At 38.5% G+C, this 57,671-nt stretch carries 55 protein-coding genes (1 of these 55 running past the window's edge); 22 read left to right on the top strand and 33 right to left on the bottom strand.

The window, feature by feature from the left end; translation table 11 throughout:
- Positions 1 to 185: the 5' portion of a ribosome silencing factor gene (gene rsfS, locus C8P64_RS12535; RefSeq protein ID WP_108172429.1), read on the bottom strand. The gene continues 187 nt to the left of window position 1, outside the view; the window shows 185 of its 372 coding nt (coding positions 1-185); the start codon lies at positions 183 to 185; its stop codon lies off the left edge, out of view.
- A gap of 92 nt (positions 186 to 277) precedes the next feature.
- On the opposite strand from rsfS, the gene C8P64_RS12540 reads away from it, so the two are divergent.
- Positions 278 to 1,009, top strand: coding sequence for a biotin--[acetyl-CoA-carboxylase] ligase (locus C8P64_RS12540; RefSeq protein ID WP_108172430.1), 732 nt, complete (start codon positions 278 to 280; stop codon positions 1,007 to 1,009).
- A gap of 45 nt (positions 1,010 to 1,054) precedes the next feature.
- On the opposite strand, the gene C8P64_RS12545 is transcribed toward C8P64_RS12540, so the two are convergent.
- Together C8P64_RS12545 and pyrE are read right to left on the bottom strand one after the other, a co-directional pair.
- Positions 1,055 to 1,447 (bottom strand): SRPBCC family protein, encoded by a 393-nt coding sequence (locus tag C8P64_RS12545; protein ID WP_108172955.1) that lies wholly within the window; start codon positions 1,445 to 1,447, stop codon positions 1,055 to 1,057.
- 2 nt (positions 1,448 to 1,449) lie between these two features.
- Positions 1,450 to 2,091, bottom strand: a complete 642-nt coding sequence (gene pyrE / locus C8P64_RS12550) for an orotate phosphoribosyltransferase (RefSeq protein ID WP_108172431.1) — start codon at positions 2,089 to 2,091, stop codon at positions 1,450 to 1,452.
- 8 nt (positions 2,092 to 2,099) lie between these two features.
- Between pyrE and C8P64_RS12555 the strand changes: the two genes are divergently transcribed.
- Entirely contained in the window at positions 2,100 to 2,723 is a 624-nt protein-coding gene (locus C8P64_RS12555) for an NUDIX hydrolase (RefSeq protein WP_108172432.1), read from the top strand.
- Here the strand turns inward: C8P64_RS12555 and C8P64_RS12560 are convergent.
- Positions 2,691 to 4,442, bottom strand: a complete 1,752-nt coding sequence (locus tag C8P64_RS12560) for a M14 family metallopeptidase (RefSeq protein ID WP_108172433.1) — start codon at positions 4,440 to 4,442, stop codon at positions 2,691 to 2,693. The genes C8P64_RS12555 and C8P64_RS12560 overlap by 33 nt on opposite strands.
- Before the next feature lie 177 nt (positions 4,443 to 4,619).
- Between C8P64_RS12560 and C8P64_RS12565 the strand changes: the two genes are divergently transcribed.
- Positions 4,620 to 6,911, top strand: coding sequence for a TonB-dependent receptor (locus C8P64_RS12565; RefSeq protein WP_245889702.1), 2,292 nt, complete (start codon positions 4,620 to 4,622; stop codon positions 6,909 to 6,911).
- Positions 6,912 to 7,003: 92 nt separating this feature from the next.
- On the opposite strand, the gene coaD is transcribed toward C8P64_RS12565, so the two are convergent.
- Complete coding sequence (gene coaD, locus C8P64_RS12570; protein WP_108172434.1) at positions 7,004 to 7,459, bottom strand: pantetheine-phosphate adenylyltransferase; 456 nt, start codon at positions 7,457 to 7,459, stop codon at positions 7,004 to 7,006.
- A 51-nt stretch (positions 7,460 to 7,510) separates the two neighbouring features.
- Complete coding sequence (locus C8P64_RS12575) at positions 7,511 to 8,488, bottom strand: D-alanine--D-alanine ligase (protein ID WP_108172435.1); 978 nt, start codon at positions 8,486 to 8,488, stop codon at positions 7,511 to 7,513.
- A gap of 101 nt (positions 8,489 to 8,589) precedes the next feature.
- Between C8P64_RS12575 and C8P64_RS12580 the strand changes: the two genes are divergently transcribed.
- From C8P64_RS12580 to C8P64_RS12595, 4 genes are all read left to right on the top strand, one after another.
- Positions 8,590 to 9,216, top strand: a complete 627-nt coding sequence (locus tag C8P64_RS12580) for a PASTA domain-containing protein (RefSeq protein WP_108172436.1) — start codon at positions 8,590 to 8,592, stop codon at positions 9,214 to 9,216.
- Positions 9,206 to 10,264 (top strand): RluA family pseudouridine synthase, encoded by a 1,059-nt coding sequence (locus C8P64_RS12585; RefSeq protein WP_108172437.1) that lies wholly within the window; start codon positions 9,206 to 9,208, stop codon positions 10,262 to 10,264. The genes C8P64_RS12580 and C8P64_RS12585 overlap by 11 nt, the downstream gene beginning before the upstream one ends.
- A gap of 98 nt (positions 10,265 to 10,362) precedes the next feature.
- A complete protein-coding gene (yaaA, locus tag C8P64_RS12590; protein ID WP_108172438.1) occupies positions 10,363 to 11,124 on the top strand; it encodes a peroxide stress protein YaaA in 762 nt (253 codons plus the stop codon).
- Positions 11,125 to 11,222: 98 nt separating this feature from the next.
- A complete protein-coding gene (locus tag C8P64_RS12595) occupies positions 11,223 to 11,888 on the top strand; it encodes a uracil-DNA glycosylase family protein (protein WP_108172439.1) in 666 nt (221 codons plus the stop codon).
- A 1-nt stretch (position 11,889) separates the two neighbouring features.
- On the opposite strand, the gene C8P64_RS12600 is transcribed toward C8P64_RS12595, so the two are convergent.
- The 12 genes from C8P64_RS12600 to C8P64_RS12650 form a co-directional block, all read right to left on the bottom strand.
- Positions 11,890 to 12,024, bottom strand: coding sequence for a 30S ribosomal protein THX (locus C8P64_RS12600; protein WP_089666642.1), 135 nt, complete (start codon positions 12,022 to 12,024; stop codon positions 11,890 to 11,892).
- Positions 12,025 to 12,027: 3 nt separating this feature from the next.
- Positions 12,028 to 12,183: a hypothetical protein gene (locus C8P64_RS16545; RefSeq protein WP_170106662.1), complete on the bottom strand. Its 156-nt coding sequence runs from the start codon at positions 12,181 to 12,183 to the stop codon at positions 12,028 to 12,030.
- Positions 12,184 to 12,254: 71 nt separating this feature from the next.
- Positions 12,255 to 13,025, bottom strand: a complete 771-nt coding sequence (gene trpA / locus C8P64_RS12605; protein WP_108172440.1) for a tryptophan synthase subunit alpha — start codon at positions 13,023 to 13,025, stop codon at positions 12,255 to 12,257.
- A gap of 84 nt (positions 13,026 to 13,109) precedes the next feature.
- Complete coding sequence (gene trpB, locus C8P64_RS12610; protein WP_108172441.1) at positions 13,110 to 14,291, bottom strand: tryptophan synthase subunit beta; 1,182 nt, start codon at positions 14,289 to 14,291, stop codon at positions 13,110 to 13,112.
- Between the two features lies 1 nt (position 14,292).
- The gene (locus tag C8P64_RS12615) at positions 14,293 to 15,006 is read right to left on the bottom strand and encodes a phosphoribosylanthranilate isomerase (RefSeq protein ID WP_108172442.1); all 714 of its coding nucleotides are present in this window, start codon (positions 15,004 to 15,006) and stop codon (positions 14,293 to 14,295) included.
- Positions 15,007 to 15,795 (bottom strand): indole-3-glycerol phosphate synthase TrpC, encoded by a 789-nt coding sequence (gene trpC, locus C8P64_RS12620; RefSeq protein WP_108172443.1) that lies wholly within the window; start codon positions 15,793 to 15,795, stop codon positions 15,007 to 15,009.
- A 5-nt stretch (positions 15,796 to 15,800) separates the two neighbouring features.
- Entirely contained in the window at positions 15,801 to 16,796 is a 996-nt protein-coding gene (trpD, locus tag C8P64_RS12625) for an anthranilate phosphoribosyltransferase (RefSeq protein WP_108172444.1), read from the bottom strand.
- Positions 16,797 to 16,799: 3 nt separating this feature from the next.
- On the bottom strand, positions 16,800 to 17,417 hold the full coding sequence (locus tag C8P64_RS12630; protein WP_108172957.1) for an anthranilate synthase component II: 618 nt from the start codon (positions 17,415 to 17,417) through the stop codon (positions 16,800 to 16,802).
- Positions 17,418 to 17,427: 10 nt separating this feature from the next.
- Entirely contained in the window at positions 17,428 to 18,822 is a 1,395-nt protein-coding gene (locus C8P64_RS12635; protein WP_108172445.1) for an anthranilate synthase component I family protein, read from the bottom strand.
- A gap of 223 nt (positions 18,823 to 19,045) precedes the next feature.
- A complete protein-coding gene (locus tag C8P64_RS12640; RefSeq protein WP_108172446.1) occupies positions 19,046 to 19,615 on the bottom strand; it encodes a YceI family protein in 570 nt (189 codons plus the stop codon).
- A 19-nt stretch (positions 19,616 to 19,634) separates the two neighbouring features.
- Positions 19,635 to 20,288 (bottom strand): NAD(P)H-dependent oxidoreductase, encoded by a 654-nt coding sequence (locus tag C8P64_RS12645; RefSeq protein WP_108172447.1) that lies wholly within the window; start codon positions 20,286 to 20,288, stop codon positions 19,635 to 19,637.
- Positions 20,272 to 20,688 (bottom strand): MarR family winged helix-turn-helix transcriptional regulator, encoded by a 417-nt coding sequence (locus C8P64_RS12650; protein ID WP_423738318.1) that lies wholly within the window; start codon positions 20,686 to 20,688, stop codon positions 20,272 to 20,274. The genes C8P64_RS12645 and C8P64_RS12650 overlap by 17 nt, the downstream gene beginning before the upstream one ends.
- A 189-nt stretch (positions 20,689 to 20,877) precedes the next feature.
- On the opposite strand from C8P64_RS12650, the gene C8P64_RS12655 reads away from it, so the two are divergent.
- A complete protein-coding gene (locus C8P64_RS12655) occupies positions 20,878 to 21,192 on the top strand; it encodes a rhodanese-like domain-containing protein (RefSeq protein ID WP_108172449.1) in 315 nt (104 codons plus the stop codon).
- A 160-nt stretch (positions 21,193 to 21,352) separates the two neighbouring features.
- Positions 21,353 to 22,042, top strand: a complete 690-nt coding sequence (locus C8P64_RS12660; protein ID WP_170106663.1) for an outer membrane beta-barrel protein — start codon at positions 21,353 to 21,355, stop codon at positions 22,040 to 22,042.
- Positions 22,043 to 22,327: 285 nt separating this feature from the next.
- Here C8P64_RS12660 and C8P64_RS12665 read toward each other — a convergent pair whose 3' ends face one another.
- A complete protein-coding gene (locus tag C8P64_RS12665) occupies positions 22,328 to 22,912 on the bottom strand; it encodes an HD domain-containing protein (RefSeq protein ID WP_108172451.1) in 585 nt (194 codons plus the stop codon).
- A 234-nt stretch (positions 22,913 to 23,146) separates the two neighbouring features.
- Positions 23,147 to 24,010: a 23S rRNA (adenine(1618)-N(6))-methyltransferase RlmF gene (rlmF, locus tag C8P64_RS12670; protein ID WP_108172452.1), complete on the bottom strand. Its 864-nt coding sequence runs from the start codon at positions 24,008 to 24,010 to the stop codon at positions 23,147 to 23,149.
- A 78-nt stretch (positions 24,011 to 24,088) separates the two neighbouring features.
- Here rlmF and C8P64_RS12675 point away from each other — a divergent pair, with 78 nt between their 5' ends.
- The gene (locus C8P64_RS12675; RefSeq protein ID WP_108172453.1) at positions 24,089 to 25,399 is read left to right on the top strand and encodes a DEAD/DEAH box helicase; all 1,311 of its coding nucleotides are present in this window, start codon (positions 24,089 to 24,091) and stop codon (positions 25,397 to 25,399) included.
- 72 nt (positions 25,400 to 25,471) lie between these two features.
- Here the strand turns inward: C8P64_RS12675 and C8P64_RS12680 are convergent, their stop codons facing one another.
- The 5 genes from C8P64_RS12680 to C8P64_RS12700 form a co-directional block, all read right to left on the bottom strand.
- Positions 25,472 to 26,509: a patatin-like phospholipase family protein gene (locus C8P64_RS12680; RefSeq protein ID WP_108172454.1), complete on the bottom strand. Its 1,038-nt coding sequence runs from the start codon at positions 26,507 to 26,509 to the stop codon at positions 25,472 to 25,474.
- A 104-nt stretch (positions 26,510 to 26,613) separates the two neighbouring features.
- Positions 26,614 to 28,041 (bottom strand): exonuclease domain-containing protein, encoded by a 1,428-nt coding sequence (locus C8P64_RS12685; protein WP_108172455.1) that lies wholly within the window; start codon positions 28,039 to 28,041, stop codon positions 26,614 to 26,616.
- A 160-nt stretch (positions 28,042 to 28,201) separates the two neighbouring features.
- A complete protein-coding gene (locus tag C8P64_RS12690) occupies positions 28,202 to 30,001 on the bottom strand; it encodes a vWA domain-containing protein (RefSeq protein ID WP_108172456.1) in 1,800 nt (599 codons plus the stop codon).
- Between the two features lie 121 nt (positions 30,002 to 30,122).
- Positions 30,123 to 30,737 (bottom strand): SGNH/GDSL hydrolase family protein, encoded by a 615-nt coding sequence (locus tag C8P64_RS12695; RefSeq protein WP_108172457.1) that lies wholly within the window; start codon positions 30,735 to 30,737, stop codon positions 30,123 to 30,125.
- Between the two features lie 30 nt (positions 30,738 to 30,767).
- A complete protein-coding gene (locus C8P64_RS12700) occupies positions 30,768 to 31,532 on the bottom strand; it encodes a helix-turn-helix domain-containing protein (protein WP_108172458.1) in 765 nt (254 codons plus the stop codon).
- 277 nt (positions 31,533 to 31,809) lie between these two features.
- On the opposite strand from C8P64_RS12700, the gene C8P64_RS12705 reads away from it, so the two are divergent.
- The 10 genes from C8P64_RS12705 to C8P64_RS12750 all read left to right on the top strand — a co-directional run bounded on the left by C8P64_RS12705 (position 31,810) and on the right by C8P64_RS12750 (position 45,643).
- Positions 31,810 to 32,205 (top strand): type III secretion system chaperone family protein, encoded by a 396-nt coding sequence (locus C8P64_RS12705; protein WP_108172459.1) that lies wholly within the window; start codon positions 31,810 to 31,812, stop codon positions 32,203 to 32,205.
- A gap of 11 nt (positions 32,206 to 32,216) precedes the next feature.
- Positions 32,217 to 32,933, top strand: coding sequence for a PspA/IM30 family protein (locus C8P64_RS12710; RefSeq protein ID WP_108172460.1), 717 nt, complete (start codon positions 32,217 to 32,219; stop codon positions 32,931 to 32,933).
- A gap of 2 nt (positions 32,934 to 32,935) precedes the next feature.
- Positions 32,936 to 33,646, top strand: coding sequence for a hypothetical protein (locus tag C8P64_RS12715; RefSeq protein ID WP_108172461.1), 711 nt, complete (start codon positions 32,936 to 32,938; stop codon positions 33,644 to 33,646).
- A gap of 15 nt (positions 33,647 to 33,661) precedes the next feature.
- Positions 33,662 to 35,740, top strand: a complete 2,079-nt coding sequence (locus C8P64_RS12720) for a flotillin family protein (RefSeq protein ID WP_108172462.1) — start codon at positions 33,662 to 33,664, stop codon at positions 35,738 to 35,740.
- Between the two features lie 88 nt (positions 35,741 to 35,828).
- Entirely contained in the window at positions 35,829 to 40,706 is a 4,878-nt protein-coding gene (locus C8P64_RS12725; protein WP_108172463.1) for a DNA repair ATPase, read from the top strand.
- A gap of 83 nt (positions 40,707 to 40,789) precedes the next feature.
- Entirely contained in the window at positions 40,790 to 41,242 is a 453-nt protein-coding gene (locus C8P64_RS12730; RefSeq protein ID WP_108172464.1) for a methyltransferase family protein, read from the top strand.
- Positions 41,243 to 41,455: 213 nt separating this feature from the next.
- Complete coding sequence (locus tag C8P64_RS12735) at positions 41,456 to 42,028, top strand: Crp/Fnr family transcriptional regulator (RefSeq protein WP_108172465.1); 573 nt, start codon at positions 41,456 to 41,458, stop codon at positions 42,026 to 42,028.
- A gap of 85 nt (positions 42,029 to 42,113) precedes the next feature.
- Positions 42,114 to 43,487, top strand: a complete 1,374-nt coding sequence (locus C8P64_RS12740) for a TolC family protein (protein ID WP_108172466.1) — start codon at positions 42,114 to 42,116, stop codon at positions 43,485 to 43,487.
- A gap of 16 nt (positions 43,488 to 43,503) precedes the next feature.
- Positions 43,504 to 44,466 (top strand): HlyD family secretion protein, encoded by a 963-nt coding sequence (locus C8P64_RS12745; protein ID WP_108172467.1) that lies wholly within the window; start codon positions 43,504 to 43,506, stop codon positions 44,464 to 44,466.
- A gap of 1 nt (position 44,467) precedes the next feature.
- Positions 44,468 to 45,643 (top strand): ABC transporter permease, encoded by a 1,176-nt coding sequence (locus C8P64_RS12750; protein ID WP_108172468.1) that lies wholly within the window; start codon positions 44,468 to 44,470, stop codon positions 45,641 to 45,643.
- Between the two features lie 81 nt (positions 45,644 to 45,724).
- On the opposite strand, the gene C8P64_RS12755 is transcribed toward C8P64_RS12750, so the two are convergent.
- Together C8P64_RS12755 and C8P64_RS12760 are read right to left on the bottom strand one after the other, a co-directional pair.
- The gene (locus C8P64_RS12755; protein WP_108172469.1) at positions 45,725 to 46,783 is read right to left on the bottom strand and encodes an NAD-dependent epimerase/dehydratase family protein; all 1,059 of its coding nucleotides are present in this window, start codon (positions 46,781 to 46,783) and stop codon (positions 45,725 to 45,727) included.
- Positions 46,784 to 46,935: 152 nt separating this feature from the next.
- Entirely contained in the window at positions 46,936 to 47,526 is a 591-nt protein-coding gene (locus C8P64_RS12760; protein WP_108172470.1) for an EF-hand domain-containing protein, read from the bottom strand.
- A 320-nt stretch (positions 47,527 to 47,846) separates the two neighbouring features.
- On the opposite strand from C8P64_RS12760, the gene C8P64_RS12765 reads away from it, so the two are divergent.
- Positions 47,847 to 48,725 (top strand): DUF808 domain-containing protein, encoded by an 879-nt coding sequence (locus C8P64_RS12765; protein WP_108172471.1) that lies wholly within the window; start codon positions 47,847 to 47,849, stop codon positions 48,723 to 48,725.
- 84 nt (positions 48,726 to 48,809) lie between these two features.
- On the opposite strand, the gene C8P64_RS12770 is transcribed toward C8P64_RS12765, so the two are convergent.
- From C8P64_RS12770 to C8P64_RS12795, 6 genes are all read right to left on the bottom strand, one after another.
- The gene (locus tag C8P64_RS12770) at positions 48,810 to 49,298 is read right to left on the bottom strand and encodes a hypothetical protein (RefSeq protein WP_108172472.1); all 489 of its coding nucleotides are present in this window, start codon (positions 49,296 to 49,298) and stop codon (positions 48,810 to 48,812) included.
- A gap of 64 nt (positions 49,299 to 49,362) precedes the next feature.
- A complete protein-coding gene (locus tag C8P64_RS12775) occupies positions 49,363 to 50,739 on the bottom strand; it encodes an MFS transporter (RefSeq protein ID WP_108172473.1) in 1,377 nt (458 codons plus the stop codon).
- Positions 50,740 to 51,007: 268 nt separating this feature from the next.
- Positions 51,008 to 51,742, bottom strand: coding sequence for a hypothetical protein (locus tag C8P64_RS12780; protein ID WP_108172474.1), 735 nt, complete (start codon positions 51,740 to 51,742; stop codon positions 51,008 to 51,010).
- Between the two features lie 130 nt (positions 51,743 to 51,872).
- Positions 51,873 to 52,616, bottom strand: a complete 744-nt coding sequence (locus C8P64_RS12785; RefSeq protein WP_108172475.1) for a LytR/AlgR family response regulator transcription factor — start codon at positions 52,614 to 52,616, stop codon at positions 51,873 to 51,875.
- Positions 52,616 to 54,505 carry a histidine kinase dimerization/phosphoacceptor domain -containing protein gene (locus C8P64_RS12790; RefSeq protein ID WP_108172476.1) on the bottom strand — a complete coding sequence of 630 codons (1,890 nt, stop codon included), beginning with the start codon at positions 54,503 to 54,505 and terminating at the stop codon, positions 52,616 to 52,618. Before C8P64_RS12790 ends, C8P64_RS12785 begins: the two co-directional genes overlap by 1 nt.
- Positions 54,506 to 54,628: 123 nt before the next feature.
- A complete protein-coding gene (locus C8P64_RS12795; protein ID WP_108172477.1) occupies positions 54,629 to 55,402 on the bottom strand; it encodes a sulfite exporter TauE/SafE family protein in 774 nt (257 codons plus the stop codon).
- A 275-nt stretch (positions 55,403 to 55,677) separates the two neighbouring features.
- On the opposite strand from C8P64_RS12795, the gene C8P64_RS12800 reads away from it, so the two are divergent.
- Entirely contained in the window at positions 55,678 to 57,519 is a 1,842-nt protein-coding gene (locus C8P64_RS12800) for a PLP-dependent aminotransferase family protein (protein WP_108172478.1), read from the top strand.
- The last annotated feature ends 152 nt before the right edge of the window (positions 57,520 to 57,671 follow it).

A 57,671-nucleotide genomic window follows, 5' to 3' on the forward strand; every position in this document is an offset into this window, starting at 1 on the left:
TGTATGGAATTGACTATGGCGTTAACCTGTGTATTGGAAGTACCATTGCAGATTATAAAATAATCGCAAACTGTGTTTTCTATTTCTCTAAGGTCCAGGATATCAATATCATTACCTTTAACTTCCTCTATCCCTTTTATAATTTGTGCAATAAGTTGATCGCTGTTTTTTTCCTTTTTCGACATTAAATTAATTTATTTACGCAAATTTATCATTTTTTGCTCTTTTAAAGAGATTGTTTGCAGAAGATTTAACGCCTTATCTCTTATACTTTTATATGCGTATAATCAAAGTTAATGCCATTGATAGTACTAATTCCTTTGTTCGTAAATTTTACGAGGGAGGTAAAGATTTTGAACCTGTTTGCGTAAGAGCGGTTACCCAGACCGCCGGTAGAGGTCAGCGCGGGTCTGATTGGCTCAGCAAAGCAGGGGAGAACCTAACTTTCAGCATACTGTATCCTCAGAAAAAATTAAATATTTCCAGACATTTCCTGTTAAGTGCTACCGTTGCTCTGGCTGTTTTGGAAGGATTACAAGGGCTGAATATATCAGACCTGAAGGTGAAATGGCCTAACGACATTCTGTCAGCAAAAAAGAAGATCGGTGGCATCCTGATCGAAAATATCGTAAAAACCGAAGGGATAGTAGCCAGCGTGATCGGGATTGGGCTCAATGTAAATCAAACAGATTTTGAAGGATTACCCCAAGCGGGTTCCCTGAAAAGTATAACCGGCCAGAATTATAATATTGATGACATTCTGGAAAATCTCATCTTGAAAATTGAAACAAAACTGAAGGAGTTACCTTACAGGAATAGCACTGAGATCCTGGAAGAATATGCTAAGAACATGTTCCGTCTTAATGTTGTTTCCGCATTTCTATCTAAAGAGGGAGATAAATTTAATGGGATTATTAGGGGAGTTACTACTGAAGGTAAATTGAACCTGGAAATAGAGGACGCCGTATTTAAAACTTATGACCTTAAGGAGATTCAGTTACTTTATTAAATAAAAAAGCCGGGAATTTCCGGCTTTGAACTAAATGGTAAAAAATTAAAGTTTACCAATATTTTCGGTAAGGGCAGTGATGAATTTCTTCAATGGTCCTTTGATCATCATGCTCATCATGGGGTTAAAGTTTCCTTCAAAATCCATGTCCACTTCGCTTTTGCCTGCTCCGGCGTCAGCGATATGAGTGTTCAGTTTAAAAGGGAATTTATCTGAAGTTGATCCAAGAACTACTAATTCCGGCTCTTTGGTCTCAACAATTTTCAATCTAATTTCAGGCATTCCTTTAAGTTGAAAAAGAAAAGAGTCTTCAGAAATGACTTCGAACTTTTCTTTACTGCTAGGCATTATCTGCTCATAGTTTTCAACATTGGTCAAAAACGTATATAATTCCTGCTGGTCCTTTTCGGCGGTTACCTTTGGGCTTTCTAATTTCATATTTACGGTTTCCAGTTGGCAGGATCTTCTCTCCATTTGCGGAGTATCGCTGCTTCTTCTGTATTGATATAATTTGTGTTCTGTGCTGTCTCGATCAGGTTTTCGTAGTCGCTAAGAGTATGAAGTTCTACCTCAAGATCTTTGAAGTTTTCTACCGAGGTATCAAAACCATAGGTAAAGATGGCGAACATGCCTTTAACATTGGCGCCGGCCTCTTTTAAAGCTTTCACCGCATTAAGGCTGCTGTTTCCGGTACTAATAAGATCTTCGATGACCACTACGGTCTGACCTTCTTCCAGATTACCTTCGATCTGGTTTTGTCTGCCATGACCTTTTGGCTCAGGTCTAACATAGGCAAATGGAAGGCTTAAATATTCGGCTACGAGCATACCAATTCCTATGGCACCCGTTGCCACTGCTGCGATCACATCTGGTTTCCCATATTTTTCCTCGATCTGTCTGGCGAAATTCTCCCTCACGTAATTTCTTATCACAGGATATGACAGAATGATCCTGTTATCACAGTATATCGGAGACTTCCAACCGCTGGCCCAGGTAAAAGGTTGTTGTGGTTCTAATTTTATTGCTTTAATTTGCAACAAAAGCTCAGCAGTCTTTTTTGCTGTTTCTTTATTCAAAATCATAGCTGCAAATGTATAAAGTTTTTGTGAATGATATTCCCATAATCGTTTCCACGCAGAAAGAAATTGGGGAAAAATATACATCTTTCCCGTTAAAGACAGTTCGTCTTAAAAAAGTTATCAAGAAGATCCTTAATGGAGAATTAATGTACGTAAATCTCTACCATGCAGATGAGACTAAACTTTTAAAGCTCCTGCTGAAAAAGATGAAAGTGGTAACTGCAGCTGGTGGAATGGTGGTAAATGATAAGGAAGAGATCTTATTTATCTACAGGAACCACCGCTGGGACCTGCCAAAAGGGAAGACCGAGAAGAACGAAAGTATCGAGGATTCAGCTATAAGAGAGGTAGAAGAGGAGACAGGAGTTCAGGATCTTGAGATCAAACGTTTTATCACCAGGACCTACCATGTTTTCAAAAGAAAAGGAAAATTAAAGCTTAAAGAGACCTACTGGTATGAAATGTACACCGAATATGATGGTGATCTCGTTCCAGAATTGAGTGAAGGTATCAAAAAGGCAAAATGGAAGAATTTTGAGAAAAGCCAGAAAGCTCTCAAAAAGTCCTATGCTAATATTAAAATGCTATTTCCAGAAAAATACTTAGCGGGGAAGTCTGAAGACCGGGTAGCGTAGATGCGCCTCCTCGTAGTTCTCAGATCTTTTATGCAACCAATCTAATTGTGCATACCAGCTATTTCTGAAATCGGAATCCTGGCGTTTCTTTTCGTCGAATTCTTTCTTTAATTCCGGGTTGTTTTCAAGCATTTCTTTAGCTTCATCTTCAAATACGTAAGGAGAAAATCCTTCTTTTTGCTGAAGTACGGTGTCAAAGAAATTCCAGTTAAAGAAGGAATCTACTGCAGATGGCTCCAGGGTTTCAATTAAATATCTTGCTCCATCCTGAAAAGTGGTAATTAAATGATCTCCTTTTCTGAATTTTACTTTTTCAGAGGTTTTGGTAACCTGGGTGTTCTTATGCACATAATGCCCTTCGTACGCCGTTTCTGAAGTTTCATATTCCTCAATCTTATAGACTTCAACTTCAATAAGAGTATCTCTTTCCAGAGGTTCCATTTTAATGTTGTTCATTTTCAGACGGTTCACCACCTGCCACCAACCCTGCGGGATGATATAGGCACGTGGAATCTCTATCTCCTGAGAAACTTTATAATTGTCGAAATAGTCTATTTCTTCAGTAAAAGGTTTGTCGCGTTTGTATTTTAATCGTTGCTGCCCGGTAACCTCACTGGTAATATTTTCGTTCTCATAACCTTTGAATTCTCTCTTTGTTGGATTCTCTTCATCCACCTCGAATTTCAGGTTATAGCTTCTATCTGTAAGATATTTTCGCCTGGCCTGGTTTCTAAGGTCTTTGATAACCGAGCTTTCGGCATCGGTAATTTTTATCATGGATTTCATTAGCTCATAGGTTCCCATAACGCGTTTATCATAAGGCTTTAGCATATGGGTTTCCACCATCATGCCCAGCGTGTTCCAAAGGGTAGTATAACCTGTAGAGTACCTTGGAGTATCCATAAATTGGGAGAAGCCATCTTCTGGCACTTCATTAAAGACATTTACATATGGCGTGATATCCCAATCCTTAGCTTTAAGCGAATCTTCGAGGGCGGGCATCATTTTCTTCTGAACATAAGCTCCCAGGTTGCCACCTAGTTTATCGTGCTGTGTAAATAAATGGGTCAGGGTATATTGATAATCTGCTCCATTACTTACGTGATTGTCAATAAAAACATCGGGATTCAGATAATGAAAAATTTCGTAGAACGTCTGTGCATTTTTGGTATCAGCCTTTATAAAGTCACGATTGAGATCATAGTTACGGGCATTCCCACGGAAGCCGTATTCTTTAGGTCCATTCTGGTTTGTTCTGCTGGTGGAATTTCTATTAAGTGCCCCTCCAGCATTATAAATAGGGATGGTAGCGATAATGGTGTTTTTTGGAGAAGAGATCGAGTCGCCGGCAATATCCCTGAAAAGCATCATCGTTGCATCTATACCATCGCTCTCACCAGGATGAATACCGTTATTGATAAGCATTACGCTGTGGGATTTGCGCAGTTTTTCCAGGTCCTGTTCACCGCTTTTATTCAGGATCACCAGGTGCAGAGGAAGACCGCTATCGGTTTCTCCGAATTCCTGAATAGTGACACTCGGGTAGGCATCTGACAATTGCTGATAAAAACCAATGACCTCTGCATAAGTGCCTGTTTCGGTTCCGCCAGATTTTTCAAAACGGGTTTCGAAATCGTAATCCTTAACAAGCCTGTATTTTGAGAAATCACATGAGGAAAGGCTGATCATGATCCCCAATACCAACCACAGTTTTTTCATAAATTTTTCTAAAAATCTAGCCGTAAACTTAACTAAAAAGTCTGAAAGCAGCCAAAAACGATTGGCTTATCTCTGGACTCAACGATAGTTAAACCGGGCTAAGTCGCTTTATTAATACCTAAATAGTCATTCAATCCCCTATTTTTTGGTTAAAATTGCGGCATAAATGCTCAGATTTTGAAAAGATCACTAATTCTACTTCTTATTATAAATATTGTTGGAACCTTCTCTTATGCCCAGGAATTCGAAGGGAACGTCTTAGATGAAAAATCGGGAAAACCGCTTGAGAATGTTAAAGTAACAGACCTGAATTCAGGAAAAACCAGTTTCACCAATGAAGATGGAAAGTTTGAATTCGGTGAGGTGAAATTTCCGCTTGAACTTGAATTTAAAAGAATAGGTTACCTGTTTTTAATTAAGAGCTTTCAGGAAAATGAACAACCAAGCGATATTTTTCTTCAGAGGGAAATTTCCCAGCTTTCTGAAGTAATAGTAAGAAGTTCTAATATTCCCCAGGAAATCAGAAAAATTCCTGCATCTGTAAGTCTTATTTCAGAAAATGACCTGAAACGGACAGATAATTTCAACCTGGTTCAAAACTTTAATTATGTTCCCGGAGTTTTTGTAAGCCAGGGAGCACTGAATACCAACAAGATCAATATTCGAGGGATAGGTTCCCGGGCTCAATATAGCACCAATCGTATTAAAGCATATATAAACGGAATTCCGTTGACTACTGCCGAGGGAGAACTTACTCTGGATGATTTTGATCCAGAATATTTAGACAGGATAGAGATCATTAAGGGTCCTGTTTCCTCAGCCTTTGGTGCCGGTCTTGGTGGAGCCATAAACCTTTACACAAAAAATCGAACCAGGGATCAAAGATCGGTCGTAGCAGATTTCAGTTATGGCAGTTTTAATACCCGGAAGACCAGGGCTAATATTAATTATGTGAAAGACAGCCTTGATCTTTCCTTTAATTATAACCAGGTGAAAAGCGATGGATATAGGGAAAATGGAGAATATGACAGGATTTCGATGCTGGGTTCTGCAAATCTGCTGAATAAAAAAGGTAACTCCTGGTCATTCTTCTTCTCTTATACGAATTTGAAGGCCTATATCCCAAGCTCCTTAAATGAAGATGATTTTCTGAATGATTCTGAAAAAGCGGCATTTACCTGGTATCAGGCTGCGGGTTATGAATCTTACACCAAGAATATTCTGGGTATTTCTTATGAGCATAATTTTTCTGAAAGTTTTAAAAATCAAACTTCCTTATTCTATAATTCCAGAGATGGTTATGAGCCAAGGCCTTTTGATATTCTGGATGATGATAGAAAGTCTTTCGGAGCCAGGACCAGGTTCAATTATAAAACGGCGATTTTCAGCCGTGCCTCTGAAATAAGTTTTGGAGCTGAAACCATGTTCGAAAATTATGAAACTGGAACCTATGAAAATCTCTATGAAGAAGCAGAGGAGAGAAGAAGCATATTGGGTGATCGCTTGAGTCTAAATGAACAGGATAGAAATTACCTCAATTTGTTCGCGCAATTAAATATTGAGATCACGTCAAAATTATCTGCCGAGGCTGGGCTTAATTTTAATACCACTGCTTATAATCTGAATGATAAATTCAATTCTGTAGAAACTAACCAATCCGGGGATTATAGATTTGAACCGGTTCTTTCCCCCAGATTAGGGTTAAGCTATGAAGCTTTTGAAGGGAAAAACTTCTACGCTTCGGCCAGTCATGGATTTTCCACACCAACCGTTGCCGAGACTTTAACTCCGGAAGGACTAATTAATACCGATCTTAAAACCGAAACTGGATGGAATTACGAAATTGGTTTTAAAGGGAACTGGCTAAATAATAGGCTTTATACAGAACTGAACTTTTATTCTATCCAGATAAGGAATTTACTGGTGGCAAGAAGGGTAGGACAGGATCAATATGTAGGTGTAAATGCAGGAAAGGCAGATCATAACGGAATAGAATTTACCAGTGCCTATGAAACAATTTTATCTGGTAATCTTGTAATGAGGTTTTTTCTGAATAGCAGTTTCAACTTTTTCGAGTTTGACAGGTTTGTGGACCTGGGTGAGAATTATTCCGGAAATACGATTCCCGGGGTGCCTGAATATATGATCTCTCCTGGAACCGAGTTCAGCTATAAAAATCTTAGTGCAAATATCAATTTCCAGGCTTTCGGGGAAATGGCTCTGAATGATGCGAATTCGGGATACACAGATCCTTACCAACTATTAAATCTGAAACTTGATTATTACTGGAATTTAAGTCGGAAACTTGATCTCAATTTTAATTTCGGGATCAATAATATTCTGGATGAGAAGTATGCTTCCAGTATCGTGACCAACGCTATTGGTTTTGGAGGTTCGGCCCCACGATATTATTATCCGGGAAATCCAAGAAATTTCTTTGGAGGTTTAAGGCTGAATTTTAATTTGTAATGTCATCCAGAGCGTAACGCAGTAGAGCGAAGGATCTTTAATATGTTGAAGTCAAGATGAGATTCCTCACTACGTTCGGAATGACAGTTAGATTATTTTTTCCTTACCACATCTGGCACCATGAACTCATAATTTCCGCCGTGATGCATTACATCTCTAACCACCGTAGAGGAAATATGCGCCTTTCCCGAACTTGAGATCAGAAATACGCTCTCGATACCAGACATTTTATAATTGGTTTGGCCAATGGCCTTTTCAAATTCCAGATCCTGTCCGTTTCTTAAACCGCGAAGAATAAATCCTGCATCCTGAGATTTACAAAAATCCACCGTAAGTCCTTTATAGGTCTCAACTTTCACTTTAGGTTCATTCTTATAGGTTTCTTTCAAAAAATGAAGCCGGTCTTCCAGGGTAAACATATACTTCTTGCTGGAATTTGTACCAATAGCCAGAATGATCTCGTCGAATAAAGGAAGGGCACGGTCTATAATATCTGTATGTCCCAAAGTAAGTGGATCGAAAGATCCGGGAAAAACTGCTTTTTTCATCAGGCGGTTTTTGATCGGTTATGAATTTAAAAGATAATCAGAAAATATTATTTATCGCTTAAGAGCTGCTTCGATGGTACTTCCAAATAAGTCCTTCAGGCTTATTCCGGCTTTTTCTGCCTGCTGAGGTAAGATACTCGCTGCGCTGATTCCGGGATTCGTATTCATTTCAATGAAATGAGGTTCTCCTTCGTGGAAGATGAACTCAGACCTGGATAATCCTTTCATTTTAAGTTTCTGATAGATCATAACTGCGATATCCTGAACTTTTTTGGTATCCTCTTCAGAAATTCGAGCCGGGGTGATCTCCTGTGATTTTCCGAGGTATTTAGCTTCGTAATCGAAGAATTCACCGTCAGGAATAATCTCGGTTACCGGAAGAGCGATGACTTCTCCCTTATAGGTAATTACACCAACAGAGACTTCAGTTCCGTCCAGGAAAGATTCAATGATCGCTTCATCATCTTCAGAAAAGGCGGTTTTTGCCGCGGGAATAATTTCCTCTTCGGTCTTTACCTTAGTGACTCCAAAACTGCTGCCAGCTCGATTCGCTTTGATAAAGCAAGGAAGACCAACTTTATTCACGATCTCTTTGGTATCGATTTCCTCCCCTTTATTCAGAAAATAATTTGTGGCAGCCTTTATTCCGTAGGGTCTTAGCACGCTAATAAGATCCCTTTTGTTGAAAGTAAGGGCAGACTGATAATAATCACAGCTGGTCTGCGGAATCCCTATCAATTCTAAATATGCCTGTAAAAGGCCATTTTCTCCGGGAGTCCCATGAATCGTATTAAAAACACAATCAAACTGAATTACTTTATCATGGATCTTAACCGTAAAATTGCTTTTATTGATCGGGTAAGGAGTGTCGTCATCTGCCACTACGAACCATTCGCCTTTAAGAATATGAACGCGATATGGCTCATATTTTTCGCGGTCAAGGTGTTTATAAACAATATTTCCGCTGTTGATGGAAATGTGATATTCACTGGAATATCCGCCCATGGCGATGGCAATTTTTTTCTTCATATTCAATATATCCGGTTAGAAGTCGTTAAACAAAAATATCACTTAAAAGGGCAGTCACCAAAACCAAAGGGTTTTATATCTTTGCGCATTATCTAAAAACTATGGGATTATTTCGATTTATATTTAGCAAGACCTTTTTAATTCAATTGGTATTGGCAGGAATCATATTGGTAATTATAGGATTCTTCACCATGCAATGGCTGGATTATTCTACCAACCAGGACCAAAGAATAGAGGTTCCAGACCTTGCTAAAATGAATCTTGATGTCGTTGAAGACAGGCTGGAAGAACTGGACCTTGCTTATGAGATACTGGATTCGGCTAATTTTAATCCTGATTTTCCTAGATATTCTGTAATAGACCAGGTACCTGCTCCAGGTAAATTTGTGAAGGAAGACCGAAAGATCTACCTAACCTTGAACCCTTCAGGATATAGAAAAATTGAAGTTCCTAATAACCTTATTAGAAAGACCAGGAGACAGGTAGAACCAACTTTAAGATCTCTTGGATTTGAAATTGGTGAGATCACCTATAAGCCAGATATCGCTGAGGATGCCGTTTTAGAACTAAGACATAAAGGAAGCCTGGTAAAACCGGGAGATAAATTGATGAAAACTTCTAAGATTGACCTGGTTCTGGGAGACGGCAGTACAGGAAGATATAGAAATAGTGATGCAGATACTCTGGAAACAGAGACCGAAACCGAAAGCGAAGTAGATGAATTCTAATAAAGACCAGAGGGAAGAGATCGAGGATCAGGATGAGGATGAAAGTCTTTATGAGCATCATAAATTTGTAGCTGAAGTAGGGCAGAAGCCTTTAAGAGTGGATAAGTATTTGATGAATTTCATCGAAAATGCCACGCGTAATAAAATTCAGAAAGCTGCTAAAAGCGGAAATATCTATGTAAATGGAGAGATCGTTAAGCAGAATTATAAAGTGAAGGGTGGTGACACCGTTCAGGTGATGTTCGAGCATCCTCCTTATGAATATTTACTGGTTCCCGAAGATATTCCGTTAGACATAGTTTATGAAGATGATACTTTGCTAGTGGTAAATAAGCCTGCCGGCATGGTGGTACATCCCGGTCATGGTAACTATAGCGGAACCCTTATCAACGCCTTGGTGCATCATTTTGATAACCTGCCGAATAATAGCAGTGACCGTCCCGGACTTGTTCATAGGATCGATAAAGATACCAGCGGACTTCTTGTGGTTGCTAAGACAGAAGAGGCCATGGCGCATCTTTCCAAGCAATTTTTCGATAAGACCAGTGAGCGTGAATATGTAGCGATCGCCTGGGGAAATATTGCGGAAGAAGAAGGAACCATTGAAGGTAATATTGGTAGAAATCCTAAGAACAGGCTTCAGAACATAGTTTATTATGGTGACGATGCCGATAATGGAAAGCCGGCGGTTACCCATTATAAAGTGATCGAACGTCTGGGTTATGTAACCCTTGTTTCCTGTAAACTGGAAACAGGTAGAACTCACCAGATTCGTGTGCATATGAAGCATATCGGGCACACCCTTTTTAATGATGAGCGTTATGGCGGTGACAAGATCCTGAAGGGGACAACTTTCACCAAGTACAAACAGTTCGTAGACAATTGCTTTAAGATACTTCCAAGACAGGCGCTGCATGCCAAAACTCTGGGCTTTGAGCATCCAAAAACAGGGGAGTGGATGAGCTTTGATACAGATCTGCCTCAAGATATGGTAGATTGTATTGAAAAATGGCGGGGATATGCCAAAAATCAGCTGGAAGACCTTTAGCATAAAAGGCTTCTATAGATTCATAAGAAACAAATTTCAGGTATTTTTCAGTTTTTCGACTGATAGGTTATCTTTGGTAGAAAATTAACCGAAAAGAAATGAAAATTGTTGTTTCGCCAGCGAAAACGCTGGATTATGAATCAAAATTACCAACTACACGAGGAACTCAACCCGAATTTCTGGAAACAGCTGCCAAGCTGAATCGTAAACTTGCCAGACAAAGCAAGAAGGAGATTTCAGAATTAATGAGCATCAGTGATAAGCTGGCAGATCTTAATTATTCCCGTTATCAGGAATTTGAGGAAGATCATGATAAAAAGAATTCCCGTCCTGCCATGTATGCTTTCAATGGAGATGTATACACTGGTCTGGATGCTTATACCATACCAACAGATAAGATAGATAAAGTGCAGGATACCCTAAGGATCCTCTCCGGTATGTATGGTATTTTGAGGCCTTTGGATCTTATTCAGCCTTATCGCCTGGAGATGGGAACATCTATTGGGATCGAAAGAAAGGATAACCTCTACGAAGTCTGGAAAAAGAAGGTGACAGAATATCTGAATAATGAATTAGCAGATGATGAGTTATTTCTGAACCTGGCTAGTAACGAATACTTCAAAGCTGTAGATACTAAAAAACTTAAGGTTCCGGTAATTGCTCCTGTCTTCAAGGATTTCAAGAATGGTAAATTAAAGATCATTAGTTTCTTCGCTAAGAAAGCACGTGGATCCATGGTTCGCTATATCATCGATAAAGATTGTAAAACTTTAGATGATGTAAAAGGCTTTGATTATGATGGTTATCGTTTTAGTCAGGAGCATACTGAGAAAGAAAATGAACCGACTTTTATCCGTTAGAATCTCGTCATCCTGTCCCGAAGCCTCGGGAGTTTCAGGATCTCTGAGATGCTGAAATAAATTCAGCATGACGTGAAAACCCAAAATTTACATCTGCTTTGGTCCTCTTCCATCATAAACATCCATATCCACCATTTATACCAGAAACGGCGACCAAATTAGTCGTGGGTACGCTGCCACCACCTCGATTCACCAAAAGGGAATTCAAGGAAGATGACGTTGATTTTTGCTATGGCAGCCGCGATGGGCAATTATGGATCATCCTGGACAGAATTTTCGATCTTGAACTAAAATTTGAAAATACCCAGGAAGCTATTCAGCAGCGAAAGGATTTTTTAATTGAAAGAGGGATTGGGATTTGTGATGTGGTAGAAAGCAGCAGGAGAGAAAAGATAGATGCTTCAGATATTGGAATGCAGAAGGTAGAACTACGGGATATGATCTCTATTTTGAGAAATCATCCTAAAGTTGATATTTTGCTTTTTACCGGTGGAAACTCAAAGAATGGTCCGGAATATTTTTTCAGGAAATACCTTAAAGAGTCTGAACACGATATCAGGCTAAAAGTTGTTTCGAATAAAGCTCCCAGAATTCACCAGTTCTTATTAGATGGAAGATTGATCAAAACAGTTTCGCTAATCGCGCCATCTGGAGCAGCTAATATTGCAGTTGGAAGTTCACTTCTGTATAAAGAATTAAAAAAGAAAAACCCTGAATTCAATACTATTGATTTCAGGGTTCTTCAGTATAGAGAATTTTTCTAGATCATTGCAATTCTTTCTTGTCCTGGTCTGCCAGGGTAGTCGGTTTTATTTTAAACTTTTTACGTTTAGGTCTTAACTTACCACTGGTGCCAATTGCAATTTTTCCTCTTTTGGTTTTTTTATCACCTTTTCCCATTAACTATTTTTTGTTCTGTTGATCCTTAATGGTTTTCTCGTCAAAATCCACTTCGTTGGTTTGTTTCTTTCTATCACCGAGATCACCTGTTAATGGATCGTTTTCGCTTTTTCTTCGGTCTGTTTTTCCTTTGTGCTTATCTTCAATTGGTCCTCCCATAATTATAGTTTTTAAGATTTACTCTAATATAGGCAGAAGTAGTCTTAAAAGCTGCTAAGAGCCTGTTACAATTAGGTTAAAGCTTTAACATTCTCGATGAATCCGGGAATATTTGAGACTCCATTCTTCTCAACATACTTAATAAAAGCACTACCAATGATCGCTCCCTTGGCAAATTCAGTTGCCTGATCAAAAGTTTCGCTGTCTTTTATTCCGAAGCCTACTATTTGTGGGTTTTTAAGCTGAAGATCATTTATCCTTTTAAAATAGGCCCTGGTCTCTTCTCCAAATCCGCTGGTAGAGCCTGTAACGCTCGCACTGCTCACCATATAGATAAAGCCATTGGAAATTGAATCGATGAATCTAATGCGCTTATCTGAAGTTTGAGGAGTTATAAGAAATACATTGATAAGCCCATATTTCTCGAATAATTTCTGGTACTTTTCATGATAAACATCTACAGGGAGATCGGGGATGATGAGTCCGTCGATTCCAACCGACTGGCATTTTTTACAGAAATCTTCTACGCCATATTGCAGGATTGGATTGAAATAACCCATAATGATAAGCGGAATTTCCACTTTATCTCGTATCCCGTCTAATTGCTGAAACAATTTTGTAGTAGTCATTCCATTTTTCAGGGCCTTAGTTGAACTCTCCTGAATGGTTGGTCCATCAGCCAGCGGGTCACTGAAAGGTAGTCCTATTTCAATGAAATCCACACCGCTCTTTTCAAGGTCTACGATCACCTTTTCGGTATCATTAATATTCGGAAATCCGGCTGTGAAATATATGGATAGCAGTTTATGATCTTCCTGCAGTTTTTGATTTATTCTGTTCATTTTCTCTGCTTACTTAAAAATCCGTCATTCTGAACTCGTTTCAGAATCTTTAGAGACGCTGAAACGAGTTCAGCGTGACGTCTATTATAAATTAAAATATTCAATATATGTATTAAGGTCTTTGTCCCCGCGACCAGAAAGGTTAATCACGACCACATCATCTTCTTTGAACTTTCGATCCTTAAAGATCGCCAAAGCATGAGAGGTTTCAATAGCGGGAATAATTCCTTCCAGTTTTGCCAGTTCCAGTCCGGCTTCCATGGCGGCTTCATCGGTAATACTGATGAACTCTCCTCTTCCGCTGGTAAATAGGTTCGCATGCATAGGTCCAACTCCAGGGTAATCCAATCCGGCAGAAATAGAGTAAGGCTCAGTGATCTGGCCATCTCCCGTCTGCATCAGTAAGGTTTTACTTCCGTGGATGATTCCCATTTTTCCAAGTGCTGAGGTTGCCGCGCTTTCGCCAGAATCTATTCCTTTTCCGGCAGCTTCCACCGCGATAATTCCAACTTCAGGATTATCCAGGTAATGATAATAAGCTCCAGCAGCATTAGATCCACCACCCACACAAGCAACAACGTAATCCGGGTCTTCTTTACCTTCTTTTTCTTTAAGCTGAACTTTTATTTCTTCAGAGATCACCGCCTGAAATCTGGCAACCATATCTGGATAAGGGTGCGGTCCAACTACAGAACCAATGATGTAATGGGTATCCACCGGGTTATTGATCCAGTCGCGGATAGCTTCGTTGGTGGCGTCCTTTAAGGTTCGGCTGCCAGATTTGGCCGGAACCACTTTAGCACCCAACATTTTCATTCGGGCAACGTTAGGCGCCTGCCTGTCTATATCGATCTCGCCCATATAAACGATGCATTCCATCCCCATTAGTGCGCAAACAGTGGCTGTAGCAACACCATGCTGTCCGGCTCCGGTTTCAGCAATGATTCGTTTTTTACCCAGTTTCTGCGCCATAAGGATCTGCCCGATAGTGTTGTTCACTTTATGCGCGCCCGTATGGCAAAGATCTTCACGTTTTAAATAAACCTTTGTTTCATATTTCTCACTGAATCTTTTCGCATAATAAAGAGGAGTGGGGCGACCCACATATTCTCTTAAAAGCTCTTTGAATTCTTTCTGAAAAGACTCTTCTTTCATAATGTCCAGGTAGCGCGAACGCAATTCCAGAACATTCGGATACAACATTTCGGGAATGTAGGCACCGCCAAATTCTCCATAATATCCTTTTTCATCAACCTGATAGCTCATCTTATGAATTTATCTGTTTTTTGAAATCTTTCAATTCCTTTAATTTTTTTAATCCGGGTTTCAACTCAAATTTACTGTTCACATCAACAGCGTAGAGCAGATCCGGCTTACCTTTCTGGTAAAAATAACTCTTTAGTTCGGCAATGGCCTTGCCATGTTCCGGTCCAATTCCTCCACTTAGAAAAAATGGAGTACTGGACGGGTATTCTTTTAATATCTGCCAGTTAAATTCGGTTCCATTTCCTCCCCGGAAAATACCTTTGGTATCGAAAAGAAAATAATCCACGATGCCCTCATATGGCTTAATTTCCTGAAAATTGAATTCGTCCCCAACTGAAAATACCTTGATCATTTCTGGTACATTTTCTTTACGCTGAAGCTCAGCCTTAAGATCCTTACAAAAAGCAGCAGTTTCCTCACCGTGAAGCTGTACCGCTTTTAAATTATATTTTGAAACTTTAGCGGTGATCTCTTCGATAGTAGCATTCACAAAAACTCCCGTTTTCTTTATTTCTGAAGGAATTTCAGGAAGTTCATCATTAAAATAGCGAGGGGATTTATCATAAAAAATGAAACCCATATAGTCTGGCTTAAGCTCGGCAACCTGAATCATGTTCCCGGCCTGCTGCATTCCACAAACTTTGAGACTCAGTCCCAGGCTTTGACCCGAAGCTGAAATGAAAAGACTATTCTCTTTCATACTTTTCTCTTCCATTTATACGATAGATTTTAAGGTTCTAATAAATTCTTTGGCCGATGCACCGGGATCATCAGTTTTCATGAAGTTTTCTCCTATCAAAAAGCCTTCATAACCATAGTTCTTAAGATCTGCTATGGCTTCGGTATTGCTGATTCCGCTTTCTGAAACTTTTACAAATGCGTCCGGAATTAACTTAGCCAGTTTTTTAGAATTATCAATACTAACTTCAAAGGTCTTTAAGTTTCTATTGTTCACCCCAATCATATCGGCATTCACGTTTAAAGATTTCTTCAATTCTTCTTCGTTATGAACTTCCAGCAAAACATCCATACCAATAGATTTTGCTGAATTCGCCAAATGAATCAGTTGTTCTTCAGTCAGAACCGCGGCAATTAAAAGTATGACATCGGCACCATAAGCTTTTGCTTCAAGTATCTGATATTCATCTATCATAAAATCTTTCCTTAAAATGGGAAGGTCGACCGATGCCCGGGCATATAAAAGGTCATCAAGTGAACCGCCAAAATACTTCCCGTCGGTAAGCACAGAAATTCCAGAAACATCGGCATCTTCATAGCCTTTAGCCACATCTTGAACATTCAGGCTCTGATTAATAACAGATTTAGAAGGTGACCTTCTTTTATGTTCTGCAATAATTCCGCTGCCGGTTTTTAAATTTTCAGCCAGAGAAATACATTTCCTGTCGAATAAAACCGAACTCTTCAGTTGTGAAACCGGGATAAGTGTTTTTTTTAATTCAACTTCCTTGAATTTGTCTGCAATGATCTTAACGAGAATGTTCATTTAATTCAATTTTGACTTAATTCCTGCAATTTTTTAAAACTTTCCAGTGCCTTACCAGATTCCAGTGATTCTTTAGCTGCTGCAAAACCATCCTGCGGACTCAGATTCCTGGAAGTAGCAATTGCCATTCCGGCATTGGCACATACTACGTTATTTTGGGCCTGATTTCCTTTTCCTTTTAGAATATTCATCAGAATTCCTGCAGAACTTTCTATAGATCCGCCACCGGCAATTTCAGATTGTTTCAATTCTGAAACACCAAAATCTGATGCTTTCAGGATCCTTTCAGAATTGTTGCTTATGCTTTTGGTTTCTCCGGTAAGCGAGATCTCGTCATATCCATCCAGCGCATGTAAAATAGTATAGTTCTTATCTGTATTCTGATAAAGATAAGCATACATCCTGGCTAGTTCAAGGCTAAAAACTCCTACTAGCTGGTTCTTAGGAAAAGCAGGATTTACCATAGGTCCCAACATATTGAAAAATGTCTTTACTGCGAGGCTTTTCCTAACAGGACCTACATTCTTCATAGCTGGGTGAAATAAAGGCGCGTGCAGAATACAAATATTAGATTCAGCAATACACTTTTCAAGAAATCCGGCATCATTACTGAATTTGATACCAAGAGATTCCATCACGTTAGAACTACCGCTAACTGAGGAAACACCATAGTTTCCGTGTTTGGCAACTTTAACGCCTGATCCAGCTGTTACAAATGATGAGGTGGTGGAGATATTGAAAGTATCCTTTCCGTCGCCACCGGTTCCGCATAGATCCACTGCTTCATAACCAGAAAGGTCTACTTTTATACACAACTCCAGTAAAGCATCCCTGAATCCTTCCAGCTCTTCGATCGTGATGCTCCGCATCATATAAACTGTTAGAAAAGCCGCGATCTGGGTGTCATTGTATTTATCTTCAGAAATATTAAAGATCACCTGTTTGGCCTCTTCGGTGCTTATGGTTTCATGGCTAATGAGCCTGTTTAGTAGTTCTTTCATTCTTTATATTTCGTGCTCAGGTTTTACTTCGGATTTTGCTGTTTTCTGGTTTGGTTCATATTCTACCCAATTCTGGATCATTTTTTTTCCTTCCGGGGTAAGAACAGATTCAGGATGAAACTGTACTCCACGAACATCATATTCTTTATGCCTTAAGGACATAACCTCTCCCTTTTCATCATAACTTGTCGCCTGTAAGGCAGGTGGTAAATTCTTTTCCACCACCCAGGAATGATACCGTCCTACCTGCAATTCTTTATTAAGGCCTTTGAAAATATATTCGTCATCTACAAAAAGATCTATTCTGGTGGCCACTCCGTGATAAACATCATCCAGATTTCGTAAAGTTCCTCCAAATACCTCACCAATCGCCTGCATCCCCAAACAAACCCCAAGAATACTTTTGGTGGCACTATATTTTTCGATAATAGGTTTTAGTAGACCAGCTTCGTCAGGAATCCCTGGTCCGGGTGACAATAAGACCTTATCATAATCTTCAACATCATCTATATGCAGCTGGTCATTACGCCTAACCACAACTTTACAATCCAGTTCTTCCAGGTAGTGAACCAGGTTATATACGAACGAATCGTAATTATCTATCACTAATATCTTTTTCATCTCTTTCATTCTAAATTTCTTCAGCGATTTCCAGGGCTTTAGTCAATGCCCCTAATTTATTATAGACTTCCTGTAATTCATTTTCAGGTTTTGATTCTGAAACAATTCCAGCCCCGGCCTGATAATGTAACTCATGATTCTTGCTTACAAAAGACCTGATGATAATGGCGTGGTTAAAGTTTCCTTCAAAATCCATAAAACCAATTGCTCCACCATAAGCACTCCGGTTCACGTTCTCAAATTTTTCGATCAGTTTCAGGGCCATAGGTTTTGGCGCACCACTTAAAGTTCCCGCGGGGAAAGTGTCTGCAACGATCTGAGGGGTGGGGACATTAGGATCTTTCTTTCCGGTAACCTTGCTCACCAGGTGGATCACATGGGAAAAGAATTGGATTTCCCTATAATTCTCCACTTTTACATCGCTGCCATTCCGGCTAAGATCATTCCTGGCAAGATCTACCAGCATTACATGTTCTGAATTTTCTTTTTCGTCTGCAGCCAGTTCTTTCGCAATTTCCGCATCTTTTTCGTCATTTCCAGTTCTTTTGAAGGTGCCTGCGATAGGATGAATTTCGGCTCTTCCTTTATCAACTACCAGTTGAGCTTCCGGCGAACTTCCAAAAATTTTGAAGTTTCCGTAGTCGAAATAGAACAGGTAGGGGGATGGGTTTACATTTCTCAGGGCACGATAAACATTGAATTCATCACCCTTAAATTTCTGAGAGAATCTCCTGGAAAGTACCAACTGAAAAACATCTCCTCTATGACAATGTTCTTTTGCTGCTTTTACAACAGACCTGTATTCATCATCGGTTAAATTAGAAACCGCATCTTCGTGTCTGCTGAAATTATAAGAAGCAAAATTCTTTACTTTCAATAATTGCTCGATCTCATCGATCTTACTTTCTGAAGCATAAGAGTGATCAAAAATATAAGCTTCATTTTTAAAGTGATTGATGGCGATGATATTCTGATAAACTGCGTAATAAATATCCGGGATCTTAAGATCTTTTTCCTTCCTGGTCACCTCGACATTTTCAAAATATCTTACAGAGTCATAGGCTATGTACCCAAAAAGTCCATTATTTATGAATTTAAAATCAGAAGAATCTGCCTTGAATTGTTGGGAGAATTTCTGAATTTCCTGAGGAACGGAAACCGAAGGATCAACATTCATGGTTTCTGTTTTCCCATCTGGGAATGTTGAGGTAATTACCTCATTTTCCAATTTGAAGGATGCAATGGGATTGCAGCAGATATATGAAAAACTGTTATCGCTAGCGTGATAATCACTACTTTCCAGCAATAAGCTGTTTGGATATTTATCTCTTAACTTCAGGTAGATACTAACCGGGGTAATGGTATCGGCAAGAATTTTTTTATATTTTGTATTTAATTCAAACATTGAATGTTGATTTTAAGCAATAAAAAAAGGCTTGTCGTGAGACAAGCCTTTGTAATTTCTATAATGGAAATAGCAGTTTAGCTCACGAAGTTTGACGTAAGTTATTCCACCACCAGTTATTTTTTTTCATTGTAAACATGACTTCAAATATAGAGATGAATTTTTTCAAAACAAATCTTTTTCCAAAATAAAATCCCGGAGCCGAAACTCCGGGGAATAATTATTAGAACTTAAGATTTACTGCAAGGTCAAAATTGTCATAAATAGTCTTATCTCCAAGATTATCGAAGAAACTTCCTGACCCGTATCTTACGTTATACTTTGATCTGTCTATGGTAAGATTTGTTTTTGCTGAATTACCATTCATAACAAGGTCAAAAGTGATAGGATGTGTTTCGTTTTTGATTGTTAAATCTCCTACGATACCATATTTTCCATCACCTTTGGCAGCTGCACTAGTGATTACCAATTTAGCTGTTGGATGTTTCTCAACTCCGAAGAAATCCTCAGATTTCAAGTGACCTTCCAGCTTTCCTTTGTTCTCACCGGTAAGATCTGTCACAGTGATCGTGCTCATATCCATCACGAATTCACCTCCTACGATCTTATCGTCTTCCATCATTAAATGACCGCTTTCAAGCTGGATAGTACCGTTGTGAGAACCGGTTACTTTTTCTCCAGTCCATTCCACGGTGCTGGCTTTAACGTCTACTTCCTTTTTTGTGTTTGTAAATGCAAGCGTTGTTAAAACGATTACTGCGGCTATTCCGCCTTTTAAAATTGTGTTTTTCATAATTTTCAAATTTTAGTGTTTAGATTATTTCTATTAGATCTGATTTTGATTTTCTTACTTTAGCTAAGTGCTGATAATGATCTTCTTCGCTTCTGTATCCAATTGGAGCAATCACAGCAGTGGTCAGGTTTTTTTCTCCCAGACCAAGGATCTCATCAAATTTTGCAGCGTCGAATCCTTCCATTGGGCAGGTATCGATTTTTAAACTGGCCGCGGCCGATAAAAGATTACCTAAAGCTATATAAGCTTGCTTAGCCGCCCAGGTATTCTGCAATTCAGCAGGAAGTTGGAGCGTTGTGCTTTTGATCATGTCTTCCATACCCTTTAGATCTTCACGGGACATATTTCTTGTTTCCGCAATATTATCCAGGTAGGTATCAACATATGCTTCATTCACAGATTTAAGGTTGGCAAAAATCAGGACATAAGAGGCATCTGTAATCTGAGTTTGGTTCCAGGCGGCTGCTTTCAATTGTTCTCTGATTTTTTCATCCTCAACTACCATAACCTTGTAAGGTTGTAAACCATATGAAGAAGCTGTTAGCTGAATACTTTCTAATAAAGTATTTAGATCTGCTTTACTGATCTCTTTTTCTGAATCGAATTTCTTAGTGGCATATCTCCAGTTAAGATCTTCATTGTAGGTGGTTTTAGTATTAACTTCTAAGCTCATTTAATTTGGTGTTTAGTGATAATAATTCCTTTTCATTTATTTTACTCGCAAAGTCGTTTTCGACTTTTTCGATTATCGGATCTATTTGTTCTAGTAAATTCAGGCCATTCTCAGTAATCCTTATTTCAATTTTTCTTCTATTAGAAGGGCAGATAATCCTTTCACATAGATCTTTCTCTACAAGTTTGTCTACAAGTCTGGTAGTATTACTCATTTTGGTAACCATTCTTTCCTGAATAGTAGAAAGGTTGGCCGGTTTTCCTTTCTGACCTCTAAGAATTCTAAGAACATTAAACTGCTGAGAACTAATTCCAAAAGGTTTTATCGCTTCCTGTATCTTATCACTTATGTGATTTGCGGTAACTATTAAATTTAAAGCCAGCTTTTTCGAAGGCGACATAATATCTTTTGTTTTTAGTAACTCTTCAATTTTCATTTGTATAAACAACATTTGTATGTACAAATTTAGTTGATTTGTATTCCGAGTTGTTTAATTTTTTGTTAAAATTTCTCCTCAAATTCTGTTCAATGCTTCAGAAAAAAAAATGGGCTTATATTTACCATACCAATAAAATTTAATGTTACTACTATGAAAGAATTAAGTCAGGAAGAATGGCAAAAGCAATTAAAGAATGATAAGGAGGCCGTCATTCTCGATGTAAGAACTGAAGAGGAAGTAGAAGAGGGTTATATACCGAACTCAAAGAATATTGATATATATAAAGGTCAGGGTTTTATCAATGAGGTTGAAAAATTAGACAAATCCAAACACTATTATATTTATTGCCGCTCTGGTAAGAGGAGTTCTCAGGCTTGCACTTTACTGGATCAAATGGGGTTTAGTGAGACCTATAACTTGCTTGGAGGTTTTTCTGAATGGGAAGGAGAAAAAACCACAGATTAAAAGAAATCTATATAGAATTAAAAGCACCAATATTTGGTGCTTTTTTATTTGTGATATACTCAGGGCGGCTTTTTTACGTTAAAAACATGAGGTGAACTATTTGATTAGTCTATTAAATTGATATATTTATCCCCATAAGTCCGCGAATTATACTATGATTATGAATAAAGCACTTTATCTACTTGTTATTGGTTTGTTATGCTTTTCAGCGACTAACGCTCAGGAATTTAGCTTCGGTATTAAAGGAGGTCCCAGTTACGTGATGGGCGGTCAGATCACCGGTCGAGTAGGAGGAGGTACCGATTTCGGAGGAACTGTAGAGGCTGATTCAAAATTCAAATATCACGGTGGTGGTTTTTTTGAAGTTAGGTTCAATAAATTCATGATACGTCCGGAGCTTATTTACAGCGCAATGGAAACTGAATTTGGGTTTCCTAGGCGGCCTTCAACATATGCAGTAGAAAAAATTAGTGTCCCTCTTCTTTTTGGATATAACGTATGGGGACCTTTAGATATTTATGCAGGTCCTGCTTATCAAAAAATATTAGATGCAAGTTTAGAAGGAAATGAGCCAGATCAACCGGTAATAGTCCAGAATAGTCCTTTGGCGGCACAGGCTGGAATTAAGGCCGCTTTTGGACGTTTTGAACTAGATCTTAGATATGACCGCACCTTGGCATCCAAAGAACCCTATATTATCAATATAGTAAATGGAGGACAGGATGGGTATGGTATTAATACTGCAGATTTCGATGACTCCAGATTGAATCAGTTATTATTGAGTATAAGTTTTAAGATATTTGATAGTGCAGCAAATCCTGGAAGAAGAAAAGGCGGCTGTTATTTCTAGAATTATAATTAAAAAATTTCAAATTATATAAATGCCCTCTTTCTGGAGGGTTTTTTTTTGATCTTTATTAAGCTGAATAAAAAAGGGACAACTTCTGTTGTCCCTTTTCCTGGTTGGTTAGCTAATGAATAAGGTTGAATTTTTCACCTATGCTAGTCTTACTCAGTAACCAAAACTTTGAATATTAAAGCTATAGCTATTTTTTTTAATTTCCTATATATGTTGAAATTTTGCTTGAATTAGAGCAGAATGCAGTAAAAAAAGGAATATAAAAGCTGAAATATTCTACTTCTGCAATTGGGAATTGATCAGTTTTTTGATGTTTTTCTGTTTTACAGGATCCAGCACATTAATCCCGTAATGTGTATGAAATGTATGAGAATACAAAAAGTCTAGCTGAATTTTAAACCATTCCTTTTCGTCTATTTCCGGTCTGATATGTTTTAGCTCCTTGTACAATTGATTGGAATAAATATCATACTCGTCGGTTCCCAAATAAAATAGGTCTGCATCTGCAACTATTTTATCATAGATGTTATGGGTTTCCTGAGGAATACGGGTAGCATTGATCATTCCACAGATAGTCTCGATCTCCTCCTCAGAATAATTAAATTCTGGTAATTCCTTAGATGCCAGCTTACAGCTTTTGGTCTCGTGATCTTTACGTCCTATCAAAAAACCGGCATCATGATATAATGCGGCGACTTTAATTAATTCGATCTCTTCCTCTGAAAGACCCTCATCTCTGGCAAGAAAAACCGAGCGTTCTATCACACGTTTTGTATGATCCAGACTATGATAATAGAGATAATAAGGGAGACCTTGCTCCAGGCGAGTGAATAGATTTTCGAAAATCTGAGTTTTTTCCATGTTAAGGTCACTTCGTCTCACAATAAATCCTACCCTTATTTAATACTATTTACGAAAATTAATACAAATGAGTCTAATTTTACCTTTTAACTTTTTATGAAATTTCCTGATTGATGGAATTTAAAAATCAGATTTTCAGTAAAATATGAAAATTTTTAAGTTATTAAATATAACGTTTTCCTTTGCAAATAAATTCAGAAAGCCTATTAAAAATAAAAAATGAGTCTGTTGACTTCATCTTTCACCGAATTTCCATGCAATTAGACGACTTTTTTTATTTCCCAGAGCCATTTCTATGGTTTTGAATTCGGCTTTTAGTTTTTTTAATTGTTTGTAAATTTTCGGCAGGTTTTCTTTTTTTGAAACCAAACTGGTAAACCAACCTACCTGCGTTTTGAATAACGCACTTTCTCTAATCATTCTTTTTAAAAATAAAGCCTCTCCGCCGTTGCACCAGAGTTCATTCGCCTGTCCTCCAAAATTTAATTCTGAAGAATCTTTTAAACCAAGATTCTTTATTTTTCTGGATGCTGCTTTATCAGCTTCTTCTTTTGAGGCATGAAATGGCGGGTTACAAATACTGAAATGATAATATTCACCTGGTCTGATCATTCCCTTGAAAATGCTTCCGCGATCATCCTGATGTCTTATTTCAATGTCTTCAATAAGATTTGGATTAGCCTGAATGTTAGCTATGGCTGCTTCTACAGATAGTTTTTCAATATCTGTTCCCAGCATTTTCCAGCCATATATACGGTTAGCCAGAATTGGATAGATCGCATTGGCTCCAACCCCAATGTCAATACCTTTGATCTGGTCCTTTATATTTTCTTTAGATAGAAGATCTGACAGGTGATGAATATAATCTGCTCTTCCCGGAATTGGCGGACATAAATAGTTTTTGGGAATACTCCAGTTATCAACCTTGTAATGATGCTTTAGCAGAGCTTTATTCAGTTCAAGTACAGCATCAGGATCAGCAAAATTAATGGTCTGGGTTCCATATTTATTCAGAAAAACAAATTTGGAAAGTTCTGGATTTGACTGGACTAGAGCTTCAAAGTCATATGAACCATTATGAATATTCTCTGGATGCATTTTTTGAATTTAGAATAGCTTCAAAGGTAAAAGTTTTCAATCTGAATAAACTCTATAATTTAGCTGTACTTTTGGGGCATGGCCAATAACATTAAATCTGAGAGAGAAATTCTCAATAAACTGAATATAAGTAGCCTTAATCCCATGCAAAAGGAGGCGGCTGAAGCGATTAGTTCTTCAGAAAATACAATTTTACTATCCCCCACGGGTACAGGAAAAACCCTGGCCTTTTTACTACCCCTTCTGGAAGAACTTGATGCAGAGCTACCAAATGTGCAGGCAATGATCCTGGTGCCTTCAAGAGAATTGGCGATACAGATTGAGCAGGTTCTAAGAGAAATGGGAACAGGTTTTAAAGCTAATGCGGTTTATGGAGGCAGATCTTCAGCAAAAGATAAGATCGAATTAAAACATGCGCCGGCAATACTCATAGGAACTCCCGGAAGACTGGCCGATCATTTGAGAAGAGAAACTTTTTCTTCAGAAGATATTAAAACGATTGTTCTGGATGAATTTGATAAATCACTGGAAATTGGTTTTAAGGAAGAAATGTCTGAGATATTTGATCTTCTTCCAAATATTGAAAAGCGCATCTTAACTTCAGCAACCCAGAATGTTGAAATCCCACGGTTTGTAGGAATGAGGGATGCAAGGAAGATCAATTATTTAACAGAAGAAACTCCGCTGCTGAAGGTGAAAACGGTGAATTCACCGGATAGAGATAAACTTGAAAGTCTCATTGACCTGCTGGCACATATTGGTAATAAACTCGGGATCATTTTTTGTAATTATAAAGATAGCATAGAGCGGGTAAGCGAATATTTAGCTGAAAATAATATTTCGCATGGAACTTTTCACGGCGGGATGGAGCAACAGGATCGTGAAAGAGCCTTGATTAAATTCAGAAATGGAACGCACAGAATCATCATTGCGACCGACTTGGCTGCAAGAGGCATCGATATTCCCGAACTAAATTTTATAATTCATTATCAACTTCCTTTTAAAGAAGCTGAATTCACCCATAGAAATGGCAGAACGGCCAGAATGGATGCTAAAGGGACGGCCTATGTACTGAAATGGGAAAAAGAGGAATTACCGGAATTCATCGAGGAGTCAACCATTCAAAAACTGAAATCGAATCCTATAGAAAAGGAAACCGAATGGAAAACCCTTTTTATTTCTGGAGGAAGAAAGGACAAAATATCAAAGGGGGATATTGCCGGTTTATTTTTTAAACAAGGAAATCTTAACAAGGAAGAACTAGGGACTATTGAATTGAAACAGGATTGTAGTTTTGTTTCGGTTGCTGCTTCAAAAGCTAAAGGTATTATAGAGTCACTCGATAACTCAAGATTGAAAAAGAAGAAGGTAAGAATCAGACTGGTCTAGAATTATCTTCTTTCTTTAAGAGACCACCGGAAAAGAGTTTATGTTCAGGAGAATGAAAATTAGGATCAATGATTACTGATTTTCTATCAGTTTATCGACTATTAGAGCCAGCTCCTTTTTATTTTCAGCAACGGTCAAAAGCCCATCTCGGTGTAGGGCATTCAGGTTTTTTTTACTGGCATTATCTATAGAATTATCTGCATTGATGATCTTTGGTTGTATACGGTGATAATCCATTTGATCCGCCTTCGGTAGGGTTTGGTAAATCTTTCTAAGCTGATAGTCTACGGTTTCAGAGTTTCCACTCATCATCATGTCAAACAGAGGTTTGATCCATTGAAAAACACCTGCATTTTTAAAATCTTTATAATAATAAGGCTCTTTAATATCTCCTGAACCAATACTCACGATGATCATATCTTTAGCTGTAGGTTTTAAAGACTTGGAAGGGTTACTGAGTATTTTTTTAAAATCTATTTTCCTGGCCTCGGCGTAAGCACATAGAGCTGGATTATTTGCAAAGACACCACCATCTATTAAGGCATGCGTAGTATCATCCATAGATTTGATCCTTGAAGGTTCAAAATAGGTAGGAGCTGCAGATGTGGCCCTGGCAACCTCTCTCATGTAAAAGTTGTTTTTAGATTCTTTAGCTTCAATACTGGTAAAGAAAAAGGCTTTCCTGTTCCTTATGTCATAACTGGAAATAATACATGGTTTTAGGCTGTCGCTTAAAAGATTTTGAGACAGATAGTTTTTAAGCAGTTTTTCCAGGAAGCGTTCAGGATATTTTTCATCTATAATGCCGTTAAGATTTCTGATCTTTTCGAGAATGGAAACTTTAAATATTTCGTCACCTTTCTCCAGGAAAAGGTTTAGAACTTCTTTGGCGCTATATTTTGACTTTTTTTTGTCATCTGGACATAAATATAATAGGGTAAGAATTCCCCCAGAACTGGTTCCTGCTACAAAATCAAAGTATTCAGAAATAGATGCACCAGGATTTTCACTTTTCTCCTTCAATTTATCTTCAATATAAGATAGAACGGTAGCGGGAATGATACCGCGAATTCCCCCGCCATCAAGAGATAAAATGCGGATTTTAGACATGGTGTTCGATTGAGTTAGTATTCTAAATTTAAGAATAAAAACCCGTTGAACGTCTTAAACAATTGATAATCAATTATTTTTGAGGTTTTTAGATAGTCTTTTTTCTATCCAAACCAGGTTTCCGCCTCCATTTCTTCACTAACTTCTGTAGAGGTAAGTGGTATTTTGGTCAGATTCTTTTTAGTATTCAGGTAGCGACTCACGATCCTGTCTGCATAACTGGAAGTTTTTGATTGCGTCAGGTAATTTCTAAAGTCCTCTGGATGCTTTAACTCCTCTGAATTATCTATATATCCAAACCCGGCATACCTGCCTTTGTTAAGATAAACGAAAGATTTTTCATTTTTGTTACGCCCTTTTTCTACCAAAAGGCAGGAATCCTCATATCGCGAAATGAATTCCACTGCCTTTTCTACACGACGGTTATATTCATCAATACTTATCTCATTCTCACAAACTCCACTGCAGGCAGTGATCTTATAATGATCGCATACCTTAACTCCGGCTTGTAACCCACAGTATTTGGGACATAGCTCAAATTCCTGACAAAGGTATTCTAGAAATTTTATGGCTTCTTCCCGGGTGTAGAATTTCATCCAGCTTACCGGTGCGATCTTATTCTTGTGTAATGCAAATTGTTCAATGCCTTTTTGATTGTGATAGGAGGTTAGGGTATAGGGTCTACTAACTTTTTTCTGAGCCTTATTAAATTTGGGATAGTATTTCAGGATCAGTTCAGATTCGCGTAGCAATGCAAGTAATTCATTTCCGGTTAGCTCGTAATCGATGCTATAAGTCTCCTGCATCAATTTATATTTTCGATTAGATCTTTCCTGAAAATGAGACTTTATCCTGCTCTTTATATTTTTTGCCTTTCCAATGTACAGAGGCCGTCCATCTTTATCCTTGAAAAAATACACACCTGTTGTGACAGGGAGCTTTTCAAAATCTGAACTTTTAAAATTGGGAGGTAAATAAGAAGCGGCAGTTTTTTGATTGAGTAACTGATTGATCACTTCAAATTCCGGATCTAGGGACAGGCATCTTTGAAATAGGGTTACGGTGGCATCACAATCCCCTTTAGCCCGGTGGCGATCTATATGCGGAATATTTATCGAGGTGCAAATATTGCCTAAACTGTAGGAAAATAATCCCGGAATAAGCTTTTTGGTTAGACGTACTGTGCAGAGTCTTTTCCGTTTAAAATCTCGCCCAAGGTTGGAAAATTCTGCCCTAATGATATTATAATCGAAATTCACATTATGAGCCACAAAGACACAATCTCTGGTGATCTTTTCAACTTCATCAGCTATTTCAGAAAACTGTGGTGCATTACTCACCATTTCGTCATTAATGCCCGTAAGGCTTTCAATATAAAGCGGGATTGCCTGGCTGGGATTCACAAGAGAAGAATATTCTTCGATCACTTTTCCATCCTGCACTACGATCACACAGATCTCTGTGATCCGGTTCCCTTTGATCCCGTTGCCGGTGGTCTCAATATCGGTAATGGCGAATTTCACATCTTTCATGCTGGAAAATTACTGCTTAATTGGAAAATATCCAAATGATAGGAAAAAATCCAAAAATGATTATCGGTAGCTTTTTAATGGTCGCATTAAATGCTCAAAACTTGCGATAAAAAAAAAAGGACTTAAAATCTTAAGTCCTTTTGTGTTAGAATGGGGTTTGTTATTTTTCGGTCATATGGTCCATGCTGCCATAACTTTTTGCCAGTCTTATAAATTCTGCGCGGTAACCCTCCTTATCTTTTCCCCGACCTTTTTCGGCAAGATCTATCACCATTGGAATTTCCTTTCCGTTTGTAAATTCAGAATCTCTCAAATTCATTCCGAATAAAGCCAGGGCAGAAATGAAATTGAAATCTTCGGAAAGTTCTTTTTCTGAAGTAGTAGTAACCACTTCTTCAATCAGTTTGCTTTTTTCACCGTCAGGATCTTTATATCTGAATTTTACGGTTAAAAGTTCTTCAGAATTCTTTGCTATTGGAACCTGTTTAGAATATTTATAATCGTCAATATCCTTAAGAAATTTACTTTTCACTCCTTTTGGAATTATTTCGTAAACGGCGGTAACATTATGTCCGCTGCCTAATTCTCCAGCATCTTTTTTATCATCGTTGAAATCTTCATCATTCAGTAGCCTGTTCTCATAACCTATCAATCTAAAGGCTTCCACATTTTCCGGATTGAATTCCACCTGAATCTTCACATCTTTAGCAATGGTATATAAAGTTCCGCCAAATTCAGTCCCTAAAATTCTTTGAGCTTCCTGCATGGAGTCTATATAGGCGTGATTACCATTGCCGGCCTGGGCCAGAGTTTCCAGTTTCGAGTCTTTATAATTTCCCATTCCGAAACCAAGTGCGGTTAAAAATACGCCTGATTCTCTCTTTTCCTCAATAAGGTCTTTCATGGCATTATCACTATTCAATCCCACATTAAAATCACCATCGGTTGCCAGGATAACCCGATTATTTCCACCTTTGATGAAATTTTCCGAAGCAATTTTATAAGCCAGTTCAATTCCCTGGCCTCCTGCCGTAGAACCGCCAGCAGCAAGTTGCCCAAGTGCTTCTTCGATCTTTATTTTCTGATCTCCAGATGTTGGCTCCAGCACTACACCGGCAGCACCGGCATAAACTACGATCGACACTTTATCCTGTTCTCTTAACTGCTGGGTGAGCAGTTTAAAAGCCGACTTCAGCAGCGGTAATTTATTTTGCTGATTCATAGATCCTGAAACGTCTAGCAGAAATACCAGATTGGACGCCGGTACATTTTCCATGGGAATCTTCTTTCCCTGAATGCCTATTTTTACCAGTTTAGTATCTCTATTCCATGGCGTTTGGGCATATTCTGTCTGGATCGAGAAAGGGTATTTTCCTTGTGGTTGCTTATAATCGTAATTAAAGTAATTGATCATTTCTTCGATCTTCACTGCAGCTTTAGGAATTTCAAGACCATTATTGATCATTCTTCTAATATTGCTATATCCAGCCTTGTCAACATCAATAGAAAAAGTGGAAAGAGGAGAGGCTTTTACCAGTTTAAATGTATTCTCTTCTATTTCTTTATAAGATTCATTTGCTGTAATTGGGGCCTGTGGACTCGCAACTCCTCGTATTCTTATCCCTGGGGAATAGCCACTGACTGCGATACTTTCATTTACCATTATCACTTCATCCAAAGTGCTGGAATCTGCTTCCATGACGACATTTATTTCACTCCTCTTCTCTACTTTTATTTTTTTTGTTTTGAAACCTACAAAGCTGAAAACAAGTATATCCCCGTCTTTGGCTTCTATGGAATATTTTCCATCCATATCTGTAGTTGTTCCAGTCGATGTCCCCTTAATTATGACATTTACACCGGGAAGGGATAGATTGTCGGTATCGGTGACTTTACCGGTAATAGTTTTTGCCTGTATGTTGAGGCAAATGGCGAAAATCAAAAAGTAGAATAATCTCATAATAGTTTAATTGAGATCAGAAGGTAGGGCGACTGAAAGTTAGTATTGTAATTTGTGGCGCAAATTTCAGGCCGAAAAAGTAAAAGCAAATAATTTCAGAATTTTATCTCTGGAAGTCAAACTAATTACATTTCCATTTTAATAATTCAGATGCGATAATTTCCGCGGCAGCTTCACTACCTTTTTCCGAAGGATGAAAACCATCGCCGGAATAATAATCGAAATTGTCGGTAGTATCGAAATGCTCTTTCCATTGCTCTCCAACAGGAAGTAGTAGGGCTTCATTAATTCTGGCTGCTTCCCTGTGATTTTTGATCACTGCATCAAACGTATTATAATATTCGAGGGAAGGCCAGACCATGAAATAAGCCGTTTCCGTATTATTTATTTCACATAGCTCACGGAATTTTTTGCCATATTCGATCAAAATTTCTCTTCCAAATTGTTGGGAAGATGGCCCTTGCTGAAGTATTACCAGGTCAAACTTTTCATTGGAGATAAGGTCTTGAGCCTTTTCTTCGTTCCAGTGATCTATCAAAGCATAATTGGGATACGCCAGCATTTCAGTTTCAATTTTCATTCCTTTCTTAAGAGCAACTTTTCTTACAAGGCCGGGAAGATCATTGGTATAGGTAAGACTATTCCCGATAAACAGAATTTTGAATGTTCTATCCGAATTGAATGAATAAAAAGTCAAACAAATAAGAATTAATAGGATAGGTTTAAATGCCTTCATAGGCTGTGTATAGCAAGTTGATCTATTAATTTAATTGTCCAGGGATGATCTCAATTTTTGAAATTCTGTTTCTAAGAACGAAAGTTTCTCCTTAATATCTGTATTTCGTTTTTCAGGAACGCGGTGATAGAAGACGTATTTTAATTCCCACAATTCCTTTACTTCAGTATGGTCTATTTCCAGCTCATCTATGCCCCGGTGATCTGCTTTTAAGATAAATTTTTTACTGGCCTGGAATACTCTTCTTAAAAAGATCCTGTCTTTTAATATTAACAGGTATATACAGGAACTTTGAAGATCGGGGAATCTTTTCCGAGCTATTCTTTCTCCAATGATGATATCTTTAGGATAAAGGCCGTCATTATCTGAGCTCATTTCAAGGTTATCCACGACATATGCTCTTAGCTCATTATCATTGGTTACAGGAAGGTTGAGATATGGCAGGTCATCAATAAAATTCGGGTTATCATGATGCCTAAGATAGTCAGTTTGGAGCTGAGGAGTGATACAAGGAATTTTTATAAAGAGATCGTTATTCTCTTCCAGTACATTAGATTCAAAATCTACTTTAAACTTTAGCAACTGATTTACCGTTAGTTCTTTGGTGAGCATGTCGCCAATAGGGATGCTAAAATAATTAGCAATTTTAATGATGGTTTCAATTTTAGGTTCGCTTCGGCCTTCCTCATAAGCACCTAAGGTACCGCGTTTTAAATCGAATATTTCAGCGAAAGCTTGCTGACTAAGCGATTTTACGCTTCTTATTTTTTTGATGTTTTTTCCGAATAAAGACATTTATTTGCTAATAATATTTGCAGAAATGAAATAATAGTGTATCTTAGTCTAACAATATTAGCAAATAACATCATCAATCGCTAATATTTTTAGTTTAAATCCTGTTCGAACGGTTTAATCTTAAGTATCAAATTTATTCATCAATCAAAAAACGACTTTATGATCGCTATTGTTATTTACGCTGTGACAGAGCTTGTCAATATTCTTTAACAAAGTCTTAATACTTTTTTGTATTATTAGGCTCTCAAATTTTTAGTACTAACCGTAACAACCACCTATGAAAAATCATTTCAATATCACGAGAGATTTTTTACTGGAATTAAATTTTAATATTACCAGGGAGAACCCAGATGATGGACTCTTTGTAATTCAGAAAGAAAATTCCGGAATTAGAAATCTTATCGTCGGGGTAGCCCCGCCAATATTAATTATGGAGCAATATATTTTTAAGATCAATAACCAGTCTGAAAAGATCTTTAAAAGCTTGCTGCAAAAGAACCGCGACATTGTCCACGGCGCTTTCGTGCTGGACGATTCTGGCGAAAAGGTAATTTACCGGGACACTCTTCAAATAGAAAATATGGATCTAAACGAACTGGAGGGAAGCCTAAATTCCTTAAGTCTGCTCATGAGTGAATACTCAGACCATATCATCGAATTTTCAAAATATTAAAACTAACCGTTATGAACATCTTTAGAAGATTATTTAAAATAGGAGAGGCAGAGACGAATTCTGCCATAGATAAAATGGAAGATCCCATCAAAATGACCGAACAGGGTATTAGGGACATGAAATTGGATCTTGATAAAAGTCTGGAAGCCCTGGCGCAGGTTAAGGCTCTGGCCATAAGAGCCAGAAATGACCAGGAGGAGTTTCAGAATAAAGTAGACGAATATCAGAATAAAGCTATCATAATTTTGAAAAAAGCTAATTCAAAAGAAATGGATGCTGCTGAAGCAGACAGGCTTGCCAAACAGGCGCTTGTTCAAAAGGAGTCTGCAGAACAGCAGGTTTCAAGGGCTAGAGAAGAATCGCTGAAATTCGATAATAACGTGGCCCAGCTTCAAAAGAACATTCAAACCATCAAAGCCAATATCGGCAATTGGGAGAATGAACTCAAAACATTGAAAGCCCGCGTAAAGGTGAGCAATGCTACCAAGAATCTGAACAAACAAATGGCAGAGCTTGACAGTACCGGGACGGTTTCCATGCTTGAACGAATGAAGGAAAAAGTTGCCCAGGAAGAAGCTCTGGCAGAGGCTTATGGCGATATTGCAAATGCTTCAAAATCTATTGATGAAGAAATAGACAAAGCAGCAGATACTTCTAAAGCTAAAGCAGATGATGAGTTGGAAAAGCTAAAAGAACAGTTAGGGATGAAAAATTCTAAAGACGAATAACCTTGGCTGAACTAACCAATATACTTTTTTCAGAAGTAAACGTAATATTGAGTGTTTTACTTATTATCCTGATTATTTACTGGATCATTACCATGATTGGTGGTTTTGATTTCGAACCAGACTTTGACGTAGATATCGATGTAGATGCAGATGTTGACGTTGATTCTGGGATCGAAGGAGGAAATATGGATTTTGAAGATATTTCAAATACCGAGATCAACCAGGAGGATGTGGTAGGTAAGAGGAGAAAACCACTAAAATGGTGGCAGATCTTTCTCATCTATTTCAACTTTGTTGGTCTGCCTTTTATGTTCACATTCACGTTCTGGATCTTTATCTGGTGGTTTATTACCGCGATCACTACGGCCATGACCTACACCTATGATAATTTTATAGGTTTTGGTATCATGATCCTGGCAATCTTTCCTGCTTTATTTTTAACTAAGATCTTTACCACCCCGTTCAAGGGATTTTTCAAAAATCTAAATAAAGATGGGGATGCTCCAATAGACTATCTGGGAAGAAAGGCAACTTTACTATCATCTATTTCTGCAGAAAAAATGGGAAATGCCGAGGTGAGTGTAAATGGAGATTCTATGTCTATTTACGTGAAATCGCTTAATGGCGAACCTTTAAACTACGGTGCCAGTATTTTGATCATTAAGAGATCTGCAGACCGCAATTATTACCTAGTACAATCTTATAACGACTAATTAATCTAATCAAAAATGGAATCAATTTTACCAATCATTGGAATTGGAATAGGCGTATTACTATTCCTTATCATCGTCTACTTCGCGATCATCGCGATGTTCTACAAAAAAATACCTCAGGGTCAAGCCCTCATCAGGACTGGTTTTGGCGGCACCAAAGTAGCTACAGATAAAGGACTTTATACGGTTCCGGTTTTTCATAAGACCGAGATCATGGATATTTCGGTAAAGAAGATCCAGATCGAAAGGCTTGCTCATGAAGGCCTTATTTGCAAGGACAATATGAGAGCAGACATTAAAGTGGCCTTTTTTGTTCGCGTAAATAATGATATTGAATATATCAAAAAGGTAGCTCAGACTATCGGGGTAGACCGGGCTTCTAAAATTGCCACCCTGGAAGATCTTTTTGAGGCGAAATTTTCTGAAGCGCTTAAAACCGTAGGGAAGAAATTCGATTTTATCGAACTATATGAAGCCAGAAGGGAATTTCGTGATGAGATCGTAAATATTATCGGGACAGATCTTAATGGTTATACCCTGGAAGACTGCGCGATCGACTTCCTGGAGCAGACCTCAGTAAAAGAATTAAAGCCAGATAATATTCTGGATGCCGAAGGTATCAAAAAGATCACTGAGCTTACGGCGGTTCAGAATATGAAAGCCAACCTTATTAAAAGAGATGAGGAAAAAACAATTAGAAAGCAGGATGTTGAAGCGAGGGAAGCGATCCTGGAACTGGATAAGCAACTAGCTGAAAAAGAGGAACAGCAAAAACGTGAGATCTCGAACATCAAGGCTCGTGAGGAAGCCGAAACTCTTAAAGTAAATGAAGAAGAAAGGCTGAAATCTGAAAGCGCCAGAATTGCTACGGAAGAAAAAGTGAAGGTTGCTGAGGAAAACATGCAACGCCAGATCATCGTCGCCCTTAAAAATAAAGAACGTACAGATGCTGTTGAATCTGAAAGAGTTGAAAAAGACAGATTGCTCGAAGCTACCGAAAGAGAAAGAGTGGTGACGCTGGCCCAGATCGAGAAAGAGAAAGTTGTTGAAGTTGAGAAGAAAAATATCCAGGATGTGATTCGCGATAGAGTGATGCTGGAAAAAGGAGTGGTAGAAGAACAGGAAAATATGAAAGATATCCAGGCCTTCAAAACTGCCGACAGGGATAAGCAGGTTAAAATAACTACTGCGGAAGCACTGGCTCAGGAAGATTTGATCAAAACAATTAAATCTGCTGAGGCGCAGAAAGAAGCAGCGAAACAAAAGGCCGAAGAGATCAATATCGAGGCTCTTGCTCATAAAGAAGCCAGCCAGAAACAGGCAGAAGCACGTAAGATTTTAGCGGAAGCGCAAGCTAAAGAAGAAGCAACTGTAGGTATGTCTGAAGCTCAGGTGATGCATGCTAAAGCTGATGCTAATGAGCGTCAGGGCTTAGTGGAGGCTACTATAATTGAGAAGAAAGCGAAAGCCGAGGCGGCAGGTATCGAAGCGAAAGCAGATGCCAAGCGCAAAGAAGGACTTGCTGAAGCCGACGTGATCAAAGAAAAAGCTATTGCCGACGCTTCAGGAATAGAAGAAAAAGCTGCAGCAATGAAGAAACTGGATGGTGTTGGAAAAGATCACGAAGAATTCAAATTACGTCTTAATAAAGACCTGCAGATAGATCTGGCTAATATCAATATCCAGAAAGAGATCGCAGATGCTCAGGCCCAAGTGATTGGAGATGCTCTTAGAGCTGCCAAGATCGATATTGTTGGTGGTGAAACCATGTTCTTCGATCAGATCGTGGGACAGATCACCAGAGGTAAAGGATTTGACAGACTGGTGCAGAACTCCAATAATATTCAGGAGGTAAAAAGCGCAATTTTAGGAAGTGAAGATGTAAAAGGAAATCTTCTTGAAAAAGTAAGGGATTTTGCTTCTAAGTATGGGATTTCCACAGAAGATCTTAAGAACATAAGTATTGCAAGTTTGATCACAGATCTTAAAATGAAATCAGATAACAAGGAAGAACAAACCATGTTGGGTAATCTTTTGAACCTGGCCAAAGGACTGGGAATTTCAGACAGTACTATTCCAAGGCTTACTAAATAAACAAAAGCCGGCGATAATCGCCGGCTCTTTTTAAGCTTCATCAATCACTTTTTCATCAAATTAATCTAAAAAATCAGGATAGGAGATAATGGCAAAGGAACCTATAAAGGAAGATAATGCGCAAAAACTGGATGTTGGTACTTATGAGGTCATCCAGAACCGGCTTCAGAAACAAAAGACAGAACTTCAGCAACGCCTAAAGAAATTAAATGAAAGCCGAAAGGAAGTCTTTGGGTCACTGGAAACTAAACTCATCGCCAATGATCGCATTAATACTGAAAATAACTGTATAGCCAGGGATATTGTATCTCTGGGAAATACCTGTCTTTTTGGTTATAATGTACATTTTGGATTAAGAACTGAAATTACGCTTAGCGATGTGATGAGTGTATATGAGTTCAGAGATAATAGTTTTGAAGCTATTTCAGCCGATCTACTGAAAGATGAGGTTTTTGAAGCAGATTTTAAGAATCTTTATAAATATTACAGAAACACCATCTTTTCCAAATTTGCCGTGATTGGGAATTACGTGTACATGGTTTTTCAGCTAAGTGAAAGTGTAACCGATATTAAGACTTTTAAATGGCTTATTAAAGACGGTGCACTTCAATACATAGATAATCGGAGCGATCACGAATATAAACTTCCAAAACAACATGAATTTAATTGGCAGGAAGTTTCCCGCGATATGCATCGCCAGGGGGTTCATGCGCATGTTTCTATTCTGGATCGTGTTTTTGTAGAAACCATTGGAGGTGATCTAACCATAAAGGTTGAAGATAATACTGATGATGGAAAGGGAATCTATTCTGAAGAGGTTGAACATCGCGATCAAACCCTGGATGATGGTCAGTATAGATTTGCCAACCTTGGTAACCTAATCATTTTAGAAGTTAAACCCTTTCAGGAAGAACCAAGATATTTTGTGTACAATCATAAGCTGAAAGAAGTTCAGAAGATCGAAAGCATAAAGGATTCCTGTGTCCTGTTGCCCGATGATCACGGAGTTATTTTCCCTTCCGGATATTATTTGCAGACTGGAGAATACCACATTTTTGAAAATAGCATCACTAATGTAAAATTTCAGGAAAAGGTAAGTTCTCCAAACGGTGAGGATTATCTGTATGTTTTTTACTCGCCAAATACCGGACTATACAACCTGATGAGTTACAATGTGATCTCCCAGGAAATTCAAACTCCCATAATTTGTAATGGCTTTACCATTCTTGAAAATGGGGAATTATGTTATTTCAGAAATGAAAATGAACAAACTCGCCATCACGTGATCCAGATATGGCAAACGCCGTATTTAAAAGGTGACTTTATGCCTTCCAAACATGAGGAAAGTCTGCTTTATAAAATCGGGAATAAGGATATCGTAAAGGCGATGGCGGAGGTTAATGGCCTTATAAACCTCCTTCATAAGGAAGATAATTATGACGGCTTGTATGCAGATCTTGCCAAGCAGTCTAAGGATATTCTGGATGCATACTACTGGATAAAAGAAGCTGAAACGCAGCAATTAAATGAACCTTTGAAAGAGATCAACCAGGCGGCCAACGCGGCGATGGATGAATTTCAAAAGGTGCTGCAATTAAAAAAGAATGCTCGCCAGAAAACCGATGAGATCGCGAAAAAAGCAGATCAGCTTTTCAGTAAAATTAAAAGCACTGGTTTTAGAAGTATCAATGACTTTGTTAATGCGCTAACTCAGTTACGTTCCTTGCGTGGAGAAGCGATAAGCCTGAAAGATATTCGGTATGTAGATGAGAAATATATTGATAGTCTTGAAGAGCAAATTTCAGAACAAACCGCAAAAATTTCTGAGCGTTGTGTCACTTTTCTCCTTGATGATAAAGCTTTAAAACCTTATGAAGCGGCAGTTGCAGAAAAAGAGAAGGAATTAGGGAAGATCAAGAAAGTAATCGATGCGCGAAAACTGGAAGAAGAGGTTAATAAAATTTCTCAGGATCTGGAACTTTTAATCGAGATCGTATCAAATCTTGAAATCGAGGATACCTCTCATTCCACCAGCATTATTAATAATATCTCCCTGATCTTTGCGACGATCAATCAGTTAAAGGCAGAGATCCGGAAGAAAAGAAAATCTCTGGGTAGTGAAGAGGCGCAGGCCGATTTTGCCGCGCAGTTAAAATTGATAGACCAGAGCATTATCAATTACCTGGATATCGCAGATACTCCGGAAAAATGTGATGATTTCCAAACCAGGATTTCCATTCAACTGGAAGAACTGGAAGGTAAATTTGCCGATTTTGAGGAATTCATCAGCCTGATTATTGAAAAAAGGGAAGAGGTTTACAATGCCTTTGAAGCCCGTAAAAACAGCCTGGTTGAAAAACGAAACAAAAAGGCGATCGCTTTACAGAATTCTGCGGAAAGGATCTTAAAAGGAGTTCGGAAAAAAGCGGAATCATTTTCTGAAATTTCAGATATCAACGCCTATTTCGCTTCAGATATATTAGTGAATAAGGCCCGTAATATCGCCAAACAACTTCAGGAAATGGATGATAGCGGGAAAGCTGAGGAAATTCAGTCTTTACTGAAATCTGCGCGGGAGGATTCTTTGAGAAAGCTGAAGGATAAAAAGGAGCTTTATGAAGATGGTGAGAATATCATTAAACTTGGAAAGCACAAGTTCGGGGTAAACAACCAGGAGCTGGATCTTACCATTGTTTATGCTGATGGCGGTCTAAAATATCATCTTACCGGAACAGATTTCTATCAGAAAATAGAAAATGAGATTTTGCTGGAATCTGAGGAATTCTGGGATCAGGATTATATTTCTGAAAATAAATATATCTACAGGGGAGCTTACCTGGCCTATAAGATTTTTCAGAAATATCAGGATACAATAACCGGTAAAACGGAGGAGGAGCTGCTAAAGTTAGTGCAGGAGGAAAGCAGCAAGGATTATTCTGAAGGTTATGTAAAGGGAGTTCATGACCTGGATGCTGCGAATATACTTTCTGTTTTCATTCAAAAATACAAGGCGCTGGATCTTCTGCGATTTCATCCCGAAATTAGAGCTTGTGCCCAGTTTTTCTGGAATTTCATCGATGCGAAAGATCAGAAATATCTGAATGAAACCATAAAAGCATCGGGAGATGTATTGCAATATTTCCCAGATTCCCGGGAGTATGAATTTCTCCTGAAAAAACTGGGTACGGCGATATTTGATTTTGGGGAGCAATCTGGAATTTACGAAGCTGCATTTGCGGAAGAGGCAGCAAAATATATTTTTGAAGAACTTCAGAATGATAACGATTTTCAGAAAAGCGGAATTGCGATTCAGATCAAAGAAGAATTTTTAAGCAAACTGAAAGAACAGAAGGCCGATCTTAAATTCCGTAAAACTCTGGATAACCTGGAATCGAAAGAAGCACAGGTTTCCTTGATTCGCCAATGGGTGAAGGCATTTTTGAATACTCAGGCCGGTGAAGATCTAAACCTGAATTTAAAATACGTCAACGAAGTTGTATGTCTTATTATGTTTGAAGACGAAGCGGTGCTGAATACAAAATTCACATCTCCTTCAGAAAAGATAAGCGGTTTAAAAGGTGAACATCATTTGATACAAAATGGTGTTTACGAATTCAATTACCATGATTTTGTAGCGATCCATGAAGGATATTTTAAAATAAAAGTTTCCGCTTTTCAGGAATTCAGAAAAGCAAAACATCAGGTTACAGTAGAACTGAAGGAGGATTTGAAACTGGAGGAGTTCAAGCCAGGTATTCTAAGTTCTTTCGTTAGAAATAAGCTGATAGATCAGGTGTACTTTCCATTATTTGGAGATAACCTGGCCAAACAACTAGGAACGGTGGGTGATCAAAAAAGAACCGACAGGATGGGACTTTTATTGCTGATTTCTCCACCGGGTTACGGGAAGACCACGCTTATGGAATATATCGCCAACCGACTTGGTCTTGTCTTTATGAAAATAAACGGACCCGCGATTGGCCATGATGTTACATCAGTAGATCCTTCTTCTGCAAAAAATTCGGCAGCCAGAGAAGAGTTGAAAAAGCTGAATCTTGCCTTTGAAATGGGAAATAACGTCATGTTATATCTTGACGATATTCAGCATTGCAACCCTGAGTTTTTACAAAAGTTCATTTCACTTTCCGATGGAACTAGAAAAATTGAAGGAATCTATAATGGTAAATCCAGGACCTATGATATGCGCGGAAAGAAATTCTGTGTGATCATGGCTGGAAATCCATATACAGAAAGTGGGGAAAAATTCAGGATTCCAGATATGCTTGCCAACCGGGCAGATATTTATAATCTGGGAGATATCATTGGGGATACCGCGCATTTGTTCAGGTTAAGTCTTATTGAAAACTCGCTTACCTCTAACCCGGTAATGCACCAGTTAAGCAGTAAGAATTTCGATGATGTATACAGGCTACTGGATCGTATTGAAAATGAGAATCAGGAGGTTCAGCTTACCGGGAATTATACAAATCAGGAAATTCAGGAATATATATCGGTGCTGGAAAAGATCATTAAGATAAGGGATACTGTCCTGAAGGTGAACGCGGCCTATATTAAGAGTGCTGCGATGGAAGATGAGTACAGAACAGAGCCGTCATTTAAGCTGCAGGGATCGTACAGGGATATGAATAAACTGGTAGCGAAAGTGGTGCCGGTGATGAACGATAAGGAATTGAGAACGCTTGTACTTTCTCATTATGAAAGCGAATCTCAGACTTTGACTTCTTCGGCAGAAGCGAATTTATTGAAGTATAAGGAGCTTGTAAACCAATTGACTGATGAAGAAAAAGAGCGCTGGCAAAATATTCGTGAAACTTTCCAGAAGAATAATAAACTTAAAGGTTTTGGCGATAAAAATGAAATGGCCCAGGTTTTATCTCAAATGATGCAATTTTCAGATAATCTGGAAGGAATTCGAAAAGCTCTATTGAACGGATTTCAGAAATAGGTAGCTTCCAAATTATTATAGACATAATTAAATAATGTAAATTCATATGTGAATAAATTTCTCCCACAGAAACTTGGAAACTAATGGATCTAAGATCAAAAGATTATAAACTAGTTGGCCTACAGATGCTGTTGTTCATTCTTTATGTTTTTGATCTAAAAATTCTTTCACTTGCGTTTCCATCTTTCATTAAAACGGTGGCCTTTATTGTAGCAATTTTGGGAGTTGTCGTTTTAATTCTAGCGATGCTGCAATTAAGTAAGAACCTGTCTCCTTTTCCTTCACCTAAAACTAATTCAGAATTAGTACAATCGGGCCTGTATAAATATGTAAGGCATCCTATTTACACTGGGATACTGATTAGTTCTTTTAGTTTTGCCCTGGCCACAGCATCTGGTTTCAGGATACTGATCTCAATTTTGCTTTATATACTTTTTATCGCGAAGTCTGAATATGAGGAGAAGCTGCTAATGCAGCGTTATAAGGAATATGAGACGTATAAGAAACGAACCGGCCGTTTCTTTCCAAAATTTTAAAAATTTAGAACTTGACTTCAGGAGTTTTATTCAGTTCTGCCTGGACTGATGCCTGGAACCCGCAGGAAAAAATTTCTAAAATACTATTATAGAGTTCCTGCCAATTGAGAATTACTTCAATTTGAAATAGTATTTTTGTTTACTCTTCTTTTTAGCTTTGTTGCAGAAGCTGAAAGTATCAAAATTCCAATGCATCAATAGATTAAATGGGCTATGACGATTACTGATTTTTTAAAGGATTTAGTAGATTTTTCTGAAGCAGAACTGGACGATATCCTGTCTCATTTTCAGAAGGAAATAGTCTCAAAAAGTCAGCCGCTGGTGGAGCAGGGGCAGGTATGTCGTAAACTTTACTATGTCGAAAAAGGCATTGGCCGCAATTATTATCTCAATAGTGATGGCAAGGAGATCACGCAATTGTTCTTTGGAGAAGGCAGGTTCATGACCAGCCTGGAAAGTTTTTTCGAGGAAAGTCCCAGCCTTTACAACGTAGAAATGCTTGAAGATGCAGAGATACATTCAATTTCCAAGAATGAACTGGAACTGCTTTTCGACAGGTACCACAAAATGGAAAGGCTGGGCAGGCTCCTTTCTACTGAAATGCTTACGAAAGTTGTGCATAAACTAAATGCGATCCAGTTCCAGACCGCAAAGGAACGCTATGAATATATGCTTACTGAATATCCTGATATCATTTACCGGGTTCCGCTGGGAATGATCGCTTCTTACCTTGGAATGTCTCAGGAAACCCTTAGCCGCATCAGGAAAAAGAAAATAAGAGATTAGCACCACAGATCGTTTTTTGATATAGGTCAAAAGAATCCTCTCTTTTCAACCAGACCTTTGCACTGTAAAATTAAAAACAGTGGAAATGCATATAAAAAGGATAGGTGTTAGTACAGTTCTTTTGATCTTTCTAGGTTTGATTCCTTCTGTTTCGAATGCCCAGGATCTTGATCCCAGGCTTCAGGAACTCATAGGGAAGGGCATAGAAAAGAGTCATAAACTGAATGAAAAGGAATTCGAAGCACAGCAGGCAATTCTGGATCAAAAACTTGCCAAATCGGTCTTTCTTCCAAAGATCACCGTAAACGGAAATTATACCAGGTTAAATGATGATATCAGCTTTGATGATGATACCCAGAATCTTTTACTAGGGACTCAGAAATTATTAATAAAGGAAGCCGCAGGAGTGCCTTTCAACGCAGGTTTTCCGGAAGGAGTTCCCGTACAACCCATCCCGGCGATCCAGGAGAAGAATATTCTAAAATCATCTGTAGATCTCGATTGGGTTTTATTTAGTGGCTTTGAAGCCAGCAATGCACTCAAGGCCAGTAAACATAAAGAAGCTTCAATTAATTATGCGGCTTCAGCGCTACAGGATAAAGTCGCCTTAGAGATCATCGAAAATTACGACAGGTTAGCTCTTGTCAATGCTTCAAAGAAGGTTTTGGAGAGTACCGAAGAATTTCTTGATCAGCAGGAATTCTATGTCAAAAAGGCCATAGAAAATGGATTGGCCACTCCAATAGAACGAAAGAAGATCGAATTAGCGAGGCAGCAACTTATAGCGCGCCAGCTAGAATTCGATCATAATAAGGCTATTCTTATTGAAATGCTGCATAAGCTCACCGGTGAATCCAAGGAAACCTTAGAATTAATGATGCCACAATTAGATCCTTTTGCTTCAACAGGATTTGGAAGTATAGAAAAACGTGACGAGATCAAAGCTCTGGAAGAGGCCGAAGAGGCAAGTCTTTACAAAGCTAAAATGGAGAGGAATAATTTTATTCCGAAGGTAGCTTTAAAAGGACATTATGAATTGCTTGAAGACGATCTTTCTCTGCTCGATCCAAGATGGTATGTAGGTGTGGGTGTAAAGTGGAATCTTTTTGACGGGAATAAATCCAGACTCGAGAGTCAGAAAACTAAATATGAAGCCGAAAAATACCGGGAACAGCGCGAAGAAGCTGAAGAGATGATTAACCTGAGTATTACCAAGGCTGAACAAAGCCTGGCTTCTGCAAAGCAGAATATCCTGATTGTGCAAAAAGAGATCGAACTGGCCGATGAAACTTATGAAATGGTGGATAAGCAATACAGGAACGATCTGGCTTCAATAACCGATGTATTGGATGCCTTAAGGGATCTTGAACAGGCCGGATTCAAACTTCAGGAATCATATTACCAGCAACGACGAGCAACCGTAGATCTATTACACGCTCAGGGACAATTAAAATACTAACAGAAAATTTAGAAAAATGAAAATGATTAAAAATATAATGTGGGGTGGATTGGCAGTTTTAGCGATGACTTCCTGCAGCGACGACGAAAAGATCACCTCTCAAAGGGGAAAAGTCAAATTTGAAACTGTTTCGGTAAGCGGTAAGGTGCCGGGAAGGATCAGTAAGATATATGTAGAAGAAGGGCAGGAAGTGAATAAAGGAGATACCCTGGCGAAGCTAGATATTCCAGAGGTCAATGCCAAGATGATGCAGGCAGAAGGAGCGGTAGCGGCGGCTAAAGGTCAGCTGGATATGGCCTATAATGGTGCTACTACAGAACAGTTAAACCAGATCGCAGGAAAGCTAAATGCGGGGAAAGCTCAGCTGAATTTTGCAGAAGAGTCTTTCAAAAGGATCAGCAATATGTATAAGGATTCCTTGGTGAGCAGGCAGCAATACGATGAGGTAAAGATGAAGTTGGAAATGGCGAGGTCCCAGGTTGCAGCGCTGGAAGCTAAACGTGATGAGGTGAAAATGGGAGCCAGAAGAGAACAGATAGACCAGGCCAGGGGACAATTAAACCGTGCTTTAGGTTCTAAAGAAGAAGTTCAAAGTGCCTCTAACGAGCAATACCTTATCGCCCCGGCGAATATGTCTATTGAGACCATAAGTTTGAGCGAAGGCGAATTACTTACCCCGGGTTATGTACTCATTAATGGTTATGAAAAAGACAGTGTTTATTTCAGGTTCACTATTCCGGAATCTGAGATCTACGATTTTAAGGTTGGTAATTCACTCAAGCTTAAAAATCCTTATACCGAAGAAGAAACTTCGGGAGAAATTGTAGCTATTAAGCAGCTGGCGCAGTATGGAGATATTACCAGTACAGCACCATTATATGACCTTTCCGAAGCTATTTATGAATTAAAAGTGGTGCCTAAAGCAAAAACTTCAGCAGATAAATTTTTTATGAATAGCAGCATTCTTATAAAACAATAAAATGAAGGATTTCAAGAGCTTATTAAAAATAGAATTTCAGAGAATCTTTTCGAATAAGGTGCTGTTGGCGATCTTCTTTGGAGCTCCCTTACTTTATGGTTTCCTTTTCGGCTATGTATATCAGCAGGCTAAGGTGGTGGACCTTCCAATGCTTATCGTAGATGAAGATCATAGTCCGCTTTCAGATAAACTTATAGATGCCTTTCAGGATAATGAAGGTCTTGAGGTTAGTGAGGTGAGATATACTTCGGGAGATATAGCTGCTGAAATGCCTTATAGGGAATATGCCGCGGTGGTGACTATCCCGCAGGACTTTGAAGCTGAAATTCTTCAGAAAAGACATCCGGAGGTAAGGGTAGACCTGAACATGGCGAATATTCTGAACGCGAATATTGCCAGTAAGAACATACAATCGGTTCTATTGACCATGAATGCAGGAATCGAAATTGAAGGCCTGAAGAAGCAGGGTTTTTCCCCGGAACAGGCCAAAGACTCATATGAAAGCTTCAAGATCAATTTCAATAAACTGTATAATTCCACAGGGAACTATTTAACTTTCATGCTTCCCGGATTGCTGGCAGCGATCATGCAACAGGTGATCTTCCTGGCCCTGGCATTGGTTTTTGCAAGGGATTTTGAAGATAATTATTTTCGAACGCTGGCCAATACCAATAAGTGGTCTGTTTATCATATTGGGTTAAAAGCGGTTCCTTTCTTTATTCTGATCCCGGTAATGTGGTTTCTGGTAAGTGGTTTCATTCCTTACTTCAGGATAGATGCAGATATTTTCAACCTGCCCATGTTACTGCTTACGATTTTGCTGAGCCTGGCTTCGATGGGAATAGGGATGTTATTCTCAATCATTTTTCCAAGCCAGCTAAAGGCAACCGAATTATTGATGGTGATCTCTACCCCGGCCTTTGTACTGAGTGGTTTTACCTGGCCTTCGCTGGCGATCCCGGTGGCTATTCAGAATTTCGCGCAGATAATACCGCTCACGCATTTTCTGAATGGATTCAGAAAGATCGCTTTTTATGGCGGAGACCTTTCTTCCATAAGTCATGAACTAGGATTTTTATCGATCATTATTGCAGTAAGTTTTATGGCCATGAGCATTATTCTTCACTTCAAGATCAAAAAGATACGATCGGCTGGAGAAGTCCAACTCGCATCTTAGAGTAAGAAAAAGCAGAATTAAAAAAATCCCGCTCAACTGAAATTGGCGGGATTTTCTATTTTATCTTAGGTTCATGCGGGCCTAAATGATATCATTATCTATAAGTACCTGGAAAGAATCTTCCATTGTTTTTCGCATGGGTTTGAATTGAATACCCAGATCCTTTTTGATCTTGGAATTATCGGCTTTCCATTCGATATCTACATTATTCCGAATAAATTTCCTGGAAAGACTTTTATTCACGTAGGGCCCAATTATAAGCAATAACCATTTTGGTAAGGCCTTGGTTGGTACCGGGTAAGCTTCCCCATATTTAGGTTCAAGAGCTTCCCCTAGTTCAACAAAATTGGTGTTGTGCGCTGAGGTAATATATCTGCCTTTTGCTGAAGGTGTTAACCCGGCTTTAAAATGTGCTTCGGCGACATCGCGAACGTCAACCAGTCCTATTCCTATTTTTGGTGCTCCCATTTTAAAAGTTCCGTCTCCAAGTTGCTTGAGTAAACTGAAACTTTCAGAAGTTGTGGACTTAGGATTCAGGGGAGGTCCCATGACCAAAGATGGATTAATGGTCACCAGGTCCCACTCATCCTGATCTTTATTGATCTCCCAGGCCTTTTTTTCTGCCAGGGTTTTGGAATAGGAGTAGGGCTGATAATCCAGGGAAGCCGTGGTATTCCAGATATCTTCTGTTAGCACATTATTAGGAGCATCCTTAACGTCTTTCGCATCGGTATAGATCGCAGCACAGCTACTGGTTAGAACAACTCTTTTAACACCAGGAGTTTTATTCGCCTGGCTCAAAACATTATCTGTTCCCTTTACCGCGGGTTCTATCAGTTCTTTCTGGGCATCATCGAAATCTGAAGTAAAAGGAGAGGCAGTATGAAATACCAATTCACAGCCTTGCATAGCTTCTGCATAAGAGCCTACGTCCAGAAGATCAGATTTGAAATATTTGATGGTTCCGGGAGAATTTTCAGCAATCCCATTAAGGTGATGCACCTTATGCTCTTTTTCGGGATCACGAACGGCGGCATGTACCGTTAATCCATCTTCGAGTAGTCTTTTTACCAGCCAGCCGGCAACGTAACCGGTTGCTCCGGTCACCAGCACCGGTTTTGTTTTATCTATAGTGGTCATATTTTCTTTATTATTTAAATTCTGTTGAATTCTACATTCATAAAAGGTAAGACTTTTTCTGCAGCTGGGTTAAAGAATAGGTTTCGGTCTAAGTTCCAGGCATAAAAAAAGCACCTGGTTGAGGTGCTTTTAAAAATAGGTGGTTCATTAGATTATTTAGAACCCTGGGCAGATTTTACCTGTCCACAAGCCACAGGCAATGATGGTATACCATCCAATCCATGCAATACAATGGTTTTGTTCTGAAGCGGGGTGATTTCCTTGGTTACATTATAAAAGGTCATTTCAAAATCTATATTTCCATCATCGTCGGCAGTTGGAAACGGTTCCAGTGCTAAACGGATTCCCCCATAGAAAGGTACGCCTTCACCAACTGAAATAAGTCCGTCACCATCGGTATCGGCAGAAGCTGGCGGGCATTCTGAATTCCTGTTATTTTCAAGAAATCCGTGAATATGTTGCGCATGGGTTCCCGGCTGAAATCCGGAGGCGGAAATCTTTACAGTTAAGTTCACACCGTCTAGAATCAGGTCGGCAGAACCGGATACTCCGGAGTTGTTTAATTCTCCGAAATCAACTGTATACATTTTTGCCTTTGCACCGTTGTTCGGAATGTCCTGTGGATCATAATGCGCATCTACAGTGTTTAATTCTTCCATTCCGGTTTCTTCTTTGGAACATCCAACCATAAAAAACATGATCATTGAAAGCATTCCCAGGTAACATAATTTAAAAGTTCTCATAATTAAAAATTTTAGTTTTATATAGATACCTACGGGATAGAAGTAGTCTTTGGTTTTATGTAAATAGTTAATATTCAGTTAAATAGGTGGTGTGTAAGAAGATATTTTCAGTATGTATTTCCTTTTCTAGACGAAGAGTATAAATCTAATGTTTATCTACAAAAAAGAGATTTACAGTAGGTTTTGAAAAAACATGAAAAATTGAAATTTTTCATGTTTAATATAAATATTTGGGAATCAGTATTATTTTGGGATATCTGAATTTATTTTTCAAATTCTGGTAAAATTGACAGAACTTACCTCCCTTTAAAAATAAAATTATGGCATCAGGATTTTTTGCACTTCTAGACGATATCGCAGCACTTATGGACGATGTTGCAACTATGGGAAAGGTTGCAGGTAAAAAAACAGCGGGAATACTTGGGGATGACCTGGCAGTAAATGCTGAGAAGGCCTCGGGTTTTATGTCTTCCCGGGAAATACCGGTCTTGTGGGCGATCACTAAAGGCTCATTCCTGAATAAGATCATAATTTTACCCGTCGCCTTTTTGCTCAGTGCATTTGTCCCCGTAGTTATTAAATTCATTCTGATCCTGGGTGGATTATACCTGGCTTATGAAGGAGCCGAGAAGATCTACGAATATTTCTTTCCACATGCTCACCCCAAGGAAAAACCAAAGCTGGAAAAGATCACCAAGGAGGAGGCACTGGCCCGTGAAAAGGAAAAGATCAAATCGGCAATTATCACAGATTTTATACTTTCTGTAGAGATTATCATTATCGCTCTTGGTACTGTAAGTGAGCAGGCACTGAAAATACAGATCCCTGTTGTGACTTTGATCGCCTTAGTGGCCACTGTTGGTGTTTATGGAATCGTTGCTTTGATCGTTCGTATGGATGAATTTGGTGCAAGGCTGGTAGATATGAACGAGCGGGATAATAGTTTATCAGATAAAATTGGCAATTTCCTGATAAACGCTTTGCCTAAAGTGATCAAAGGTCTTTCAGTCATAGGGACCATAGCTTTATTACTGGTTTCCGGAGGGATATTTACGCATAACATACATTTTCTTCATGGTATTCTTGAGAGCATTCCTTCTATTATAGTTGAACTATTTTTGGGTCTGATCGTTGGAATTATAGTTATGCTGATAGTGAATCTTGGGAAGAAAATCTGGAAAGGGATAAAAAGTAAATAAAAGAGAATAGTTTATATGCTTCTACGGTAGCAGGTATCTTTAGATGAAGTTTTTCCTGCCTAATTTGAATTTCTAAACTATCGGTTATCTACCACCTAAAGAACCCTCGATCTTTTCATAATCACCGGCAAGGCTGGTTCCCCAAGACCAGCAGATGGTAAGAACTTCAATATCTTCGGGTTTTTCAGGTTTGATAGATAGCATTTTATCGTCGAGGCTTAGCAATATCTTTTTACCTTTTATCATACTGGTATAAAGGCTGTCATTTTTCTTTTTCAGGTTCATATCCAGTGTGAATGCCTGTTTCGTATGTTGTTTTCCAGAGCTAAGCTTTAATTGAAAATTATTGCCGTGATTTTTTTTAATAGAAATCGTGGTTTTTTTGCCGGTAGTATCTTCCTTAGAAATATAACATCCTGCGATGGGCGTAAAATCGTATACATATTTCTTTTCTCCAAATTCGATTATTTCGGAAATTTTCGGGACGATCATTTCTGAATTAGTACTGGTATTAGTACATCCCGACGATTGGAATATGACTACCATAATAAACACTAATTCTTTAAATCTCATATCAACATTAATTCAACCGAACACGATCTAAAGGAAACCTTTGTTTCCGTTTAAAATCTCAAGCTTACGAATACTCCTTGTTTTTTATTATGGGGGGAGTAGATACTTTAACCGGTAAAACATCGAAACTGTTCACTATGATCCTGTGCCTTTTAAGATTTATGAATTGAATGATTATTATCAGGATAAAAGGAATCACAGCAATAGTTAAGAATACAGTTTCCCAATTGAAACTGGTCTTTAAGATGCCCAGCAGGCTGGCACCGGCAGCACGGCCCATATTAGAAAGGGCCATGTAAAGTGTAAACTGCGTCGCCGCCACAGTCTTCCAGCACAGATGCATCGCAGAGGCGAAAACCGCTATACATAAGAATGTATAGAGGGTACAGTAACATAGTATAAAAGCGATCATTATAATGGCGCTACTCCAAAGGTTCGTTATAAAAGCGAATACTCCTATTAGAATGGTGAGAAGGATAAGATATATGGTAAGCATCTTTATTTTACCAAAATAATCTACCAGGTAACCCCCGATAAACATCCCCAGAAACCCTCCAATTACATTAGTGGTAGAAAGGATATTCGAAAAATATGAATTAGTCCAGCCTAATTCCTGAATACTGAAAATAGGCAGAAGGGTATCAACCAAACCATACATGATCCCCAGAATAAAAATCCCGATACATAATATGAGACTGGATTTTAGTATCACTACTCTGTAGAGACTTTTAAAGATATGTGTCCAGCTTTTTAATTGTGTTTTTTTCGAAACCAGAGACGCTTTTCCGGGAGTCCACGGAAGTAATTTTTCACCTGCACGTTCTTTAAAAATTATCGGAAAGATCATAATACCCGCGACAGCCAAGGAAAGGGAGAAAACAGCAAAGGAAAAACCGAAATTATTAATGAGCCAGGTTCCAATAATCAAAGACAGGGATAGCCCTATAGTTTTTGAACCCCACATGAGACCATTAGCTCTGGCCTGTTCTTTTCGAGGTATTACTTCCACAGCCATTCCGTCTGTAGCCACATCCTGGAAAGCACCAAAGAAATTAACCAGGAACCCCGCGATCATTAAGCCATTCAGGTTATTCATGGGATCTGGCACCAGGCCGAGATTTAAAAAACTAAGGATCAAACCTATCTGACCAAAGATCACCCAGGGACGTTTTCTTCCCATCGATAAAAATGTAAAGCGATCCATTAGCGGAGCTATTAAAATTTTAAAGCTCCAGGGAATAAGCATTACGCTAACCAAAGCCGCGATTTCCATGGGTGATTTACCATTCATAGCCAGCCAGGCAGGTAAAGCGAAGTAAGTGATGCCTTCCGGAATTCCCTGCGCTGCATAAAGTGCCGAAAACGTAACATATCTCGTAACGGCATTATCAGATAAATTTCTGTCTAATCTATTTTTTAGTCTGTTAAATTTCCCCCTCATATTTCAGATTTTAAGATTAGTAGATTTAATTATACAGCTGATGATTTTTTGCCTTGAGTTAATTCAAATACATTTTGGCTTTAATAACTATTCAGAATTTTGATTGATGTTTTAATGACCCTCTCAATTAATTTTACTTTTTTTTAATAGGTCTTTAAAGATGAAAAGAGACCGTATGCAGTTCTTGTGATGACTAGTAATGCATACTCAGATGGTTATTATTAATTTTAAAAAAGGGTTGCCACTAGCGACAACCCATATAGAATGGCTAATTACTCATTTCGGTATTTAATTCGAATGTGTAGGACCAGCTATTTTGTAAGGTGTCAAACCATACTTCCCATAATTCGGCCGCCTTTTCTTCTCCCACAAGGTCTGTATAGATCTTTGCGGGACTATCCCGTTTAATATCCATGTCGGCATATTTTGTAAAGGGTTCAGCGATCATAAAATCTGGAGTATCGGGACCTCCATATTCGATATTATACCATAATCCCCGTGGTTGTCCTTCTTTCTTTCTAATAGCATCGTTCACTGCGGTTATCACCTGCTCGAATGCGTATTCTTTATGCACTTCGTAATAGTTTACCCGAATGTATTTTGCATCCTCAGGAAAGCTTCTGCTTACATCAGGCATGGTTCGCGCAATTCTTGTATTCACTTTTTCTATATGCGGCATGATGAGATTCAGCAGTATTACATAGCACTCATTACTAGCCTGGTCCTCTTTGTCCATTTCTGCCCAGTTTGGCATCATGCCAGACATAATGTAAAGGTTACCCACTCCCTGTTGTCTGTGCCACATATTCCATTCGTTTTCTCCATTGTTTTCGAGGTAACAGGCTTTCCAGTTCTTTACACCTTCGATAAACTGAGCATGATGTCCTTGCTTGACCGTAATTTCAGTAGTGGTTAGAATTTCACTCTCAGTATTTTGCGCGGAAAGTATACCACTGCTGAATACAGCTATGAACACCGTAGTAATTAATTTGAATGTTTTCATATGATTATCTGGTTTTTAAAGATACGTTCATTATGCATCTAATTAACTGATAATCAATGATTTTATGAAATGATATAGGACGAAACCATGTTCAGGCTGTCCGGGAAAGAAAGATTACTTAGCAGGAGGCTTAAATGGTCTGTAATCGTTTTAGTAATTCTTTTTTTACAGATTTACTGATGGGGATCGCTTTTTTACCGATCACAATATGGCTTGTGGCAATTTCTGTAATTTGTGAAATATTGATAATAAAGGATCTGTGGATCCTCAAAAAGTGTTTTGCTGGAAGTTTGTTATCCATTTCCTTTAAGGTCATGACTAGCAAATATTCCTTTTTATGGGTGAAAATACGGCAGTAATTCCGTTCGGCTTCAATGTAAAGTATGTCTGTAATATTTACTTTAACCATGGAATTTAAATGCCGGACAAAAATGCAATCCCTAAGAACAGTTGCTCCGGTATTTTCAGAAACTGAATCTTCCTTACTTTCCTCTTTAAGACTTACCTGGGAAATGGTTAATTCTATCGCCCTTTGCAGATCTAATTTTTTGAAGGGTTTGGCAATGAAGCCATAAGGATGGGTTTCTTTGGCCCGGTTAAAGTGAGCGTCATCTGCGTTGGCAGTTAAGTAGATTATAGGGATGTCGTGAGTTTTTTGCATCGCCAGCGCGGTTTCTATACCATCTAACTCTCCTTTAAGGTTAATATCTAGCAGCAAAATATCTGGAGTTTCAGATTTTATATGCATCAGGGCCTCTTCTCCACGGGGAATTATTCCGGTCACTTCATAGCCTAATTCATTTAATTGTAATGAAATATTGGCAGCAATGATCATCTCATCTTCTACAATAAGTATTTTAGTTTTTTCAATCATTAAGCGCTTTTTCTTATTAAAAAGTCAAATTCAATGTGAGTCCCTTCATCATTTCGCTCTATCATTTTTCCATTGAGTTGCTGGGTTAGTAATTGCACAAGCTGAGAGCCAAATCCAGTGCCTTTTGGCGCCAGGCCTACTGTTTTTCCAACGCCATTATCTCTAACCAGTAATTTTAAGTTCTGATCTGTATCCTTTTCCAGGCTAATATTGATGACACCTTGTTGCTGTTTCGGGAAGGCATATTTTAAGGCATTGGTAAGTAGCTCATTAACAATAAGACCTATAGGCACCGCAGTGTCTACATCCAGATCCAGGTTATCCATGGCGCATTCTATTTTTACCCGGTCTTCCGCATTAAAAGTGTCCAGAATACCTTCGCTAAGGTTAAGGAAATAGTCTTTCATTTCTATGCTACCCAGATTGGTACCCTGATATAGTTTTTGATGAATTATTCCCATGGATTGCACCCGGTTCTGACTGGCAATCATGGCATCTTTAGTAGCAGGATCTTCGATCTGGGCCGATTGCAATGCAATCAGACTTTTAACCATTTCCAGGTTGTTCTTCACACGATGGTGGATTTCTTTCAGTAATAATTCATTTTCGGCATTTTTAGCCCTGATTATTCTAGTAGCTTTTTTACTCTCATAGAAGAAGTAAAGCAACGAAAGTAAAAACACTAATAAAAGAGAAGCGATAACAATGAACAAGGTTTGGGTCTTGCTTTTTTGATCTATCAAAGCTGCCTGTGATGCCAGGGCCTCATCCTTCTTTTCTGTTTCATATTTGATGGCCATCTCAGATTTGATATTTTCGATCTTGCCCTCAAGTAGATTCTTCGAGTTGGTATAGGCTTTATCTTTATAGAATAGGGCATTCTCAAAATCCCCTAGATTGGTATACACTTCAGCCAGATCTAAATAGGGTTGAATTATTCCATTTTGGTCCTTGTCTTCATAAGCATTTACACCGGCTAAAAGATGATCTAAAGCCTGCTCATAGTTTTTCTGAACCAGATAGATCTTACCAATTTCTGTCCTGTAGGTGGTACAACGTTCTTCTCCAATATGTTTTTTGCATAAATTCCATGCGGCCAAATAATCTTTCAAAGCGTTATCGTAATCTTTGGCTTTCATATAGACCTCTCCACGATAGGAGTATGCTCTAACCGGTACAAAAATTTGATCCGGTGCTTTTGTTCGAACAATTTCAAGACAGTCCTCGGTAGCTTTATATGCCTTTTCATATTCTCCCAGTTCCCCGTAGCCTATGATTAAATTGAACTGTGCGATCGCCAAACTGCTGTAATTTTCAGATTTCTCTAATAATGGAATCGCCTGATTGGTATAGTATATAGATTTCTCATAATCCTCCATCACCCGGTATTTTACACCAAGCGTGCGGTAAGCGCTTCCCAGGCCTGCGTTGTCATTCAGATCTTCATACAATTCAATAGACTTGAATAAAACTTCCTGGGCCTTGTCCAACTGCCCGGTATTTAGATAATCTATAGCAAGTGACCGGTAAGTATCTGCGATCTTTTTGGTATCGTCACTTTTTATATGGTATTCTAAAGCTTTTTCAGCATGATAAACTACAGAGTCTGGAGAGAAAAGGCCATTGTAGGCATGCCAGCTGGCTAATGATTCATGAATTTGGGCAATTAAAGTATCATTCTCTGTCTTTAAACCACGCTTCAAAGTTTCAATGCCTATGGCGTGAAATTCTTGTAAGTTTTCTTCGGAAGTAGAATTTGCGTTCATCCAGGAAAGGACTGAATCTATTGGTTGATCATTCAGACCTTTTTCACTTAAAGTTTCAGACTGTGAGAAACTAACCTTGGAAAAAAAGCAGACCAGTAAAATTGTGGAAATTAATCTAAGCATACTTCTGAAAAACTGGTGGTAATAAACTTCTGGATTTAAATTTAAATATACAGAAATTACTTAGAAATATATCTCTCCTTTAATTATAAGTAACTGATTAGCAATTTATTTCGTAGTGAATAATTAAATAAGTCCTGCACCCAAAGCAAGGGAAACAATAATTAATAAAATTGCTACAACTACCTGGATGAATCTTAAGGTTACTTTTTTCAGAAGCCTGTTTCCAAAATAAGATCCGGCGATGCCCGAAAGGGTGGCACAAAATAGCAAGCCTAAATTGTCTGTAAGTTCAGACTTTATAAATCGTGTGGCATATACGCTTAACCTCGTAAAATCTACAAAGGTTGAAACCACTACGGCGGTCCCAATAAAAGCTTCTTTGGAAAGTCCTGCTTTAATGAGGAAGGCACTTCTTAACGCACCTTGATTTCCTGATAGTCCGCCAAAGAAACCGCTCAATGCTCCACCTATGGGTAATTTGCTTTTCCCAAATTTTAAATTGCTCAGGTATGGTATAAGATCAAAACTTGCGAAAATGATGAGTAGAATTGATATGAGGAATTTTGTGGGATATACTTCAAAGTGTGATCCAAAGGCATTATAAGAAAATAATGGTTCAGTGGATGGAATGTTGACCAGGATCCAGGAGCCCATAATAGCGGCGATCACTGCGGGAATACCAAATCTTATCAAGACATCTTTGTCTGCATTCCTGCCTACCAGGCTTACCTTATAAATATTGTTGAAAAAATGTACCACACCTGTTAGGGCAATAGCTAATTCAACTGGAAAGAATAGCATAAAAAGAGGTGTGAGTATGGTGCCTAGTCCAAAACCCGAAAAGAAGGTAAGAATGGCAACCAGGAAAGCCGCAATCGAAATGATTATAATTTCCATTGATTATTTATTGATGAAAGACCGACTTTTTCAAAACGCTCTAAATATCCTTTTTAATAGAAATTGGGATAGCTCCTAAATTAGGAAATTATATAACAACTCTATCCAACTTCTATCGAGACGAAAACAAGATAGTCCATCTCTTGGAATTGAGCATATTTAGCAAAACTCTGGTACCGAATTCCAGTTTTAAATTAGGTAAATAAAACAGGCTTCAGGCCTTTTTAAAATCTCCTAATTGAATTATATTCCCGGCCGATCTTTAATTGAAGAATATGAAAGAGCAAAATGTAAGTATGTATTTAGAAGATGTACTTGAAAATATGCCGATAGACTGGGTTAAGCTAACGACCCACCGCTTAGATATTTATAATGAATCCCTGGCAAAAACCGAATTTCTGGAGAAATTTGAAGAATTATATCATAGCAATAATGCTGAAAAAGCAGCTTTGAGTGAACTGCCCACAGCTTTCGATTATATCCGTCTCGGTCATCCCTTGTCTACAGTGCTGGAATGGGGTATAGCAAAACTGAATGTTCTTAAGGCAGATAATGTTATAAGTTTTTCTTCCAGGATGATGCCGGTTTTGGCTATCCTGAGAAAGAATCTTTTTGATCATAAAAATACCCTGATCTGCTATAAAGGCGAGCTACCGGAATTTTTTGATTTCGAATCTCTTAAGCAGGTTTACGGATATTCTTTTGAAACCAAACAGGTAAACAATATTGAAGATATCCCGGGATTTGACGGGAGTACTGTTTTTATTTCAAATCAGGATGATCTGAAACAGCTGCCTCTTGATGCAAAGATCGATTTCTATGTGAGCCTGCAGGCTGAGCTGGGAAGTGTAATTGTGGTGAATGGTTCTGAAAACGAGAAATATATTGCCGAAATCCAGCACGTAAGAAGAAGAGAGAGCATCGCGATGACCCCGGCAGATTGCCATACGGCATTACTGCAATTGTTAGGGAAATCTGGATCTGTAAAAGCAACCAATTATCAAGCAGATAAGGCCAAGGTTGTGGACTCGGTTCATAGCATTACTGCGACCAAATCCAAGGTTCTTCTTGGTTCCTGCGGACTTTCGGTGCAATATGCCATTATGATGGGACTTATTGATGATGCGATCGAAAAGCACCTGGGAAAAACCATCAATATCATTGTGCCTCCAAACTGTTATGGAGGAACTAACGACCAGGCGAGGAGAGTAGCAGCATGTCTTGATAATGTTGAAATCGTGGACCTCCCGGTTGATGGTGATAATGATATGGTTCAAAGTACAGACCTGGTTTTAGACCAGGTAGCAAAAGCCGGTGCAGTACCTTATATCATTGCAGAGATACCTACGAATCCAAGGGTTGAAGTTCCCGATCTTGAGAAATTAAGGCAGGTTCTAACTAAGGAGAGAATTAATGCGAATGGGGAAAAGGCGGTAGAGCCAGTTTTTATTTTAGATCAAACATTCTGTCCTAACGTGCAATTCTGCGGAAAGGATGGAATTCTTTCCGAAGTAAAAACGATCTCCTACGTAAGCGGGTCCAAATTTCCGAGTGGAGGTAGATGTACTGCTGGGTATTGTGTAGCTAATACAAAGGCTGATGAGCTAATGGATAAAATAGATAAGCATTTGAGTTTATGTGATAATGAAGCTACAGGTTTGCAAGTAGAAATACTGGCGAAACAATTACCATCGATGAATCAGAGGATCAAAGATGCCTATAAGAATACTCGTGAATTCGTAAGCTTTATTGAAGAAACCTTGCCTGAAGCGAGGATCAATTTCGTATCCGAAGATCTGGCGGAAGAAGGATTTACGCCTTCGGTATTTTCTTTAGACCTCCCAACAAAAGGAGAAACGGACGCAGAAAGGGAGACCTACAAAAGAGCACTGAACAATAAACTCATCAATATGATGATTGGTGAAATTCCTAATGAAAGTAAGTACTGTGTGAGCTATGGGCAGCTAAAAGGCTGTTACTGGACGATACCTGCAACTTCTACACAAGGAACCACGAAGGAAGATGATAAGGATTATATAGCCCGGGTTTCGGTTTCTCCAAACCTCGACCTAGAATTGCACAAGAAAGTGTTTGCAGATTTTGTGAAGGAAATTTAATAGTGACTTAAAAATCAACCTTAAAACCCAGTGTTAAATATTTTATAATTGTTTAATTAATTACAAAATAAATTAAACAAAAATATTATCTTTATTGTGTTGAAAAGTTAGAAATATAAGCATGATTTAATAAGTATTCGCGAAACTGTTAA

This window comes from Christiangramia gaetbulicola, assembly GCF_003054225.1.
Taxonomy (GTDB): Bacteria; Bacteroidota; Bacteroidia; order Flavobacteriales; family Flavobacteriaceae; genus Christiangramia; species Christiangramia gaetbulicola.

Excerpts from the sequence above, each read along its gene's own strand:
- C8P64_RS12580 (WP_108172436.1), top strand. The coding sequence starts at position 8,590 with ATGGGATTATTTCGATTTATATTTAGCAAGACCTTTTTAATTCAATTG.
- C8P64_RS12760 (WP_108172470.1), bottom strand. The coding sequence starts at position 47,526 with ATGAGAACTTTTAAATTATGTTACCTGGGAATGCTTTCAATGATCATG.
- C8P64_RS12585 (WP_108172437.1), top strand. The coding sequence starts at position 9,206 with ATGAATTCTAATAAAGACCAGAGGGAAGAGATCGAGGATCAGGATGAG.
- C8P64_RS12650 (WP_423738318.1), bottom strand. The coding sequence starts at position 20,688 with ATGTCGCCTTCGAAAAAGCTGGCTTTAAATTTAATAGTTACCGCAAAT.
- coaD (WP_108172434.1), bottom strand. The coding sequence starts at position 7,459 with ATGAAAAAAGCAGTTTTTCCCGGATCTTTCGATCCACTTACTTTGGGA.
- C8P64_RS12775 (WP_108172473.1), bottom strand. The coding sequence starts at position 50,739 with ATGAGGGGGAAATTTAACAGACTAAAAAATAGATTAGACAGAAATTTA.
- C8P64_RS12690 (WP_108172456.1), bottom strand. The coding sequence starts at position 30,001 with ATGAGATTATTCTACTTTTTGATTTTCGCCATTTGCCTCAACATACAG.
- C8P64_RS12660 (WP_170106663.1), top strand. The coding sequence starts at position 21,353 with ATGAATAAAGCACTTTATCTACTTGTTATTGGTTTGTTATGCTTTTCA.
- C8P64_RS12765 (WP_108172471.1), top strand. The coding sequence starts at position 47,847 with ATGGCATCAGGATTTTTTGCACTTCTAGACGATATCGCAGCACTTATG.
- C8P64_RS12725 (WP_108172463.1), top strand. The coding sequence starts at position 35,829 with ATGGCAAAGGAACCTATAAAGGAAGATAATGCGCAAAAACTGGATGTT.
- C8P64_RS12755 (WP_108172469.1), bottom strand. The coding sequence starts at position 46,783 with ATGACCACTATAGATAAAACAAAACCGGTGCTGGTGACCGGAGCAACC.
- C8P64_RS12680 (WP_108172454.1), bottom strand. The coding sequence starts at position 26,509 with ATGTCTAAAATCCGCATTTTATCTCTTGATGGCGGGGGAATTCGCGGT.
- C8P64_RS12640 (WP_108172446.1), bottom strand. The coding sequence starts at position 19,615 with ATGAAAAACACAATTTTAAAAGGCGGAATAGCCGCAGTAATCGTTTTA.
- C8P64_RS12705 (WP_108172459.1), top strand. The coding sequence starts at position 31,810 with ATGAAAAATCATTTCAATATCACGAGAGATTTTTTACTGGAATTAAAT.
- C8P64_RS12795 (WP_108172477.1), bottom strand. The coding sequence starts at position 55,402 with ATGGAAATTATAATCATTTCGATTGCGGCTTTCCTGGTTGCCATTCTT.
- C8P64_RS12540 (WP_108172430.1), top strand. The coding sequence starts at position 278 with ATGCGTATAATCAAAGTTAATGCCATTGATAGTACTAATTCCTTTGTT.
- C8P64_RS12720 (WP_108172462.1), top strand. The coding sequence starts at position 33,662 with ATGGAATCAATTTTACCAATCATTGGAATTGGAATAGGCGTATTACTA.
- C8P64_RS12600 (WP_089666642.1), bottom strand. The coding sequence starts at position 12,024 with ATGGGAAAAGGTGATAAAAAAACCAAAAGAGGAAAAATTGCAATTGGC.
- C8P64_RS12740 (WP_108172466.1), top strand. The coding sequence starts at position 42,114 with ATGCATATAAAAAGGATAGGTGTTAGTACAGTTCTTTTGATCTTTCTA.
- C8P64_RS12750 (WP_108172468.1), top strand. The coding sequence starts at position 44,468 with ATGAAGGATTTCAAGAGCTTATTAAAAATAGAATTTCAGAGAATCTTT.
- C8P64_RS12735 (WP_108172465.1), top strand. The coding sequence starts at position 41,456 with ATGACGATTACTGATTTTTTAAAGGATTTAGTAGATTTTTCTGAAGCA.
- C8P64_RS12700 (WP_108172458.1), bottom strand. The coding sequence starts at position 31,532 with ATGTCTTTATTCGGAAAAAACATCAAAAAAATAAGAAGCGTAAAATCG.
- trpB (WP_108172441.1), bottom strand. The coding sequence starts at position 14,291 with ATGAGCTATCAGGTTGATGAAAAAGGATATTATGGAGAATTTGGCGGT.
- C8P64_RS12545 (WP_108172955.1), bottom strand. The coding sequence starts at position 1,447 with ATGAAATTAGAAAGCCCAAAGGTAACCGCCGAAAAGGACCAGCAGGAA.
- C8P64_RS12575 (WP_108172435.1), bottom strand. The coding sequence starts at position 8,488 with ATGAAGAAAAAAATTGCCATCGCCATGGGCGGATATTCCAGTGAATAT.
- C8P64_RS12695 (WP_108172457.1), bottom strand. The coding sequence starts at position 30,737 with ATGAAGGCATTTAAACCTATCCTATTAATTCTTATTTGTTTGACTTTT.
- yaaA (WP_108172438.1), top strand. The coding sequence starts at position 10,363 with ATGAAAATTGTTGTTTCGCCAGCGAAAACGCTGGATTATGAATCAAAA.
- C8P64_RS12675 (WP_108172453.1), top strand. The coding sequence starts at position 24,089 with ATGGCCAATAACATTAAATCTGAGAGAGAAATTCTCAATAAACTGAAT.
- C8P64_RS12710 (WP_108172460.1), top strand. The coding sequence starts at position 32,217 with ATGAACATCTTTAGAAGATTATTTAAAATAGGAGAGGCAGAGACGAAT.
- C8P64_RS12790 (WP_108172476.1), bottom strand. The coding sequence starts at position 54,505 with ATGCTTAGATTAATTTCCACAATTTTACTGGTCTGCTTTTTTTCCAAG.
- C8P64_RS16545 (WP_170106662.1), bottom strand. The coding sequence starts at position 12,183 with ATGGGAGGACCAATTGAAGATAAGCACAAAGGAAAAACAGACCGAAGA.
- C8P64_RS12800 (WP_108172478.1), top strand. The coding sequence starts at position 55,678 with ATGAAAGAGCAAAATGTAAGTATGTATTTAGAAGATGTACTTGAAAAT.
- C8P64_RS12615 (WP_108172442.1), bottom strand. The coding sequence starts at position 15,006 with ATGGAAGAGAAAAGTATGAAAGAGAATAGTCTTTTCATTTCAGCTTCG.
- rlmF (WP_108172452.1), bottom strand. The coding sequence starts at position 24,010 with ATGCATCCAGAGAATATTCATAATGGTTCATATGACTTTGAAGCTCTA.
- trpA (WP_108172440.1), bottom strand. The coding sequence starts at position 13,025 with ATGAACAGAATAAATCAAAAACTGCAGGAAGATCATAAACTGCTATCC.
- C8P64_RS12745 (WP_108172467.1), top strand. The coding sequence starts at position 43,504 with ATGAAAATGATTAAAAATATAATGTGGGGTGGATTGGCAGTTTTAGCG.
- pyrE (WP_108172431.1), bottom strand. The coding sequence starts at position 2,091 with ATGATTTTGAATAAAGAAACAGCAAAAAAGACTGCTGAGCTTTTGTTG.
- C8P64_RS12780 (WP_108172474.1), bottom strand. The coding sequence starts at position 51,742 with ATGAAAACATTCAAATTAATTACTACGGTGTTCATAGCTGTATTCAGC.
- C8P64_RS12630 (WP_108172957.1), bottom strand. The coding sequence starts at position 17,417 with ATGAAAAAGATATTAGTGATAGATAATTACGATTCGTTCGTATATAAC.
- trpD (WP_108172444.1), bottom strand. The coding sequence starts at position 16,796 with ATGAAAGAACTACTAAACAGGCTCATTAGCCATGAAACCATAAGCACC.
- trpC (WP_108172443.1), bottom strand. The coding sequence starts at position 15,795 with ATGAACATTCTCGTTAAGATCATTGCAGACAAATTCAAGGAAGTTGAA.
- C8P64_RS12560 (WP_108172433.1), bottom strand. The coding sequence starts at position 4,442 with ATGAAAAAACTGTGGTTGGTATTGGGGATCATGATCAGCCTTTCCTCA.
- C8P64_RS12785 (WP_108172475.1), bottom strand. The coding sequence starts at position 52,616 with ATGATTGAAAAAACTAAAATACTTATTGTAGAAGATGAGATGATCATT.
- C8P64_RS12685 (WP_108172455.1), bottom strand. The coding sequence starts at position 28,041 with ATGAAAGATGTGAAATTCGCCATTACCGATATTGAGACCACCGGCAAC.
- C8P64_RS12770 (WP_108172472.1), bottom strand. The coding sequence starts at position 49,298 with ATGAGATTTAAAGAATTAGTGTTTATTATGGTAGTCATATTCCAATCG.
- C8P64_RS12645 (WP_108172447.1), bottom strand. The coding sequence starts at position 20,288 with ATGAGCTTAGAAGTTAATACTAAAACCACCTACAATGAAGATCTTAAC.
- C8P64_RS12635 (WP_108172445.1), bottom strand. The coding sequence starts at position 18,822 with ATGTTTGAATTAAATACAAAATATAAAAAAATTCTTGCCGATACCATT.
- C8P64_RS12555 (WP_108172432.1), top strand. The coding sequence starts at position 2,100 with ATGTATAAAGTTTTTGTGAATGATATTCCCATAATCGTTTCCACGCAG.
- C8P64_RS12655 (WP_108172449.1), top strand. The coding sequence starts at position 20,878 with ATGAAAGAATTAAGTCAGGAAGAATGGCAAAAGCAATTAAAGAATGAT.
- C8P64_RS12665 (WP_108172451.1), bottom strand. The coding sequence starts at position 22,912 with ATGGAAAAAACTCAGATTTTCGAAAATCTATTCACTCGCCTGGAGCAA.
- C8P64_RS12730 (WP_108172464.1), top strand. The coding sequence starts at position 40,790 with ATGGATCTAAGATCAAAAGATTATAAACTAGTTGGCCTACAGATGCTG.